Raw genomic sequence first — 57,671 nt, 5'->3', positions numbered from 1 at the left:
CTTGTCGTATGGATAGCGTTTGGTATGAATGGCCTTAACCTTTTCATACAATTTCGACCTAAACTCTTCTACATTTTCTTTATTTAGAGCAGAAATAAATATTGCCGGATTTCTATCCTTACTCATCCAACTATTTTTAAAATCAGCTAAAGTCATAGGTGGCAGCTCATCCTGTGGATCATATTCAGCCGGCTGATAGGCATCAATTTTATTGAAAACAGTGATAATTTCTTTGTCGATTGCACCCATTTCCTTCAGCGTTTCATTCACGGTATTAATCTGATCCTCGAAATTAGGATGGGAAATATCTACCACATGGATTAGTACATCCGCTTCCCGGACTTCATCTAAGGTAGATTTGAAACATTCAATCAGATGATGTGGAAGTTTACGAATAAACCCTACTGTATCTGACAATAAAAAAGGTAAATTTTCAATGACGACTTTCCTCACTGTAGTGTCTAGGGTTGCAAAAAGTTTATTTTCAGCAAAAACTTCAGATTTGGAGATCATATTCATGATCGTTGATTTCCCCACATTGGTATAACCAACTAAGGAAACGCGGACTAATTGATTTCTATTTTTACGTTGCGTTTCATTCTGCTTATCAATTTCTTTTAAACGCTCTTTGAGCAATGAAATTTTATTGAGAATTAAACGACGGTCGGTTTCAATCTGACTTTCACCTGGACCACGCATACCGATACCACCCTTTTGTCGCTCTAAGTGAGTCCACAAACGAGTTAATCTCGGCAATAAATATTGTAATTGAGCTAGTTCTACCTGAGTCTTTGCTTGGGATGTTTGAGCTCTTCTAGCAAAGATATCTAGGATTAAATTACTTCGATCTAGAATTTTTACACGGAGTTCATTTTCTATATTTCTAAGCTGGGATGGAGAAAGTTCATCATCAAAAATAACCATGTCAATCTCCTCTGACTTCACATAGGCATTTATTTCTTCGAGCTTACCTGTACCAACAAAAGTTGCCCGATCTGGGCGTTGCATTCGTTGTGTAAATGATTTTTGAGTATCGCCACCAGCAGTCTCTACCAAAAACTTTAACTCATCAAGATATTCCCGAGTTTGCTCTTCCGTTTCGCCGGGCTTAATTATCCCAACAAGAACAGCTCTCTCTGGCTTTACTGTGGTATCATAAAATTTTAGTCTAGGCATCTATTCAAATTAACAATTACAAAGATAATTTTTGAAACGGTCAATTAGGACAATTTCATGTCAGAATATGTTTAAAATTATGCCAAATTTAGATTTGAGACACAAAATCTTGCATTGCCTTGCCGGGATTAAGCTCTTTCATGAAATTTTCACCTATTAAGAAACCATTAAAACCAGCGGATTTAAGTCCGGCAATTTTTTGAGGATCACTAATTCCACTCTCCGAGATCTTTAAAAAATTAGATGGAATATGTTCTACCAAATCGTATGAATGTTGAATGGAAACTGTGAAAGTACCTAAATTTCGATTATTTACACCTACCGCATCTAGCTCATCACAAAGACTTCTTTTTAACTCGTCTAAATTATGTACTTCAAGTAAAACACTCATTCCTAAGGACTTAGAGAGCTTTGCTAAGTTTTTAATTTCTTCTGGACTTAAAATTGAAGCGATAAGAAGAATGATATCCGCACCTAGTGATTTAGCTTCAAGAATTTGAAACTCATCGAGCATAAAATCTTTCCTCAAAATAGGAATCTGATTTACATTTCTAGCAGCAATTAAATCGCGATTATGACCTCCAAAAAAATGCTCATCTGTTAAAACGGACAGTGCTGAAGCACCTGCAGAAGCATAACCTTGAGTTACCTCTTCAACAGTCGACCGATCATTTATAATTCCTTTTGAAGGCGATTGGCGTTTAAACTCAGCGATAATTCCAGAAAGACTAGGATTTAAAAGTGAATCACTCAAGGAGAAACACGGTCTAGAAAAAAATGCAGATTGCTCAAGCTCAGAAATAGAAGTTTTAAGTTTAGCAATTGCTATTTCTTCTCTTTTTTTGATTACAATTTTATCTAATATATTCCCTTGAGCACCCATTGAAGATTTCATATTTAAAAATTTATAAAATTAGCTTAACCAGTTAGAAATCATTACTTTACCGTGTTCAGTTAATACCGATTCGGGATGAAACTGAACCCCACGTACATCTAATTTTTGATGTCTTAAAGCCATAATTACTCCCTCCTTGTCAGTTGCAGTTACTTTGAGTGTTTCTGGCACCTGATCATTTTTCACAGCCCAGGAGTGATAACGACCAACATTAAAATGAGTTGGACAACTGAAAAAAAGCTTCTCTTGGTCATCTAGGATAGTTATTTCGGTTGCTCTACCGTGTACTGGCCGACTCAAATTATATAATTCGCCACCAAAAACTTCAGCAATAGCTTGCATTCCTAAACAAATGCCGAGAATACTCTTAGTTTCTGAATAGTTACGAATTACATCTAGCAATAATCCAGATTCAGATGGGATACCTGGTCCGGGAGACAGTAATATTTTATCGAAAGCATTTACATCGCTCAATTCAAATTTATCATTCCTCCAAACGGTAGCTTCATGCCCTGTTTCATTCAGCAGATGCACCAAATTAAAGGTAAATGAGTCGTAATTATCGATTACTAATATGTTCATCTATTATTTTATTTAAATAATTTATCTCTTAATTATAGGTCGCCAGCCATTTCTAAGGCCTTTCTTAAGGCCATAATTTTATTATTAACCTCATTCAACTCACTTTGAGGGTCAGAGTCGGCTACAATACCTGCTCCAGCTTGATAATGAAGAACATTATTCTGACTCATGAAGGAGCGAATCATAATGGCATGATTAAAATTGCCATCAAAACCCATATAACCAATTGCACCACTATAAAAACCACGTTTTTGCTTTTCATAACGATCAATTAACTGCATGGCCATATATTTTGGTGCACCACTTAAGGTTCCTGCGGGATAGGTATCTCCCACCACATCTAAAGGGTCTACAGATGCTTGTAAATGTCCAGTTACCTTCGAAACCATGTGAATGAGGTGCGAATAATACTGAATTTCTTTGAAAGAGCGGACTTCCACTTGATCGCAATGGCGACTCAAATCATTTCGGGCCAGATCTACTAGCATCACATGCTCCGCATTTTCCTTTTCATCTTTTTTCAGATTTTCGGCTAATTCCTTGTCTAACAAGTCATTACCCGTCCTTCTGAATGTCCCAGCAATAGGATATATAGTAGCTTCATTATTCTTAATGGTTAATTGCGCTTCGGGCGAAGAACCAAAAAGTTTGAAATCCCCATAATCGAAATAAAACAAATATGGTGATGGGTTTATAGAACGCAATGCACGATAAACATTAAACTCATCGCCTAAAAAGGGAGTTGAAAAGGCACGTGAAGGAACAATTTGGAATACATCGCCTCTATAAACATGCTTTTTCATGTTTTCCACAAGCTCTATGAATTGTTCATCAGTAAAATTAGATTTCTCCGCACCATTTAAACTGAATTTATATTCTGGGAAATTCTTGTTTTGAATGAGGTACTGAATCTTATCGAGTCCATCAGGGGCATCCTCTTCAGTACGATGTTCCAATAGGTATAATTCATTCTTAAAATGATCAATTACGATGATATATCGATAAACATGGTATTGCATTAGCGGAATATCTCTACCTTCTGCAGGGGCAGCATGGAATTTGATATCCTCAAAATGTTGCACCGTTTCATAGGCAAAATAGCCAAATAAGCCATTAGAGATAAACTTAAAATCATTATCTGAAGTAGATTCAAACTTTTTTCTAAATTGGGAAACGTGTTGTTTTAGATTTAGGTCTCCAACAGGATATTGTTCTTTAGTTCCATCTGGAAAGTACGTCTCTAAGTGATTGTCATTGAGCACAATACCAGCAATAGGATCACAGCATACATAACTGAGACTATTTTCTCTACTATGATAATCTGAGCTTTCCAACAAAACGCTATTGGGAAAAACATCTCTTAAACGCAAGTAAATACTAACAGGTGTTGTTGTATCTGCCAATAACTTTTTGTGCGAAGTAAATAATTTATAGTTCTTCATTTTATTATTCTTAATTGATCGAGAATTGTTGAATACCGACCATAAAAAAACCCGACGATTTTGGCGCCGGGTTGTATATTGTTTAGATTGTACTTATTTGTGCTCTCATTACATAATACGTGCCTGTTGCGCCACATTTAATGTGCGCCACCAACTAGCTGTATTTTGTTTCATTTTCATCGTTTACAAAAATATAAAGAAAATTGAGATTGCAAATTTTTAAATTACTGTTTATTAGCTTCCTAAGATAGGACGTCCACTTTGATAGATTGCAACTAGAATGACCAAAACTGCCAAGCCATAGTATAAAGCTACAGCTCTGTGTTTATTTACTGCATCCTTAGCCTTTTTAGAACGTGAATGTCCAACTGTAATCAAAACTATGGCGAATAACATCATTACAGAATGCTCAACGGTCCAGTAACGAGTAGTAGCATCTTTCATCGCTTCAGCCATGTTAGAGTAATTTACCATCGGACTGAAAAAATACAAGATCAAGCCTACAAGAAACTGAGTATGTGTAGAGATCATGGCAAATAAGTTAACCTTACGATTCGTTTCTGAATAAGGTTTTTTACCAAATAAGCCGATCAAGGATAGCAATAAAGCCACCGCTAATAATAATAGTACGATATAACGTAATCCTGAGTGAAGTCCAAATAAGGTTGAATACATAATTTTATATTTTAAATCAAAGTAAAGAAAAAACTATCATAAAAAACAATGTTAAATATTGTTAGCGAGCATCTAGGAAAATAGCTTCTGGACTATTTTCTAAATTACTAAAAATCAATGGTTTAACATCGCCAACGTCTGTATATTTAAATATTAAAATCTTACGATTTGCCTTTTCTGCGACATAAATGAAATTTTTATCTTCTCGGTCATCCCATGTAATATCAACAGGATTACCCAAATTGGTGTTTAGACCTTTAATAATCCCATTAGGATTTACCACCTTACCACTAGCCGTAAATTGTGTTGAAACATTACTTATTTTATAAATCACTCCATCACTATCAAATCCACCACCACTTGATATAGCAATATCTGTAAGTAGTAAAACATCACGAGTAGCCGAGTACGTTATTCCGTGTAGGTTATTTGCTCCATTAATCGTAATTTTTTTACTTGGAACAATATTACCTACAGCCAATTCAGATACATTTTCAAACAACTGAACCTCATTTCGCGATAAACCGATAACTACGAAAAGTCGGTTATTATCTAAATGTATACCCCAAGGCTGTCCATTAAGTTTTAACTTTTTAAAGGCACTCACAGTTCCTGTTAAGGTACTCGCCTTCGTGTACACATAAATTGCACTATCAATATTACTAGAAAGGTAAAGTACATCTCGGTTACGATCATAAGCCATTTCTCTTGCACTTAAAAGTCCCTCGTCAACAAAAGAATTCGCATTGGTTAAACTTCCATCTGTGTTTACCTTAAATGTTCTAATGTTTTTGTTCTTTCTACTTACTTGAAAAACAGTTCCAGAATAGGGATTAAAAATTATGCCATTGGCATCTGGTAATTTTGAATCAAATTTATAAGGTTCAGAAAGTGTTGTTGGATTTGCTGCGTCAAATATAAGCGTGTTATTAACTGAAGCATCTATTGTTGAGATGGATACATATAATCTTGAGATAGAGCTTTGAGGCATTGCTTCATTCTCGTCGACAGTACAGGAGTACTGAATAAACAAGGTGAATAAAATTGTAAATGAGATATAAATGAATTTTTTCATGTGAAAAAGAAACCTATAAAATCAAAAAAATGATTAGTAAATACAAAAATACACATAAATTGATTAGCGCCTAATAAAATGTAACAGGAATGTTATAATTTAACAATAATGACTAACTGAATATCAGTTACATTCGAATTTCAAAAACCAAAACTATAATGAGATATTTTCTTCTTTTATTTTTCATGCTCGCACAAGTTTGCGATGCTGCAGCACAGGAAACTTATCCTGTAAATGGCTCTTATGATAAGCGCCCAGGTTTGTATGCTTTTATAAATGCAACTATTGTGGTTAGTGCAGATCAAACCATAAGTAATGGTATTTTACTAGTTAAAAACCAAAAAATTGAGGCAGTAGGCCAAGGTTTAAGCATTCCGAAAGGTTACATTCAAATTGATTTAAAGGGAAAATTCATTTATCCTTCCTTTATTGATGCCTTTACTAGCTACGGAATAAATTCTGCTTCGAGGCAATCGGCTGGATTTGGTCGTACACAAGTATTTACATCAACTAAACCAGGTGCATATGCATGGAATGAGGCAATCAGACCAGAAACTGAGGTAAAATCAATTTTTGCAATAGACGCAAAAAAGGCTGAAGATTATAAAAAAGCTGGTTTTGGTGCGGTTCAATCCGTTAATCGTGATGGAATTGCTCGTGGTTCTTCTGTAGTTTCTACATTGAATAATACAGATGAAAGCACTGTTATTTTAAAAGATCAAGCTGCGGCACATTATTCATTTAATAAAGGGAGTTCTAGTAATAGTTATCCATCTTCTCTTATGGGTTCCATCTCATTATTGCGCCAAACCTATCTTGATGCTGCTTGGTACAAAAATCAAAAAGATGAGTATAATATTTCATTAGACGAATTCAATAAAACTCAGGCTTTAACACAAATTTTTGAGGTAAATGATGTTTTAAGCGTGCTAAGAGCAGATAAAATTGGTGATGAGTTCGGAAAACAGTTTATTTTTAAATCGGATGGTAAAGAATACCAACGCCTAAAAGAAGCAAAAGCAACGGGCGGAAGCTTTATTATTCCATTAACATTTCCAAAGCCATTTGACATTGAGGATCCTGCAGATGCAAGAAATATCAGCTTTACTCAACTAAAAGACTGGGAATTAGCTCCAACAAATCCATCTGCACTTGAAAAAGCAGGGATTAAATTTGCAATCACTAGTTTCGGTTTAGAGTCGTCGGCAAAAGATTTCTGGGCTAACCTACGCACAGCGATTGACCATGGATTATCTGAAAGTCAGGCTTTAAAATCTCTAACAGTTATTCCTGCAGAAATATTAGGAGTATCTGAGCAATTAGGTACTTTAAGCAAGGGTAAACTTGCAAACTTCATTATCACATCTGATAATATCTTTAAGAAAGACAATATTATTTATGAGAATTGGGTACAGGGAAGTCGTTTTAACATTGCTAAAATGGATATTTCCGACCTAAGAGGCACATACACTGTCAATTTAGATGGAAATCCCTTAGAGATAAAAATTGGCGGAACTACAAGTTCATACGATCTAAATGTAGAACGTAAAGGAGCTGATAGCATTAAAGTTAAAGGCAATATCAATCGTACGGGCGATCTTTTAAGTATGAATTTCAACTTAAAGAAAAATCCAGAGGGTACAATCCGTTTAAACGCTTACATCAGCTCAACTTCACCACTGAGCTTTCAAGGAGATGCAGTTTTAGCAGATGGAACTAGTAAAAAATGGAGTGCTTCATTTAAAGAAGCATTCAAAGAACAAGCAAAAAAGGAAAGTCCAAAGCCAATAATTAGCACCGGACCTATAGTTTATCCATTAATGGCCTTTGGTTATGCAGAAGCGCCAAAATCGGAGCTTGTTTTATTCAAAAATGCTACAGTTTGGACCAATGAAAAAGAGGGTAAACTCAGCAATACAGACGTTTTAATTGATGGTGGAAAGATAAAATCAATCGGTAAAAATCTATCAGCAAGTAGTGCAAAGGTGATTGATGCCACTGGTAAGCATATAACTCCAGGAATTATAGATGAGCACTCACATATTGCCGGTAGCGGCGGAATAAATGAGGGTGCACAATCAGTAAGCTCTGAAGTTCGCATTGGCGATATCATCACCTCAGAAGATATCAATATTTACAGACAGTTGGCTGGTGGAGTTACCACTTCACAAATTCTCCATGGATCTGCTAATGCAATTGGTGGACAATCGCAATTAATAAAATTAAGATGGGGAAAGAGTCCGGAAGAGCTTAAGTTTGAAGGTAGCGATGGCTTCATCAAATTTGCTTTGGGTGAAAATGTGAAACAGAGTAATTTCCAAATCCCAGGAGGAAATTTACGTTTCCCACAATCAAGAATGGGTGTTGAGCAGGTATTTATTGATGCCTTTACGCGAGCTAAAGAGTACAAGGCAGCAAGAGCTATTAAAGGTAATAATGTAAGACAAGACTTAGAGTTAGATGCTTTAGTTGAAATTCTTGATCAGAAGCGTTTTATTACTTGTCACTCATATGTGCAATCTGAAATTAATATGTTGATGCATGTTGCAGATTCAATGGGCTTCAAAATCAACACCTTCACACATATTTTAGAGGGTTATAAGGTAGCTGATGGAATGCAGAAGCGTGGAATTGCAGCTTCTACGTTCAGTGATTGGTGGGCTTATAAAAATGAGGTTGCTGAGGCTATTCCATACAATGGTAAGTTAATGCATGAAGTTGGCGTTTTAACAGGATTTAATTCGGATGATGCCGAAATGGCCAGAAGATTAAATCAGGAGGCTGCAAAGGCCATTACTTATGGCGGAATGAGTGAAGAAGATGCTTTAAAATTGGTAACATTAAATCCGGCGAAAATGCTTCACATCGACAATCGTGTTGGTAGTGTAAAAGTTGGTAAAGATGCTGATTTAGTACTTTGGTCGGATAATCCATTATCTATTTATGCAAGAGCAGAAAAAACTTTCGTAGATGGTATTTCCTATTGGGACATCGATCAAGATGCGCAAAAGCAAAAGGAATTAAAGGCAGAGCAAGGCAGAATTATTCAAAAAATGATGGATGCTAAAAGCGGTGGTGCATCAACAGTACGCCCTAGCATGCAGCGTCAAAGCTTATACGAGTGTGAAACATTAGAAAACCTCGACCTTTCAGTACAAAATCAATAATTAAGAAAATGGAGATCAACATGAAAAAATATATAGGATTTGCGGGTTTAATGCTTTGTGCAGGATTCGCATTCGGACAGGCAACGATCATGCCCTCAAAGCCACAAACAAAGGCAGTGGCAATTGTTGGAGCGAGTATTCATACGGGAGCTGGCCAAGTGATTGAGAATGGATATATCAGCTTTGAGAATGGAAAAATTACTGGAATTGGAAAAGCTGATGGGATGAATTTTAATGCAGGTAGCACTACGATAATTAGTGCAAAAGGAAAGCATGTTTATCCAGGCTTTATTGCGCCAAATACTTCCCTCGGATTAATCGAGGTGGAAATGGGAGCTAAAGGTACAGACGATCAGGAAGATGTGGGACTAATAAATCCACATATCCGTTCAATCATCGCTTATAATACAGATTCAAAAGTAATTCCGACTTTACGTTCGAACGGAATTTTGATGGCTGAACCAACACCAGCAGGAGGATTAGTCTCGGGACAATCTTCAGTAGTAGTACTTGATGGTTGGAATTGGGAAGATGCAGCATACAAAAAAGATATTGCTATTCACATAAATTGGCCAGTTCTTAGAAGCCGCGGTGGTTTTTCAGGTCAAGGTGCAGCGGCTCCAGCGAGCGATCCTAAAGAAGCTCAATTAAAGCAAATTAGTGATCTAGAGAACTATTTTATCGAAGCAAAAGCATATTCAGAATTGGCTAAACCGGCCGAATTTAATTCGCGCTTTGATGCAATGAAAGGACTATTTAACGGAAGCAAAAAATTGTTTATCCACGTAAATGGGTCAAAGGATATCATCATGGCCGTACAATTGGCTAAAAAATTCGGTATGAAGGCGGTAATTGTAGGTGGGACTGAATCCTACTTAGTTACAGATTTCCTTCGTGATCAACAAGTACCAGTTATTTTAGTGGAGACCCAAACACTTCCAGATAGAACAGAAGATGACGTTTATTTACCATATAAACTTCCTAAATTATTGCAAGATGGTGGAGTTCTATATGCACTAACTGGTACTGGATACTGGCGCCAACGCAATTTACCATTTGAGGCAGGCACAGCTGTGGCTTATGGATTAACAAAAGAACAAGCATTATCGATGATTAGCCTTAATACGGCTAAAATATTGGGTATTGATAAAACAGCAGGGAGCTTAGAAAAAGGCAAAGATGCGACGCTATTTATATCTGATGGGGATGCGCTCGACATGCTTGGTAATAAGGTTGAAACTGCCTTCATATTAGGCCGTAGCATCAATCTGGATAACTTACATAAGCAATTGTACAAAAGATACTCTGACAAATATGAACTAAAATAGTTCATAAGAATAAGCTAAAAATAAAATAAGCTCCTGATGGGCAGGAGCTTATTTAAACTAACCAATTATAAACCTATTGAATGTGGTTTGCTGTAGGGGAAGGATTCGAACCTTCACGAAGCAGTTATTTCCCTGTTAAGGTATTTCCCAAATCTTCGCCACCGAGACGAGGAGGTGTGTCTGCCAAATTTCACCACCCTACAGTGTGTAAGCAATATTATTTTCTGATTGCTTAATACAAATGTAAGCAAACAACTGATTTCTTGCAAATATTTTAATCATTAAATTTAATTTTTATAAATATTTCAATTAAAAAATAAATTTCTTAAAAATATCATAATCAACAAACAGATTTTAAATAAGAAATTTAGAACTTGATAACAAAAGGGGGAGCGACTAATTGGGGGGGAAGGGTAAAGAATAAATGAAATGTATTTTTATAAGGGTGCAGGCAAATAAATAACCAGTGTTTTTATTTTATAAAGAAATTAAATAGCAGATCTGGAAGTAAATTTGGATATGTATTTCTAAAAGGAGTATTTTTATTAGAAAGTATAACGAGAAATAAATTGTACAATTAAAAAAAATAACATGAAAAGTATAATTATTGCCTTGGCATTAACGGCTCTTATTAGTACATCCTCGAGCGGACAAATGTATCTTCAAGATGTGGATGGTAAACCATTTATAGAAAAGAATGCTATCGATGTTATTGGTTCACCATTTTTAAATAATGAATTTATCAATGGGAAAGTTACTTTAAATAATGGCAATAAATACGAAAACATACCCTTGAAATATAGTATTTTTAAAGATGAACTATACTTTAAGAACCCTAAAGATGGTTCTTTATTGAGTTTTGTAGTCCCAGTAAAAAATTTCGAATTATTAGGCCTCAAATATATAAATGGCTTACCTGCCATTGACAACTTCACAGATAAAACCTTCTATGGTTTAATAGCTGATGGCAAAATGAAACTATTAGTAAAGAACTACAAAACAATTCTTGAAAATAAACAATACAACTCGGCTACTATAGAAAAGAAATATGAAGACATTAAATCGTATTTTATCCTTAAAGATGGCAATATGCAACGTTTTAAACCTTCAAAAAAGGAGTTTTTGATGATTTTCGAAGACAAAAATTTAGAAATTGATAGTTATTTAAAGAAGGAAAAAATCGATTTTAAAAATAATTTAGATTTGGCTAAGGTTTTTGAATATTATTTTTCGTTATAATATTCAATTTAGATAATTAAATCTACGCGCTGCAAAAATTGAATTACTCTTAATGGGGCTATCTTATGATTAAGTTAAAATTCAAAAATTAGATCAAATAAATAAGCTCCTGATGGGCAGGAGCTTATCTAAACTAACCAATTATAAACCTGTTGAATAAGGTTTGCTGTAGGGGAAGGATTCGAACCTTCACGAAGCGGTTTTTTCTCTGTTAAGATATTTCCCAAATCTTCGCCACCGAGACGAGGAGGTGTGTCTGCCAAATTTCACCACCCTACAGTGTCTAAACAATCATTTTTATTGATTGCTTAATCAAATGTAAATCAATGGCTTATTTTTTACAAATCTTTTAATAAACTATTTTAATTTTTACGTAAACAATAATTATATTGCACAATTATTAATAATTCATTAATTAAAAATGGAAAATCGTAGCCAAAATTTCGAACTTGACAATCTGGACACTCAGATTTTATCTATACTCATGGAAGATGCTACCATCCCATATACAGAAATTGCAAAAAAACTGATTGTATCTGGAGGAACTATACATGTCAGGATGAAGAAAATGCAGGACATGGGCATCATTAAGGGTTCTCACTTAATTATTGATCCTCAACGTATTGGATATGATATTTGTGCTTTCTTGGGAATTTATCTCGAAAAAGGTTCTCAATACAAAGATGCAGTAGAAAGTCTCAAAAAAATAAAAGAAGTAGTTGAACTTCACTATACCACAGGTTCTTATAGTATGTTTGCTAAAATCATTTGTAGAGATACTAATCACTTGAGGCAGGTACTAAATGAAGACATTCAAGGGGTAAAGGGTATTCAGCGGACTGAAACATTGATATCGCTTGAGGAAAGCATCAAAAGACAGATTACGCTTTAATTAGGCATAAAAAAAACACCCTAAAATAATTTAGGGTGCTTTTAAAATATTTATATTTTCTTATGCCTCCTTGTATAGGACGCTCTTTACCGCTTTAACTACTTTATCTGCATTTGGAAGTGCTTCCGCAATCAAAGTTGGAGCATAAGGTAGAGGAACATCCGCACATGCAACACGTAACACTGGAGCATCTAAGAAATCAAAGGCATCTTTCTGTACCTTGAAAGCCACCTCAGTCGCAATTGATCCAAGTGGCCATGCTTCTTCAACAAAAACCATACGATTAGTCTTTTTAACTGATTTTATTACTGTTTCATAATCAATTGGACGAACAGTACGAAGATCAATTACTTCAGCATTAATTCCATCTTTACTTAATTGCTCAACAGCAGGCATTACTACTCTTGTAAGCATTTTACCAAAAGTTACAATCGTAACATCAGTACCTTCTTTTACAATATTTGCTTTGCCTAATGGAATGTAATACTCTTCTTCAGGAACTTCTCCTTTATCGCCATACATTACCTCAGATTCCATGAAAATAACTGGATCTGGATCAATTATAGCTTGCTTTAATAAACCCTTTGCCTCATAAGGAGTAGATGGAACTACTACTTTTAATCCAGGACAGTTAGCATACCAATTCTCAAAATTTTGAGAGTGCTGCGCACCTAATTGGCCGGCATTACCTGTAGGACCTCTAAAAACAATCGGACAAGAAAATTGACCACCACTCATGCTAAGCACCTTTGCAGCAGCATTAATTACTTGATCTATCGCAACAAGAGAAAAGTTAAAAGTCATGAATTCAATAATCGGATTTAATCCGTTCATTGCCGCACCAACACCTATCCCAGCAAAGCCTAATTCGGCAATTGGAGTATCAATTACTCTTTTGGCACCAAATTCATCAAGCATTCCCTGACTCACTTTATAGGCTCCATTATACTCAGCAACCTCTTCACCCATTAAGAAGACCTTCTCGTTTTTACGCATCTCTTCACTTAATGCTTCACGAAGTGCCTCTCTGAACTGTATTTCTCTCATGTGTAAATTCAATTTTTGGAAAGCAAATATAAGTTTAATTTTGAAAATTAAACCATAATCTAGCCTATACAAGCGAATTTTAAATAAATCTTAAACGCTGCAAGCCAAGAATTGAGGTTTTTATATAAACGAAGAAAATTAAAGAAAATTTTTTTAATTGTGCATCCCTCCCGAGCTAGATATGCTTAACGCTGACAAATTCCTCTGAAATTACAATATTTACATGAGTCCAAATTATCTGTCTGTCGGAAAGGTATCTCCGGATTAAATAACTCACTAAATTTCTCCTTCATTTTAAGTTCCAACTGCGACTTGTACTCGGTTAAATTTTCATCTGTCAACTCAAAAACTTCCGACTTAGATTTTCTATTGAAAATGGTGCCATTAGAAAAATCTTTTACAGTGTACAAATGTGGCTCAACACCATCAACATGATTGAATTTTTCATAAACAAGGGTGTAAAATAGCGTTTGAACTAAGGCCTTATTTTGACTTTTAACATCATCCGAAAACAAACTTTCAAAATCTTTAAAAGCTAAACTATCCTTGCCCGTTTTATAATCTACAATTCTGGTTTTCCCTTTAATTGAATCAACCCTGTCGATGATGCCTAATAGCCTTACCTGCTCCTCTTTCCCATTAAGATCAAAGCTGAATAAAGGAGCATATTTCTCTTTTTCTTCAAGCTCCTTTATAACAAATGGGGCTATCCTTGCATCATGTTCTAAAATTTTTAATGCATACTGCTCAATTACCCTTAAAATAATCTGCTGCAAAGCACTAAGCTGCAATGTATCCAAGCTAGGATCAAGATTTAAAGTTTTCGACATTGCATCCTGACACATCCTTGAGACAAGCTTTTTACGCTGTGCAATATATTCAGCACTTACCTCTATGCCAATTGAATCGCGATAAAAATGCTCCATTACATCATGAAGCATGCTTCCTACGGTATTGGCACCAATATGGTCTGGAAGCTCTTCCGGCTTTTTCAATTTGGCTATTTTACCGTAAAAGAATTTTAAGGAACAGCTTAAATAATCATTAAAACCTGATGCCGAGATTCTATTCTCAAATTTAGGATTGGAGTTTCTTTGGAGATATTTCCTAAGTTTCTCGAGAACTAAACCCTTCTTTTCAACGATTATTTCCTGATTAGGGGTATTTTCTATTGGCTGATTTTGCTGCAATACATATTTAAATTTACAAGAAGTTTCAAACTCCAATTGCTTAATAAATCGACTAACTTCACTTGGAGCAGTATCGCCCTCAACACCATTATAAACTAAGGTGATTTTTTGTGCACAATGAAGCAAACGATAAAAGAAATAGGCAAATATAGAATTCTGGTTTTCAAGTACTGGCAAACCAAAAGCTCGCCTCACATTATCTGGTATAAAGGATGGGGTAATACTAACCTTTGGTAAAACCCCCTCATTCATTCCCAAAACAACAAGCTCATCAAAATCAAGACATCTACTTTCTAGAAGTCCCATAACCTGCAAACCCACCAAAGGCTCCCCATCAAAAGGAACTGAAAGTCCGGAAAGTGCACGCCTAATTAATTTAAATAAAAATGTTGCTTTAATTTCGTTGTTGCTGTTACTCTTAGCAAGCTCCTCAAAGCTATCCGACAAAATATTTAAATTTTTTACAGCTTCGGATATAAGCAGACTTTCAAGTTTTCGTAAATCAGCAATTTCCTTAGAAATTAAGAGAAGAAAACTTCCAAGATTGCGAATTGACTGTACAGGGTTTTCATAGGGACTAAAAGCCATTTCGGCAATTTTGTCGAGTTTTTTTAACTCCTCAAGCCTAAATCGGGCCTTTTTTTCGTCAATAATCTCCTTATGAATTCTGCTCCGATTTTCTTCTGAAACCCCGATTAAAGGATTTAGAATGAAGTTAAGAACTTGAGGATAACTAATGCTAGTTTTGTCGCCACCAGCAATTTCATCTTGGATTTTAAGCCATAAATCGCATATTCCAAAAACTGCCGATTGCTCAAAAGGATAACCCATGGTAATATTGAGGCTATCGTCGTCAACAGTTTGGAGTACAGGCAGTAACAAGCTTTCATCAGCAAGAATAATAGCTTTTGAATCAACTTCATGATTATTTTCATGACCTGCCAATACTTGCTTCAATATCTTCCCCTGAGCCACCTGACCCATTGCCTGAATGACAGTAAATTCCTTCTCAGTTGAATTGATGCGGTTTTCCTCAATTTTGAACTGATTTTCAAGTCCGATAGTTCCTATATTCCTACGAATAAAATGTCCAGCCTCCTGAATCGGGTCAGAAAAATAATGCTCATCCGCATCAAAATAAAAAGAACATAAACCTTCATCATGCCAATTCTTAAATAGCACTTCTTCAGCCTTTGAAAGCGCATTAAATCCAGCAAAAACAACATGTTTGAACTTCTTTAAAAAATTGGAATCAGAATCCTTTCCTTCAGCTAGATTTCTATACATTTTGGCACTAGTAACAAGATTTTGCTCTGCCAATCGCTTATGGAAATTTATGTAAAGACGAGGCATTCGATGCCACATTTCAATAAACTTTTCCTGAATTTGACTTTGCTTTTCTTGTGAAAAAGAAGCCCAAAAGCTTTCCATAAACTCAAGCTGCTCCTTGTCGAAATTTGGAAACTGCTGCTCCAACTCGGCTATACTCCCAATCAGGCTAAAAACCTTATCGGGATTAGCCATGTAATAATCAATTTGAGAAAAATCAGAAACAATAATCTCTGCCAGAGGATAAAAAACATCTGCACTTACCTGCTCTTTACCTTCTTGAGCCAAAAGGAGGTTGTACTCCGACAAAAGAATGAAAAATTGCTTGAGCTGAGAGGCTGCAACCTGAGATGTAGATGCTGCAAAAAATTGCTGAATTGTAAAGAAATGGGGACTCCAAATGGGTTTACCACTGATTTCTGCCAAATATTTTTTTAAAAATAATTGAGGCCTTTTATTATTAAAAACGATAGCTACGTGCTGCAAATCGTTTCCAAAACGATCCAAAAGATCAAGCGCTAAACGATGTAAAAACTTATCTGTTGACTTGCTATTCATGACTATACCTTTTGAAGTTTACGATCTTGTGCATACCATAAATAAGCATCAACTTGCTTAAATTCACCCATTTTTATCAAATTATCTCGATACAAGCTAATATCGTTTACGTATTTCTTATTCTGTTCGCCAAATTTAAAATCCAGTAAAATGGCACGGTCATCCAAAACAAATAACTTGTCGGGCCTTTTTACCACTCCTGATTCAATAATCATATCCTTCTCACTAATGATTGATGTTGCTGTATCAAACCAATGCTTAATTTCATCCTGCATCAAAAGATCTGAAACAGCTGACCTAATTTCTTCTCGCTCCGACTCTCTGATAAGTCCCCCCTCCACCTTTTCATTAATTAGCTTATCCAAATCATCCTTAGCACTCAAATTTTCAAGGATTTTATGAAGTACAATACCTATTCTTTGTTTAGCATTAAACCAAGTTTCCTCATTCATGCTATTTCGCTTAAAACGCTCGGTCAACTGTTCGTTTACCGGATAGGAGTTAAGCAATAATAATTCGTGTTTTTTATCGTCTTCTTCGCTATCAGATTTAATTGGGAATTCTCCGAAACTATAAAGATTATTCTCAAAATCGATTTGAAGTTCTGCCGTATCACCCGACTGAAGTAAATCGGAAATAACTAGTTGCAGCTCATTTATTGGCCCTTTTTTTTCTTTTTTGGGATTTGGAGTCTTAGGACAAATGATACAGAGATAATCTTTGGCTCTTGTGCTAGCCACATAGAGTGTATTTAGCTCATCCATATAATTAAGAAGAACTTCCTCAAAGTAATCGGATGCAAAAACTGTAGATGATAAATTTTTAGTAAAATCAACTGGCAAAAATCTAAAATTAGGAAATCCCGCTGCCTCAGCATCAACCCAAAGTAATTTTGTTTTAACACCAGTTGATGAAGTACTTAATTTCCAATTTAAAAACGGAATAATAACTGCGCCAAATTCAAGTCCCTTTGACTTATGAACAGTCATTACTTGTATTGCATCCTGATTTTCTGAAGAAGGAAGAGCTTTATCTGAACCTTCGTTTTCCCACCAATCAATAAATGCAGCTATCCCCTGATCACCTGAAGATGAAAATTTTGCTATTTGATCACGAAAAGCAAGAATATATGGAATATAACTCTGTGATTGTGGATTGCCTAAACTATAAATCTTAATTAATTTTTCTGTTAATTCGTTAATAGGTAAATGACGATAGGATTGATAGTTCGCACATAATTCAGAAGGCAAAACAGCTGTCAATTCAGACATAGGTTTTAATACAAAATTAAGCCATTCCTGACTATCAATATCAATTTGTTCTTGTTCAGAATGATGAATTTGATGCCATAAACGGGCACATTCAGCCTTAAAAATTCCACTTTCGGGCTCACGCACAATTAGTAATTTAAAAGTACTCAACAACAATTTAATAGCAGGATCATTCTTAATTTTCAAGGCCTCTCCAGAAATTACTTGAAATGTTTTACCTGCTGCACGCGTTAAATTATCATAATTGCTCTTTTCGAAAATGCAGTTGATTATTCTTTCGGCTTCTTCATTTTTCCGTACTAAAATACCGATATCACGCATCGCGAAACCCTGTTCTAAAAGATGAATGATGCGATCTATGGTATAGCTTTCTGCTAAAGGATTAACGTCTTCATCTGTGTCTGGCTCTTCATCCTTATAAAAAAACTTAACTTCTATTTTTCCTCCCGCAGTGGTTCCACTTGTAGTTAACTGACTACTACCATCATAGGCTGTTTCAATTAGATTAGCATTGGAATTATCCCAATATTCTTGAAGATGAGGATGTTCAGATTCAGCAAAAATATCATTTAGCTGTCTTTGCAGAAATTTAGGTAGCTTTTGATAAAGAAAATTGTTGAAATGAATCACATTCTCTGAGCTCCTGCGATTGAAAGCAAGTTCCTCTTCGTTCACATTATCTGCTAAGAGATTATTTTTGAGCTCACTATGAAGAATTCGCCAATCACCATTACGCCAACGATAAATCGATTGCTTTACATCACCCACCACTAAATGTGAGGCATGACCTTCAGTACTGCCCTCGGAAATAGCATTTTTTACTAGGGGCAAAAAATTCATCCATTGGAAAGAGCTTGTATCTTGAAATTCATCGAATAAAAAGTGTTTAAACTTATTGCCTGTCTTCTCCCAAATAAAAGATGGGTTGTCAACATCAGAACCTGTTATCCCCCTCAATAATTGCTGTGCATCAGAAATTAATAGTGCTTTGTTTTCGGATCGATAGTTTTTTAATAAGTCGGACATACCTTGCATTAATCGCAGATAATCGCAATTTTTAGCGATGGCACAATTGGTCTCATAAATCCTAAATTCCGATTGATAAGTATCAAATAGGGTTCGCAGTAAAGGATTAATTTCATCAAATAATGACTCAAGAATATCAGTATTTTTAAGCGACTTATGTGGCCAAGCACTAAAATCATCGATATATTTTTCATATGCCGAGATAAAAGCAAAATCCTCATCAATGATTTTCTCAAGCTTGAATAAAGGATTTTTACTCTGCTGGTCAAGCATCCCCTTTTCAATACCCGAAGCTTCAAATATTTCTTTAATTCTAGTAGTATTTTGGATGATTTCTTCCTTAAAACTCTGAATACCTTGATTGATTTGCGATTTTAAAGCGTTAAACTCATTTGCCTGTTCATCCCCCATGGCATCCATAGCCTCTTGGAAAGGATAGTAACGTTCTTTAAAAATTTCGCTAGCAAGATCTTTTAAAGATCTTCGATAATCCCAATCTTTATTATCGTTAATACGTTCAATAGCTAAATTACTAACCCATTGCAATAATTCGGCATCTTGCTCAAGACGGGAGTTTAAAGCCTCAACGAGCTCTGCTTTTACCTTATCAATTTTAAGTTCCAGTTTATAACCACTATCGAGGTTCAGCTCAAAGGCGAAACTCCGAATCAATTGCTGCACAAAACCATCGATGGTACTTACTGAAAAACGACTGTAATCATGAAGAATGGAGCTATATATTTGGCTTGCTTTTGTTTTTACTTCCTGATCAGTCAAGCTAGGGAAGCTTTCCTTTAAAACTCCTGCGAATTTTGATTTTTCAAAACCATGGCTTGCCAATTCCTCTAAGGCTCCTAAAATACGTTCCTTCATTTCGGCAGTAGCCTTATTGGTGAAGGTTACGGCTAAAATTTCACGAAACTTACCCTTCCCACTAAAAAGCAAGGTAAGATAATGAGCTGTCAGGGCAAAAGTTTTACCAGAACCTGCAGATGCGCGGACTAATTTTAATGCTTTTTGTTGAGGCATTCTAGAATTTTGAATGGTTTTGAAATAGGCTAATTGATAATAATATAGCAAAAAAAAATGAATTTTGCAAATAAAATCTTAACTGTCTGAAAAAAATGGGCAAAAAAGGGCGGCAAAACTTATACTTTGCCGCCCTTCTATTGAATTTATTTGTTTTTAAGATTATTGGATCACTCCATCTCCATTTTTAAAGCTAGAATTTATTGTTACCGGTAACTTTCCACTGGCTTTTAAACCCCCATTTATTACTCGGAAACTTGCATTTTGAGCCTCCTTAGCATTCTGATAGTTTAATAAAATTGTTTTTGCTGCTTCTATTCCTGTTAATCCTGAAAGGCTATATGGATTAGCAAAAACAGCAAAGAGACTATTCATTCCTGCCAACTCTGCAACAAAAGATTTTAAGCTTTTATTATAATCTAAAACCGGTGCAGGACGCTTACGCATATCGTGGATTCCAACAATGATTTGATCATAGCCTTTTAATTCTTTGCGAACATTATCAATTTCTTGATCAGTAATATTTTTAGGTAAAATATAATTCATCGAATTCGATAAAACTGGTCTGAAGCTATTTTGAAAAACACTTAATTCATTTGTTCCTATGCTCAAAACTGCAGTTTTCTTAGTTCTATCAAAATTTTTCAATTGAACATCGCTATTTAAAAGTGTGACGGCGGCATCAGCAAGCTTCTGGTTAAGCAAAGCAGCCTGTGGGCGATTTAGATCTGCAATCAGATTATTGGCTTGAACGTACTTATTAGCGTGCAGTCCAGCCCAATACTTGCCATACAATATTTTTTTAACACTTGCATTTACTTGATTCCAAGTCAATTTCTTTTTCTTTATTGCCTGCCTTACTAATTTCACTGCTCTTTTCGAATTTCCAGAAAGTTCAATCACATCCATTCCTGCGATAATTCCAAGTACATCACCTTCTCCATTAGGGTAAAATTTAGCTACACCCTTCATCTCCATCGCATCAGAGAAAATTAATCCCTTAAATCCTAATTCTTCTTTCAATAAAGTAGTAACAATTGGCTTTGAAAGTGTTGAAGGCAAATTGGGAGTATTATCTAGCGCTGGTATATTCATGTGCGCAACCATCATTCCCGACGCGCCTTCTTTAATTAATTCTTTAAATGGATATATTTCCAATGAATCGAGGCGTGCTTTGCTAAAGGGTAATTGTGGCAAATCATAATGCGAATCTACATCTGTATCGCCATGACCTGGAAAATGCTTTACACTTACTATCACTTGATTGTCTTGCATTCCCTTCATATAGGCCGTAACCTTTTCTGCCACCTTAAATTTATTATCTCCAAAAGAACGAACACCAATAACCGGATTTTTCGGGTTATTGTTTATATCTGCAACAGGCGCAAAATTAACATGCATACCAAGTCGCTTAAAATCTAAGGCTACTTGTCTACCCATTTCATAAATAAGCTTGTTGTCTTGAATAGCACCAAGTGTTAATTGATAAGGGAACGATACAGTACTATCTAAACGCATTCCCAATCCCCATTCAGCATCCATGGCAAGCATCAAAGGCACCTTACTAATTGATTGATAACGATTGGTTAAAACAGCTTGCCTTACCGGACCGCCCTGAAAAAAAACCAAACCGCCAATACGTTCCTTTTTAATGACTTTGGCAATTGAATCTTCAAAAGCTTTTCCTTTATCGGTATGGGCTCTAACCATAAACATTTGAGCTATTCGATCACGTTTACTCAATTTTTTAAATACCGAATCAACCCAAGCATTGGGCTCATTCATGCCTTCAATAAATGATTTTGGAGTTTGAGCAATAAGAGCTAATGGGCATAGAAATGCCAATAAGAAAACAATATGTTTAATTTTTTTATTCATGTGATGATAATTCAAAAATTTAATGCTCTAAAATTAACATTAAATTTTAAAGCGAGGGTGATTAGAATAGAATTCATCTTCAATTCATATTTTAAATCAGAAAGGAAATAATTCCCTATCATTAAGATTCAATTTTAAAATATTATTAAAAGGAACTCTTTTTAAACATAAAAACCTCCGCTATTTACGGAGGTTTTTAATATATCTGAAGATATGAGATATTAATTATTGATTAATGGTAATCTCAGAGATTTGCCAATTACTTTCTACAAGAACAAACTTGAGGTTAAATCTATAAGTTCCGGTAATATCCATCTCGCTACCATTAATGTTTCCAAAACCTTCAACTTTTAAATCTGCAGAAGCATCTGCTTGAGTACCATTAATTTTAATGGATTTATTTAGGGCTTCCGACTTACTAATTGAGTAAATACCCTCCGTAAAAGCCATAATAATGCTTGATTTATTCAAGGTGCTTCCAGTTGGATCATACATTTTACAGCCATCATTTAAGTTAGCTTGCATCCAAACTTTATCCTTTTTTACCAGCGCTACAGAAAAGCTATCAAGTAAACTAGTAAGTTGATCTTCATTAACTGGACGCAAAGGAGTGCTATTTACATGTGAAACAGTAAAAGCAAAGAAAAATATTAATAGCAACTTTTTCATGAAAATAAGAATTATAAATGTTTGGTTATTTCTTGCGACATAGGAGTAACTGCAGAACGGAATCTATGTATTAGTTGGCCGTTCTCATCAATTAAGAATTTCTCAAAATTCCATTTAATATCACCTGTAAAATCAGGGTTTTCTGCACTTGTTAAATGCTTAAACAATGGAGAAATATCAGCTCCCTTTACACTGCTCTTTTCAGCAAGTGGGAAGGTAACGCCAAAGTTCTTCTGACAAAACTCTTTAATGTTTAAATTCTCTCCTGGCTCCTGTCCGCCAAAATTGTTTGCAGGAAAGCCAATTACTACCAATTTTCCTTTGTAGGTATCAGCAAGCGTTTGAAGTTCTGCATATTGTTTGGTATAGCCACATTTAGAGGCTGTGTTTACGATGAGAATCTTTTTGCCTTTGTATTTACTCAGGTCAAGATTCTTTCCATCAATATCATGCACCTTGAATGTAAAAATTGATGGTGGAGTGCTCATAAACATGCTTAGTATTAAAAGTAATGTTTTCATGATATAAAGTTAAAGTTTAAAAACCGAATCAAGAAGTTTAAGCAATAAAGAATTAAAAAAAACAATTAGCTGACAATGAGGCAATCAGCATTTAAATTGATGAAGCCAAAAGAATAAACCTTTATTATTTTTAAGTGTTTAACTAAGCCCTTAAACTACTTATCAATTTTCGAGAATTTAAAAATGATAATGCATTTTAATTAGCCTTTCTTAGCCAACCTACAATCCGACTGCTTTTTATTTTCCATAAACCATCGCTATAGATAAGTTTAAAGGTTTCTCTCGATTGCGATCCAATATTTTGTTGAATTATTTCAATTTCATCATCCGAAACTCTTGAAACAATAGAAACATGGCCAAACTTATTAAATGTGGAGGCCTTGTAGATTAGAAGATCACTAACTTTGGGTTTTGAGCGACTAGCATTTGTGTATTGAAATAAATTTCTTGCCTTGTTTTTCTGGCCATCACGTAAAGAATTATCAAAAAAATCTTTCGCATGACCATAACTATTAGGCATTTTATGATTTAAATGTTCAAAATAATACCTTTTTACAAATTCAACACATTGATATTTCAGACCTAAATTATAACCATCATTAGTAACATTCCGACCTTTTATATTACTAAACCAACCATTATAATACACAGGAATCTCATTAAAACTATCTATTTCTTGTCCCACGTCATAGCTCGCCCCAAAATTGTACTTCTTATAAGCCCAAAATCCAGCCGAACCTAAAACAAACAGAACACCAATTATTACAATCCAAAAAACCATTTTCATTTATTGTAAAAATATATAAATAGTTTTTACCCTCAATCGTATCCGTACAAATCACTCATTATATGCAAATAATGAAAACTTCTACCTAAAGAATATTGACGAAACCTGTCTGTTGTTTCTTTAGTAAACAATTCTGGCTGATTGAGCAAAGTAATTTCAGGTACCTCATCAAGCAACGGATTAAAATTTTCTAGTTCAGCATCAAAATCATTTATATTTTGTAAGTCTGATAAAAGATTATAATTCCTCATTTTAGATGTATGAAAATCCAACCGATTACTTAGATTAAAAGGAGAAAAATTTTGATTATATGAGGCATGTAGATCTTGCAAATGAATCTCACAAGCATTTCTGATAGGATCTAGATTCATCTTATATGATATTAATAAAATCATAAAAATTAATACGCTCAGAATTACTTTCATCACTTTATTTTAATGGTATAAAAGGAGTTTTACTTAGAAAATATTAATATTTAACTCTTTTAATATTTACGCAAAAATACATTGTTTATAGCAATTATTATAATTTATAGTTAAAATATTATCGAAATAATAATCGCTGCTAAGTATAATTAGTGCAGTAATACAGGATTTTTATGGTAATATTTAGTGAAATAGGTTATAGGGGCTTAATTGTGGTTATATAAATAGAATGTTTGAAATAAAATAATAGTAAAAAAAGGCCAAGTTATATAGTTACAAATTTTAGAAAAAGGTTAAAAAAAAGGGGCCTATCCTTAGACTAAGCCCCCCACCCTAAATTAAAACACACAATATTTAAGGGGCTAATAAGGCATAACCGAAATTAACATCAAAATCAACACACCAAACTACAACGTATTTATATTTTGTAAGATCAACTGCTGGATTAACTGCATACGTATAATTGCCTTTTAGGCCCTTAATATCACCCAAATCAATATGATCTGCCTTTATATTCTTTAAGTCGGAAGCAAGGTAGATGTTCAAATCAGGTCCATTGTCTGATTTAAAATTCTCAAAAACCAAACTTGCCTTATTTATAGTAATTTTGGCCAAACCTGAAGTTGGATGTGTACCTGACTGAAATGTACCCTTGTAAGCATATTCATTAAGACTTGGTACATCACTGTTATCGGCCTTTTTACAAGCATTCAAAATGGCAACTAGTCCTATCATCATCAAAAAGAAATTACTCTTAAAGTTCATATTCATGGGGTTTTGGTTTTTAATAAAATATTAATATTAAATTTATCTAGAAAAAGTTCCTGTAGGGAATGAAGTTAAATTAGATGACATAGAAATTGCGGTATGTACTTTTGCATCTGCTGGAACAACATTCAATAGTGGTTTTAACACGAAGGGTGCTGCACTATTATCTGGAAATGGTTCTATACTAATAACTATGGTCTTTCCTTTCAAACTAGTAGGAAAAGTTAAACCACCAGGTGCATTTCTTAAAAAATCTTCACCAGGGAAAGCTGGGCCATTATTATTACTGCCTTTAAATGTTGAAGTTGCTGCGTTAGCATCGGCTGCGTTAGCATTAGTGAAAGTTCCTGTACTTAAAGGTGTACCGTTTATTACAACCCATCCTTCATACTTCCAACCATTTGGCAAAGTAGGTAAGTCTAAACCTTTAACAGGATTACCTGAAGAATTATCTAGAAACCAAACCCCACTTTCTTCATTATCCATCATTCCTCCATCGGTAGGGGTGGCCAAAATATATTTTCCTGATATTTTGGTAAAATCGTTCCCTAATGCGGCACTATGAGATACTGTAGCAAGGCCATTATTTCCAGTAAAATTTCCAGCGAGAACGTGTACATCACTAGGTGCTGGCACATCGTTAGCACTAGGCTCAATGGTTAGAATAAAGGCTGTTGCCGCATTAAGGCTTGCCGCAGGAATAGTGAAAGAAGTTTTAGATTGTTGACCATTATCATTAACACTAAACCTTCCACTACTTATCGGACTCCCATTGACCATTAGCCATCCTTCATAAACATAGTTAGTTCCAAGGTTTTCTAAACCCTTTAAGTTAAGGGTAAAATTACCATTGGCTATAACATCATCTTTCTTTGAACACGACATCAAAGTAGCTACAGCGAAAAAGCAAAAAATTATTCTTTTCATTTCTAAATATTTTAGGTTAACAATTATTTTATAAAAGTATTACCCTCAATATTTATAGAATGTTAGATATCTAACAAAAAGCGATTTTTTAATAAAATCTGCCCCTTTTGATACAGCAAAAGATCCTCCCTTTCTAATTCATTAAGAATTATATTAAATGTTGAACGAGAAGTCCCAACCAATTTTGCGATCTCATTTTGAGAAAATGGGTTTTTAACAACAATTTCGCCAGATAATAAGTTTAAAGCATCTTGATCATCATCTTTCAAATCTTTAATAAATTCAATTATTCTTGTCCGAGTATCACGAAACAACATAATTTGATATCTCCTTTGAATTTTTTTTAATTTCAGTCCGATAAACTTGTAAATACTCGTACTAAACGATTGGTTACCTCTTAAAAGCTCTTCTGCCTGATTAAGAGTTACGGAACAAAGGGAGGTGCCAGACTCAACAGCTAATGCAAACTCCTTACGATGGGTTTCGTTTAATAGAATATTTTCTCCGAAAATGTCACCCTTTTTCAAATAGGCCATAACATATTCTTCTCCGGAATCATCAATAAAGCCAATTTTTATTTTCCCCGAATTAACTAAGAAAATTGTGCTCGACATATCTCCCTGAAAATAAATAAATTCACCTTTATTAAAATGGGAAAATGGATGATCTGAAGCATATTTTTTATACTTATGCGGGCAAATAAGAGAAAACAGATTAACATCTTCGAAGAGCCAGTAGTTGTTCATGAATCTAATGAATAAAAATACTTTTTTAAATTTTATATAATTTAATGATGCTAATTTTAAAAAAGAGGTAATCAAATCCACTTATTTATTTAAATATATACGTTCATTTAGGAGTTTAGCGTATAAACATTATGAATAAATTGAATTCTCTTGAAATACAATAAAAGCAAAAAGTCCTGAACTCATACTATTGCATGAATTCAGGACTTTAATCAATTTAGTTTAATATTTTAGCTACATCCACCTTGTGTTCCGCAATTCAAACATTTATAACAAGTACCAGATCTTACGGTTATATGACCGCAATTAGTACAAGCTGGGGCATCAGATTGTCCACCACCTGAAATATCTAATACAGGCTTTAATTTAACTCCTGCTAATGGTTTAGAAGCAGCTACCGGGTTTTCTGCAAATGAATTGCTTGTATCGGTATTCACATCTTCATCTGCCATTTGAGGGTTTCCTAGAACAACTTTCTGCTCGGTAAGAACATGAACTAAATCAGTACGGTTTAAGTACTCATATCCTAACATTCTGAAGATATAATCAACGATAGATGTTGCACTCTTAATGTTATCATGACCGTTAACCATTCCAGATGGCTCAAAACGAGTGAAGGTAAATTTATCAACAAACTCTTCCAATGGAACACCGTATTGAAGTCCCACAGAAACTGCAATAGAGAAACAGTTCATTAATGAGCGGAATGTTGCACCTTCTTTGTGCATATCCACAAAGATCTCACCCAAAGTACCATCTTCATATTGTCCTGTACGCACGAACACTGTTTGTCCGCCTACAGCCGCTTTTTGAGTAAATCCACCACGCTTACTAGGCAAGTTTTTACGTTCAACAACAGAAGATAATTGACGCTTGAACTTAGTATCAGTAGAACGCTCTAGAATTGCTCTAGCTGCCTCTAATACTTGGTCAGCAGTAAGATCGCTCAATCTAACATTTGCAGCTTCACCTAAAACTTCATCAACAGTATCTAATTTATCTTCCTTACTATCAGATGATTTAGTTGATAATGGTTGAGATAATTTACAACCATCACGATAAAGAGCATTTGCTTTTACTCCAAGCTTCCAAGATAATTCATAACAATCTTTGATTTCTTCAACTGTAGCCTCATTTGGCAAGTTGATAGTTTTTGAAATCGCACCAGAAAGGAAAGGTTGTGCAGCAGCCATCATTTTAATGTGGCCGTGTGCATGAATATAACGCTCGCCCTTTTGACCGCATTTGTTAGCACAATCAAAAATCTCATAATGCTCTTCTTTTAAGTAAGGAGCACCTTCAACTGTCATTGTTCCACAGATGTACTCATTTGCTTCAGCAATTTGCTGACGAGTAAAACCAATTGCACGTAAAAGATTAAAATCAGGAGAAGAATATTGCTCTGCTTTAAATCCTAAACGATTTAAACACTCTTCACCAAGGCTCCACTGATTGAAAACGAAACCAATTTCAAAGGCAGCAAGAAGTGACTTATCAATTTTTTCTAATTCATCTTGAGTAAACCCTTTAGCAGCAAGGCTATCGAAATTGATATGTGGTGCACCACTAAGTGTAGCGGCACCTTTAGCATAATTAACTATTGCTTCAATTTCATGTTCTTTATAACCTTGGTTACGTAGAGCTGCTGGTACACCTTGATTAATGATTTTGAAATAACCACCACCTGAAAGCTTTTTAAATTTAACCAATGCAAAATCAGGCTCAATACCAGTTGTATCGCAATCCATAACCAAACCGATAGTTCCAGTTGGAGCAATTACGGTAGTTTGAGCATTACGGTACCCATATTTCTCACCAAATTCAAGCGCCTTATCCCATGCATTACAAGCTGCAGATAATAAATAATCAGGGCAGAACTTAGGATCGATTCCTGGAGGCGCAATTTCTAAGCCTTCATAAGAATCGTTATTGTAAGCTGCATAGCGATGATTACGCATCACACGTAGCATATGTTTTTTATTCTCTTCGTATTTCTTGAATGTTCCAAGCTCTCTAGCCATTTCCGCCGAAGTTGAATAAGCCGTACCAGTCATGATTGCAGTAATTGAACCCCCAATTGCACGAGCTTTATCACTGTCGTATGGAATACCTGCAACCATTAACATAGAACCTAAGTTTGCATATCCTAAGCCAAGTGTGCGGTAATCATATGATAATTGAGCAACTTCTTTTGATGGAAATTGCGCCATTAATACTGAAATTTCAAGAACAACAGTCCAAATACGACAAGCATGCTCAAAACCTTTCACATCAAAAATTAATGTTTGAGGATCAAAGAAATGAGCCAGATTAATTGAAGCTAGGTTACAAGCTGTATTGTCCAAGAACATGTATTCTGAACAAGGATTAGATGCATTGATACGACCACCTTCTGGACAAGTATGCCATTCGTTAATTGTTGTATCATATTGCATTCCTGGATCTGCACAAGCCCAAGCAGCAAAAGAAATATCATTCCATAATTTTTCAGCTGAAATAGACTTAACCGGTTTTCCGTTAGTACGGCCAATTAAATCCCAATTTCCACCTTCTTCAAGTGCCTTGAAGAAAGAGTTTGGTACACGAACTGAATTATTTGAGTTCTGTCCAGAAACTGTGCGATAAGCTTCTCCTTCGTAATCAGATGAGTAACCAGCAGCAATTAAAGCAGCTACTTTTTTCTCTTCTTCAACTTTCCAGTTTACAAAACCTTCAATTTCAGGATGATCAAGATCTAGACACACCATCTTAGCAGCACGACGAGTTGTTCCACCCGATTTAATTGCTCCAGCAGCACGATCACCTATTTTAAGGAAAGACATCAATCCAGATGAATAACCACCACCTGAAAGCTTTTCGCTCTCACCACGAATAGATGAGAAGTTAGTCCCAACTCCTGAGCCGTATTTAAATATTCTTGCTTCTCTAACCCAAAGATCCATGATACCACCATCATTCACTAAATCATCACTTACAGAAAGGATGAAACATGCATGAGGCTGTGGACGCTCGTAGGCAGAAGTTGACTTTTCTAATTGATCTGTATCAGGATTTACAAAATAATGTCCTTGTGGCTTTCCTGTGATGCCATAAGAGCTATGTAAACCTGTATTGAACCATTGTGGTGAGTTTGGTGCAGCTAACTGACCAACAATAGTGTAAACTAGTTCATCATAAAAAATAGAAGCATCTTTTTTGCTCGAAAAATAATTGTAGCGCTCACCCCAAGATTGCCAGCAATGAGCCATACGATGTGCTACTTGCTTAATGCTATTTTCTGATGAAGTAGTTCCATCTGGCTGAGGCACACCGGCTTTACGGAAATATTTTTGAGCTAAAATATCGGTTGCCACCTGACTCCAGGTATCAGGTACTTCTACATTGTTCATTTCAAATACTGCATCACCTGCCGGGTTACGAATTACCGAGGAACGCTTTTCGTATTTAAAAAGATCGTAAACATTTACACCCTCTTTGGTGAAATATCTTTGGAATCCGAGACCCTTACCGGTTCCACTCGTAGCTTTTTGGGTAGATGATTTAGCCATATTAAAAATGAATGTTATTGTGATTGAACTAGTTAACCCTAATAAAAATGTTAGGGGGTTTTTCATCAAATTTATTAGATGATTGCATTTATATACAATCAGAGTTTTCCACAGATTCAAAGTGTATATACACCGTAACAGTCTAATGGTAAGCAAAAGACTGTTTAACAGGCAATTAACTATGTGGAAAACTCGATAAAAGTGCCTTTTTAGCTAATTGTTGGTACACTTAAATTTAAACAAAAAAAGTCAGATAAATCTGACTTTTATATGACTTTTTATAGCCTAAAAAATGAATGGAACTAATCGAACTTTAATCGATAATAGAAACTTTTATCATGTTAGTTTTACCCTTCTTCTCAATCGGAATAGCGGCAGTATTAATAACTACATTTCCAGGCTCTACTAAATTCTCCGACTTTAAAATTTGGTTAACATCGCGGAAAGTTTTATCCGTACTTTCAAAACGATCATAGAAGAAACCCCTAACACCCCACAATAAACTCAAAGTGTTGAGCAGTTTTACGTTACTTGTGAAAATAAATGTAGCTGCTTTAGGTCGGTAGCTAGATATTTCAAAAGCAGTATAACCAGATGAAGTCATAGAAATAATACCAACTGCATTAGTACTTTCGGCAAGAAATACAGCAGATCCGCAAACAGCATCGCCCATATAAGTTGGAGAATTTTTATTCAAAACTTTCGCAGTGCTATATGGATAATCATTCTCCTCCACATTTCTCACAATTTTCTGCATGGTTTCGATAACAATAAGTGGATATTCACCAACGGATGTCTCACCACTAAGCATTACCGCATCAGCACCATCAAGAACTGAATTAGCCACATCATTTACTTCTGCACGCGTTGGACGCGGAGAGGTAATCATACTTTCAAGCATTTGAGTGGCTACAATAACTGGTTTTGAAGCCGCACGACACTTTCTTGCTATCATTTTCTGCAATAAAGGCACCTGCTCCATAGGCATCTCAACACCTAAATCGCCACGAGCAACCATTACACCATCAGTTACTTCAATAATCTCATCGATATTATCTATGGCTTCCGGCTTTTCAATTTTAGCAATTACACGAGCTGCATTTCCACTTCTAGCAATAATTCTCTTAAGCTCAATAATATCTTCAGCAGAACGAACAAACGATAAACCAATCCATTCCACATCATTTTTCAATGCAAACTCCAGATTATCTAAATCTTCCTCCGTTAAGCTTGGTATAGAAACCTTTGTATTAGGCAAATTTACACCCTTACGAGAAGTTAATACACCGCCATAAACTACTTCGCACTGGACGGTGTCTTTATTATTGGTGCTGAGTACGCGCATTTGAATTTTCCCATCATCAAGAAGGATAATTTCTCCAGAACGTACATCACTTGGAAAACTCTGATATGTGATATAAATCTGCTTTTCATCACCAAGCAGCTCTTTAGTAGTAATCTCAATCTTATGACCACTAGCAAGATTAACACCTCCCTCTTTAACCAATCCAATACGGATTTTAGGTCCCTGTAAGTCGGCTAATATTCCAACATTGGTTTTATATTTATCATTAATCTCACGAATAACATCAATCACTTTTTGGTGATCTTCTTGACTTCCATGCGAAAAATTTAATCTGCAAACATCAACTCCTGCCTTTATCATGTTTAACAATACTTCTTTTGAAGAAGAAGCAGGGCCTAATGTGGCTACAATTTTAGTTCTGTTATGAACCGTTTTCATCAGCTATTTATTTAATTGAATTATTCTTTTTAACAAAGTGTACTAAATACACGATACAATAAAGTGCTAAAATATGAGATTTTCTTTGGATTTCAATTTTTTAGGGTCAACTTCTATTGCAACTAATATTTCTGGAATCTTGTTTAAGCGGCTTATTAGATGCTTAAGGTCTTCCAAATCGATATAATTTCTAATTAAAATAAAAAAATCTGCTTTTTTCATTTCAGGCACCAAAAACCCTTCAGAGCCCTTATTGGCAATAATATACAGCTCTGTATCAGCTTCTGACATCAAATAAAAATATCTACTAAAATAATTATTTTCATTTCCTCCATTGAAGGGAAGCTCTAAATCACTAATCTTGCAGAAGTCAATACTCAATTGTTTATTGATTTTGAAACAAAAAACATAGTCTTTAAGCTGCGAACTAATAGCAAGTAATTTAAAGTCTAGGTCAAGTTCAAATTTTAATGTAGTTTTATTCAAAGTTTTTTGCGCGTTAAAAAACAAATGTAATAAGCTTAAACCTTAATTTATAGGGCATATTAAAATGCTAAAAACAAAAAGGTTTGAAAATTGATAGAATTTATTTTTCTTTGCACTGAATTATTTAACAATTAAAATATAAAACCATGTCTGATATCGCTTCAAGAGTTAAAGCAATTATCGTTGAAAAATTAGGTGTTGACGAAAGTGAAGTTACACCAGAGGCATCTTTCACCAATGATCTTGGTGCCGATTCACTAGACACCGTGGAATTAATCATGGAGTTTGAGAAGGAATTTAATGTAGCTATCCCTGACGATCAGGCTGAAACTATCGGTACTGTTGGTCAAGCTATAGCTTATTTAGAAAAAAACGTAAAGTAATTTACGATATCCTCATATAGATGGAGCTAAAAAGAGTTGTTGTTACTGGATTAGGCGCGCTTACTCCAATTGGTAATACTGTCCCAGAATTCTGGGATGGCTTAATCAATGGGGTAAGCGGTGCCGGTCCTATAACTCATTACGATACCGAAAAATTTCGTACAAAATTCGCCTGTGAAGTAAAAAACTTCAACCCGGAAGACTTTTTGGAGAAAAAAGAGGCTCGTAAATTAGACCCTTTTGTGCATTATGCAATTGCTGCATCAGATGAGGCTATTAAAGATGCTGGTTTAGATTTCCCAAATCTCGATACCAATCGAATTGGCGTAATCTGGGGTTCTGGTATTGGTGGATTAAAAACCTTTACCGATGAAGTTACCAACTTCGCAAACGGAGATGGATCTCCACGATTCAATCCCTTTTTCATTCCTAAAATGATTCTGGACATCGCACCAGGCCATATTTCTATAAGACATGGCTTGCGTGGTCCGAATTTCTCCACCGTTTCTGCTTGCGCTTCCTCAACCAATGCACTGATTGATGCATTTAATTATATCCGCTTGGATATGGCTAATATCATTATTTCAGGGGGTTCTGAAGCCATTATTTACGAGGCAGGAATGGGCGGTTTCAATGCAATGCATGCACTTTCTACTAGAAATGATGACCCTAAAACGGCTTCCCGTCCCTTCGACAAAGACCGTGATGGTTTTGTTGCAGGTGAAGGTGCTGGAGGTATTGTTCTGGAAGAGTTAGAACATGCCTTAGCAAGAGGTGCTAAAATTTATGCCGAATTGGTAGGTGGTGGTATGAGTGCAGATGCAAATCATATTACTGCTCCACATCCAGAAGGATTAGGTGCTAAATTAGTAATGACCAATGCCCTAAGAGATGCTCGTATGAGTCCGGCGGATATTGATTACATCAACGTTCATGGAACTTCTACTCCTCTAGGAGATATTAGTGAAGTGAAAGCAATTCTTGCCATGTTCGGTGAAAACGCATTTAAGCTAAATATTAGCTCCACAAAATCAATGACAGGCCATTTACTAGGTGCTGCTGGAGCTATTGAGGCTATCGCATCAATTCTATCTGTAAAAAATGATATTGTTCCACCAACAATTAATCACTTTACCGATGACCCAAGCTTTGATCCTCGATTGAATTTTACCTTCAACAAGGCTCAAAAACGTACAGTTAATGCTGCTTTAAGTAATACTTTTGGCTTTGGTGGTCACAATGCTTCTGTTATTTTCAAAAAATACAAAGCCTAAAAAAACCTAGTCATTAAATATTTAACTAAACTATTTAACTTGTATATTAGTTTAATTAACGGTCATTAATGCCATTTTCAAAAATCTATAAGCTCTATTTTTCGCCAAATCGTAAGTACATCCGTTCTTTACAAAATCTTTTAGGTTTTGTTCCTGGGAATGTGCGACTTTACCGAATGGCCTTCAGGCATCGCTCTGTTGCGGTTGAAATAAAAAATGGGGCCAAAAATAGTAATGAACGTCTCGAATTTTTGGGAGATGCCATTTTAGGAGCAGTAGTTGCAGAGCTGCTTTTTAAGATGTATCCCTATAAAGATGAGGGCTTTTTAACCGAAATGCGTTCCAAAATAGTGAGTAGGGCAAATTTAAATCAACTTGCCAAACGCCTTGGTCTTGATGAACATATCGAATTTGATAATAGAGCAATAGGTCATAATAATAAACAAGGATCTTTATTAGGCGATACCTTTGAAGCTATGATTGGTGCCATTTACATGGATAAGGACTATAATTTCACTAGAAATTTTCTTCTTAACCGCATAATAAAACCGCACGTTGATATTCATACGCTCGAACAAACTGAAACAAATTTCAAGAGTAAACTCATAGAATGGTGCCAACGCCACGGGAAAGACATTACTTTTGAAATTATTCCGAACGAAGAAGGCGAAAATTCAAAACTATTTACCATCCAGGTAAATGTAGATGGCGAAAATTGTGCGATTGGAAGAGATTATAACAAGAAAAATGCAGAAAAACTTGCTGCAGAAAAAGCTTGTAATTTTTTAAATATCTAAGATGAGCACTGTTTCATCAAAATTGACCACAAAATACTGATTAAATCACAGTCAGTATTCCAAATACATCCTCCAACTGATTCGAAATAAGCTTATTCAAACAAACTATGATCAAATAATGATGAATATTTGTGTCTATTGAAATAAGCTTATATTTAATTAAAATATAACATCTCGACAATGCTTAAAAAAATATTCGCAGTCCTTTTTATAGGCTATAGCCTAAGCATATTTATTTTGGCTATGCTCATAGTATTGCCCTTTATTTTGATTAGTTCTCTCTTATTTAAACATAAGAAAGCTCAGGATATCATCTTCATTTTCCTTAAAATTTGGGCTGGAATATTTTCTGTTTTCTGTTTTTTTCCAATCAGAAGTCGGGGATATAAGCTCCATAATCCTGATAAAGCATACATCTATGTAAGCAATCATAACTCCTATTTAGATGCAATTGCAGTGGTTTTGAGCATTTCTGGATCTGTAAAGCCCCTAGGAAAGATAGAAATGGTTAAAACTCCTCTTTTTGGCATAATTTATAAAAGAGTGGTGGTTTTAATCGACCGAAAAGATAAAGAAAGTCGCGCGCGAAGTGTAGAAGAACTTAAAACCGACTTAGCGCGAGGGCAATCCATCTTAATATTCCCTGAAGGAACCATGAATAAAACCGAATCGAATCTAGCCGATTTCTACGATGGTGCATTTAGATTAGCCATCGAAACACAAACCGATATCGCCCCAATGGCGATTTTAAATGCCCGAAATTTATTACCTAGAGCTCATCCTCTTCATGTTAAACCAGGGCTAACTACCTGTGTTTTTGATGAACCAGTACAAGTTGCGGGCTTAAAAGCTGAGGATCTTGAAGATTTAAAAGCTAAGGTTAGAAAGCGCATGGAACTATTAATCGAAAGCAACTAATATTTCAAATTCCTCTCGGTCAGATCTTTAGCTTTAGGCAAAGGTGGCAAACTTCTTAATCCCTTAGGCCTCCCAGCCTGATTAAATGTTTGAAGTGATCTTTTAACATAATTAATAAATGCATATTCATCCCAAGTAGATAATGAACTGTAATCGGGGCGATACATAACCATGAAGTTTTTAAGATCAAGACTATCCAATCCTGTAATATTTTGAATGGCAGTGGCATTAAACCTACGATCTACTTCAGATTCTTGAAGCTCCCTTGTATAATAAACATTAAACCGACGAGCTTGAGCCGGTGTTTTACCTACAAGCTCATAAATTGCGGTCAGAGGTTGAAAAAGAAATGCTAAAAGAGGAGGCTTCCCAGCAAAATAAGAGCCATTTTTGCGATATTGCTTCTTAATTTCATCCAATTCTTGCTTCTTTGTCTCACCCACTACTTTTATTTCTGCAAGCTTAATTACTGGCTGCATCCTTAAAACTAAATCAGTAAGATTAGGTAAAACAAGAACTAAATCAGTAAATCCCGATTTCGAAAAAATAAGAGTATCGCCCTTTGATGCAGCAATTCTAAAAAGACCATAGGCATCACCCTCCGTAATTTCTCGCGTTTTCTTATTCAGAATATTCACATTTGGGATTTTTGACATGCCCGTTTTATCCATTACTAGTCCACGGACTGAGCTTTCTTGCGCATACAATATTCCCATATTCACAAGAATCAATTGAACAAGAATCAGGAAAAGAACTAGAGTTTTCTTCATCAGCATCAAAATTAGTAAAACATAGCCTTTAAACATCCTAAATAATGTTAAATGATGATATTATTAAGGCTATCTAATTAAATCTTATCTTTGCAAAATGATTAAATCCATGACAGGATATGGTTTGGCAACAAGTGATTATGCTCATGCAAAATACACGGTTGAGATCAAATCATTAAACAGCAAATTTTTGGAACTTTCCTTAAAGCTTCCAAAGGCATTCTCTGATAAAGAATTTTTATTAAGAAATGAATGTACTCGTCAAATTGAACGTGGGAAAGTAAACATCAGCATTCAAGTTGAATATGCTGAAACGAAGCTCAAAACGTCCACAATCAATCAGTCATTACTAAAACACTATTATTCCCAATTAAGGGAGTCGGCGGATACTTTAGGTGACACAGGAAGCAACCTATTCCAAATGGCCTTAAATTTTCCGGATGTGGTTCAATACACGGCCGATGAAGTGAGTGAAGACGAGTGGAAAATGGTTTATAAAACATTTGAACAGGCATTACTTAATTTTCAGAACTTCCGTCAAGACGAAGGAAATGTGCTAAAACAGGATCTGATTCTCCGCATCAATAATATTATGGAGGGAATGAAATTGGTATCTGAGCAAGAGCCTTTACGAATTCCATCTATTAAAGACCGTCTAAATCAATTTTTAGAGGATGCAGTAGGTAAAGAAAATATAGACCATAACCGCTTTGAACAAGAATTGATTTATTTTATCGATAAATTAGATATCACTGAAGAAAAAACCCGCTTAAAAAGTCACTGCGATTATTTTATCACTGCTCTGCAGGATAAAGATGCCAATGGCAAGAAACTTGGATTTATATCTCAAGAAATTGGACGTGAGATAAATACTATGGGCTCCAAAGCTAATGATGCTAAAATGCAGCAGACTGTTGTGGGAATGAAAGAAGAGCTTGAAAAAATTAAGGAGCAATTACTAAACGTACTTTAAAATCTAGGTCTAATTTTAATCAGACACAGAATTATAACACATGAATTAAAAGAATGAATAAGGGTAAACTCATTATATTTTCAGCTCCATCAGGGGCAGGTAAAACCACCATTGTACAGCATTTATTAAAGAAGTTTCCTGAATTATCTTTTTCAATTTCGGCTACAACAAGAGAGCAGCGCGGCGATGAGGTAAATGGAAAAGACTATTATTTTATTAGTCAGGAGAGTTTTTTACACAAAATTGCCCAAAAAGATTTTGTTGAATTTGAGGAGGTTTACACCGGGACTTTTTACGGCACCTTAAGATCAGAGATTGAGCGTATTTGGGACGAAGGGAAACATGTTATTTTTGATATTGATGTGATTGGGGGACTTCACCTAAAGAAAAAATATGGTGAAAGTGCGCTTGCTGTATTTGTACAGCCCCCTTCATTGGAAGTATTGATTGAAAGGCTTACGGGTCGCGGGACCGATTTACCGGAAAAACTCGCCGAAAGGATTAAAAAAGCCGACAAAGAACTTAAATATGCCGACCAATTTGATGTGATATTGAAAAATTATGAATTAGAAACAGCGTGTAAAGAAGCAGAAACATTGATTAAAGAATTTATTCAACAATAGCTAGTCTATCTCAAATCTCATGTCTCACATCTAACGTCTCATATCTCACATCTAGTGTCTCACATCTAGTTAAATGAAAATAGGATTATTCTTCGGCTCTTTCAATCCCATTCATATTGGCCATTTAATTATCGCCAATTACATGGCCAACTACACTGATCTTCAGCAGGTTTGGCTTGTAGTATCTCCACTGAACCCATTAAAAAAGAAAAGCGACCTGATTAATATTTACGATCGCTTAGAAATGGCAAAACTAGCCACAGAAGATGCCCTAAATCTTCGAGTGAGTGATATCGAGCTAAAATTGCCGCAGCCATCCTATACCATTGATACCTTAACCTATCTACAAGAAAAATATCCGGAGCATGAGTTTAGCCTGATTATGGGTGCCGATAATCTAGCTTCCATCAAGAAATGGAAGAACTATGAGCTCATTCTGCGCGATTATCATATTCATATTTATCCGAGACCGGGATATGAAATAAAAGAATTTAAGGATCATCCATCCATAACAATCACCGAAACTCCATTGATGGAACTATCGGCAACATTTATCCGAAAAGCATGGAAAGAAGGAAAAAGTGTACAATTTCTTGTGCCTGATAAAGCACTCAAATTCATGGATAGCAAAAACTTATATCGATAAAAAACAATAATTTTTAACAAAAAAGCTAAATTATCATTGTGAGCAACGAAAAAACTATGTTAAAGCTTAAACTTCCAACCGACCCCCTTTGGGTTAAAAATGTGGTTGAAAGTAATATTGAAGAAATCCTAACCGATCACGCGTTTTGTGAGCAAAAGGCAGCGAGCAATGCAATCACCTTGATCGTTCAAAACCCTAATTTATCTGATCTTGTTCAAGAAATGGCACTTTTAGTCCAAGAAGAAATGGATCATTTTAAAAGGGTTCATGATTTAATCATAGCTAGAGGTTTTGTTTTGGGAAGAGAGCGAAAAGACAATTATGTGAATGAGCTCATGCAATTTGTAATTAAAGGTGGAAGCAGACATGAGCAAATGATCGACCGACTTTTATTCTCGGCGATGATCGAGGCTAGGAGTTGTGAGCGCTTCAAGGTGATGTCTGAACACATTAATGATGAAGAGCTTTCAAAGTTTTATCATGAGCTAATGATCAGTGAGGCAGGGCATTATACCATGTTTATCGGATTGGCACGTAAATATGCAGATGGTTTTGACGTTGAAAAACGATGGAAAGAGTTTCTAGAATACGAAGCCAAAGTGATACAAAATTACGGCAAATCAGAAACCATACACGGTTAAACGCTCTGAAAAAAATCTAAAAATAGACCTATTACCTTTTAAACAATAAAAAGATAGTAGGTCTTTTATGTAATTGAGGGATTTTAAGCTTCCAATCCCGAATTGTTTTTGTCTGTATAAACTCCCCCTCGGCTGTGATATCGCATGCAATGCATAACCTCGTATCAGGCTTAGAACTTTTCAAAATTTCTTCCAAAAGTGAATCATTTCGGAATGGAGTTTCAATAAAAATCTGTGTTTGACTGTGTCGTTCAGCCACCGATTCAAGCTCTTTAACTTTATTTGCTCTTTGTAATTTATCTATAGGCAAATAACCATGAAACGTAAAGCTTTGTCCGTTAAAACCCGAAGCCATCAATGCTAGTAAAATAGAACTTGGCCCAACAAGCGGGACCACTTTTATACCCTTGGCATGTGCAATGGCCACAATTTCTGCACCTGGATCTGCAATACCAGGGCATCCAGCTTCACTCATTAAACCAACATCCTTACCAGACATTAGGCCTTTAAAAAAATCATTTACATGCGCATCGCGATTATGTTTTCCATAATCATGCACAATGAGCTCACTTTGAGGGATTTTTAATCCAGCCTCTTTTAAAAATCTACGCGCAGTCTTACTATTTTCAACGATATATTCATTGATATGATTAATGGTATCAACCAAGTAAGGCGTAAAAGATTTCGCAGATGCATTTTCTGCCAATGGAACCGGAATAAGATAAAGAGTGCCTAATTGCATGTATAGTTTTTCGGACAAAATAATCAAAATCAAAACAAATTTGATTAAAAGAATGATAAATGGATGAATTTTCTAGCTTCCTTGCACCCAAACTGAGTATTTAAGTAATAAATTAATTACAATACAACCTTTGGCTAAATTTTATACTCTATCAAGTATCCGCACACAATTAAATTTTTAGGTTATGAAAACGAAAATGAGTTTTCCGAAATGCTTATTCTTTTTATCCATTTTATTAGGTCTTGTTTTGCCATCGCGCGTTCAAGCTCAGTTTGATGATGATGTTTCATTGGAAACATTTTATGAAGAGCTCTCACCCTATGGAGTTTGGATTTATGATCCTCAATATGGAAATGTATGGCGACCAGATGTAGATCAAGAAGAATTTAGACCTTATTATAGCAATGGGCATTGGGAAATGACCAAATATGGAAATACTTGGGTTTCTGACTATGATTGGGGATGGGCACCCTTTCATTATGGCCGATGGATTCATAGCACTCGTAGAGGTTGGTTATGGATACCTGATACTAAATGGGGACCAGCATGGGTGACTTGGCGTAGTGGTGCTGGGCATTATGGATGGGCGCCTCTTGGTCCAGGTATCAATATTAACATAAATATTGGTCCGCGTATTCCCGACTATTATTGGGTATTTGTACCACAGTCAACTATTTACTATTCACGATTCCCTAGGTATGATAGACGTAGAAATATATCTATTTATAGCAGGACTGTGATTATCAATAATACCTATGTTATCAATAGAAATAGGTATTATGCCGGACCGCGAATAGATGAAATAAGACGTGTAACACGAAGACCTGTAACGATAAATGAAGTAAGGAATAATAGATCTTATGGATATTCAGGTGGAAATAATAGACCTGAGGTAATTCGAAATTCGGATCGTGGAAGCAATCCTGGAAATAATTCGAGACCTACGAGATCAAATGATAATGAAATTGGAAGAGGTGTAAGTAATGAGCGAAGTGGCGCTGTTAGTGAGGATAGATCGACTGTAAGGCCAGAAAATAGGCAAATTCCAGCATCCTCTCAGCGACCAAATAGAACCTACGATACTCAAAATGCTCGTGGAGGGCAAAATCCTGCCTCAGGAGGCATTAATGAGTCGCGGCAAGGAAATAGTGGCTCACAGCAAGGTAATGGGCCAGAAACACGCGAGCAAAGACCAGCGAGGGTTCAACAAGCCCAGAGTCCTCAACGTGTAGAAGCTCCAGAACGTGTTCAAAGATCATCAGGCCAAGAATTAAGACCTGCACCTGCACAAAATAGCAGATCGCAGAGAGAAGAGCCAAGCAGAAATAATGCTCCTGCTAGTCCGGAAAGAAGCAGTAGATCTGAAGGAAGACCTGGAAGGGTTCAGTAAGAGTAATTTTTTGAAATAAAAAAACCGGCTCCTATAAAGGGCCGGTTTTTTATTTACTTAAGCTTACTCAGTGCCAATCTCATTCTCGGTATCATTTCTTGAATATCCTCCAAAGAACAAGCCCCTACCGAAGCTCTAAACCAATTCACACTGTTATTTGTCCCGAATGCCGAAAAAGGTACAATTCCCATTTTTGCCTCTTTGATTAAGTAAAAATTGACATCGGTACTATTTTTAAGGATCTCACCTTCAGGAGTAGTTTTACCGATATAATCCACTTGAACTGTTAGATAAATAGCACCCATCGGGTTAATGGCATCCACCGCAAAACCATCCGCTTTCATTTGGATAATGCCTTGATAAAGCGCATCTAAACTCTTCTGAATTCTAGCCTTAAAGCTTGTTAGATAATCATTTAACTCACTCTGTTGTGTAAGATATTTAGCTGTAGCCACTTGCTCCGGCTTCGGCGCCCAAGCACCCACATGACCCACAATGGTTTTCATTTTATCGATCACATGCTCCGGACCAAAAGCCCATCCCACACGAACCCCTGTGGCGGCAAGACCTTTCGAGATTCCATCGATATAAATCACATAATTTTTTAGTTCAGGCCTTAAACTTACCGGATCATAATGGAATTGATCGCCGAAGGTTAAAAGCGAATAAATCTGATCATACATGATGTAAAGAGGTTTTTCATCAGCCGAACGCGTCTTATTTTCTGCTATAACCAAATCGCAAATCTCTTCCAGATCCTTCTTTGAGAACATCGTCCCAGTAGGATTTAAAGGTGAACACAATGCAAGCAACGTTGCTCCCTTTAGATGCGGTTTAATTTCTTCTGCTGTAGGCATAAAATTATTTGCAGCAGTTGTTACGACAGGAATTTCTTTTGCACCTGTAAAACGGCAATAGTGATTATTATTCCAAGATGGAGTAGGATAAACTACCTTATCTCCTGGATCAATCAGCGCCATAAAAGTGCCGTAGATTAATGGTCTGGAACCACCCGCGACTAATATTTGCTTGCTATTATATTCTAATCCGAAACGCTCCTTTAAAAATGCTGAAACCTGATCACGCAACACTGCAACACCTTCAGCAGGAGGATAATTGGTCTGATTTTCGGAATAAGCATCCATAATTCCCGATTTTAACCCATCGGGAATTGGGTATATTGTAGAATCAAAATCGCCAATGGTTAGATTGGCAATTTGTTCCCCTTTACGCTTCAGCTCATTAATTTCGCCAGCAATTTTAATAATTTCGGAACCCTCAAGGTTATTTGCTAATTTGGATATATTCATTTTAAAACAGGATCTTATAGTGTTATAATTATTTAATTATCAGGCAATTAAATCAGAAATTGCAGAATCTACTTTCTCAAAATTAAATCCTGATAAAACATCTTTAAAGGCACTTTGAATTTGATCATTACATAAATTGCCGATACTACCTTCATGCGTGTGTTTTACTGATGCAGGAGCTTTAAATTCGCCTTTTTCGATAGATGAACCAATATTTTTATAGGCTTCGCGGAAAGGAATCCCAGTCAACACTTGCTCATTAACCGCATCTACGCTAAATAAATAGGCATATTTCTCATCCTTTAAAATATCATCCTTAATGCGAATAGACTGAAGCATGAAAGCGGTCATTTCTAAGCATTCGTTCAATGATTTAAAGGCCGGGAAAAGGTTTTCCTTTAGTAATTGAAGGTCGCGGTGATAACCAGAAGGAAGATTGGTAGTCATGAGAGCAATCTCATTCGGCAAAGCTTGAATTTTATTACACCTGGCACGAATTAATTCAAAAACATCCGGATTTTTCTTGTGAGGCATAATGCTTGAACCCGTGGTCAATTCATCAGGAAAGCTAATAAATGCAAAATTCTGATTGATGAAAAGGCAGGCGTCCATCGCTAATTTGGCTAGAGTTGCAGCAACAGACGACATGGCTTGAGCAAGAATCCGCTCTGTTTTTCCACGTCCCATTTGAGCATAAACCACATTGAAATTTAATGAATCAAAGCCCAAAAGCTGGGTAGTCATGCTACGGTTCAATGGGAAAGAAGAACCATATCCAGCTGCTGAGCCCAAAGGATTTTTATTACAAACCTTCCAAGCTGCCAACATCATTTCCATATCGTCGGCAAGGCTTTCAGCATAAGCTCCAAACCATAATCCGAAAGAAGAAGGCATAGCAATTTGAAGGTGAGTGTAGCCCGGAAGCAATTTATCTTTATGCTCTTCACTCTGCTTAATTAGCTGATTAAAAAGGACTTCTGTATTTTTTACAATCTCTTGAATTTCACTTCTAAAGAATAATTTAAGATCAACTAAAACTTGATCATTGCGTGATCTGCCACTATGAATTTTCTTGCCAGCTTCACCAATTCTACGGGTCAATAATAATTCTACTTGAGAGTGAACATCTTCCACATCCGCCTCAATACTGAATTTACCTTCCTGAATTTCTTTAAAAATTACTTTCAATCCTGCTTGAACTTGATCAAGATCAGCCTTTTCTAAAAGTCCGATACTTTCCAGCATTCGCGTATGAGCTAATGAACCAAGAACATCAAAAGCAGCAAGCTGATTATCCAGTTCACGATCATTACCTACAGTAAATTTTTCAACTGAATGTTCAGTTTGTGTATCCTTTTGCCAGAGCTTAGTCATGATTTTGAATGAAATTTTTAAAATATTGTTGCTTTATAGTATCCCATTCAGAGTTCAAAATACTATAAAATACTGTGTTTCTAATATATCCATCATGAATTTTCATGTGTTGCCTCAAAATACCTTCTTGGTTTGCACCAATACTCAAAAGTGCTTTCCGCGATTGGAGGTTACGTTCATCGGCCTTCAACTCAATGCGATTGAGATTCAAAACATCAAAACCATAGCTCAAAATTAGAAATTTCATCTCTTTATTCAATCCGCTACCCTGAAAATCGCGACCTAACCAAGTCCAACCAATCTGTCCGCGCTCATCTTTCCAAGAAATCTCAGCCAAGCGAGTACAACCGGCCATTTTATTTGTTTTTTTATCAATAATTACCCAAACCGCAGTAGTTTCATTATCGCGATCCTCTATAGCTTTTCGAATATATTTATTCAGTTCGCCAGGTTTTGAAAGATCTTGAAGACCATAAATCCAAAGTGAATCATCGTCGGCAATGAACTGCAGTGCTTCTTCATCCTCAAATTGTAGCGGACGAAGTAAGACCCTATCAGACTCCAAAACTATGTTTAAATCTCGCGACATCACACAATTTTACTGATAAGTTGAATATAAAGATCGATACCTTCTTCAATTTCATTTACATAAATATACTCATCAGCCATGTGAGATCTGGCAGAATCACCGGGACCCATTTTAAGGGATGGAATATCTAATAGTGACTGATCACTGGTTGTTGGTGAGCCATAGGTTTTTCTACCCAAAGCAATTCCTGCAACAACAATAGGATGTTCCACGCTAATTGACGAAGATTTTAATCGTACAGAACGTGGCTTAACCTCACAATTTACATGCTGACGGATAATTTTGATTACTTCCTCATTTCTGTAAGCATCTGTTACCCTTACATCCACTGTGAACTTACAAATAGCTGGAACCACATTGTGTTGTGAACCCGCCTCAATGATGGTAACGCTCATTTTAATCGGGCCAAATAAAGCTGATTTCTTGGCAAATTCATAGGTTCTGAACCATTCAATATCCTTAATTGCCTTATAAATTGCATTTTCACCTTCCTCGCGTGCTGCATGACCTGCTTTCCCATGGGAAACACAATCAAGGACCATTAAACCGCGCTCAGCAATAGCAAGATCCATCAATGTTGGCTCTCCAACTATAGCAAATTCTAGGGGACCAAGATCAGGAACAATAAGCTCTAGTCCATTTGTGCCCGAAATCTCCTCCTCAGAAGTGGTAGCCAAGCAAAGATTATATTTCAAATTTTCCTGCTCATAAAAATGCATGAAGCAAGCAATCAATGAAACAAGACAGCCCCCAGCATCATTACTTCCCAGACCATATAGTTTTCCATCCTCCAAATCAGGAGAAAAAGGATTGCGAGTATAACCAGGATTAGGTTGAACAGTATCGTGGTGAGAGTTTAATAAGATAGTTGGTTTTGAAGCATCATAGTGTTTATTAAATGCCCAAATATTATTTTCCTTACGATGAGTTTTGACTCCACGATCCTTCAAAAATAAATCTATAGCCTCTGCCGTAAGAGCCTCTTCCTTGCTTAGAGAAGGTATGGCAATTAATTTTTGAAGAAGACTTAAACTATCATTAAAAAGTGTAGTGTGCATTTTATTATTCCTTTTCATATAATTCACCGGCCTTTTGAGCCGATAATTTAATCCCTTTTATCAATTTCATGTTCTTGGCAACTATTCAACTCAAGACAAAGGGAAGCTGCAGCATTAGTCGTGTGAGCTTCCAATATTCTTGATTCCTAAGCTAGTATTGCCTTCAACAGAATTATATCATTTAGTTATTCGTGTTCCGAAATTATTTTGATTCAAGTCCGATAAAGTATCCGATTTCCCAATGCAGACCTCCTTTACTCCATTTTTTATTGCTTCAAATGCATTATCCAATTTAGGTATCATCCCTTCGTTGATTATCCCATCCTTTTTTAAAGCATTATAAAAATTTGGGTTTATCTCTTTAATGAGTGAACTTTCATCCTCCACATTCATTAAAACACCCGCCTTTTCGAAACAATAAATAAGCGATATGTCATAGTGCTTTACCATAGAAACAGCTAATAATGAGGCAATTGTATCTGCATTGGTATTTAAAAGCTGACCATTACCATCATGAGTAATTGCCGAAAAAACTGGAGTAAATCCAGATTCAAGTAATTTATAAAGTGATTCCGAATCTACTGAGTTATCATCTAAATCGCCAACAAAACCATAATCAAGGTCAATTTCCTGATTCATTTCTTTGGAAAAGATCTTTTTAATAGGACGCTTCTTAGCTCGAATAATATTTCCATCAGCACCGGTCAGTCCGATAGCATTACAAGCATTTTGCTGAAGACTTGCAACTATATTTTTATTGATTAAACCGGCGTAAACCATAGTTACTACCCTTAAAGTATCTGCATCGGTTATTCGCCGACCATCAACTAATTTAGATTCAATACCAAGCTCAGCCGATAATTTTGTAGCAATTTTACCACCTCCATGAATCAATATTTTAGGTCCCTGAATTGTGGCAAAATCAGACAAAAAGCTTTCTAAATGCTCCGGATTATCGATTACATTGCCACCAATTTTTATAATCTTCAACGATTTCATTTCAATCCCTCAAGCATATTTTTCAATACCATTTGTGCCGACCAAACACGGTTTGCAGCTTCTTTTATAACCAGCGAGTGTGGGCCATCTAAAACTTCCGCAGAAAGCTCAAAATCACGACGAACAGGTAAGCAATGCATCACTTTAGCTTGATTGGTTTGAGCCAACTTGTTATGGGTAATCATCCAAGAATCGGCCCCAGAAACTGTTTTTCCGTAATCATTATAGGATGACCAATTTTTAGCATACACAAAATCTGCCCCCTGCAAAGCGGCATCTTGATCATACTCAATTTTTGCACCTGGAGTAAATTTTTCTGCCAATTCTAGTCCTTGGGGATGTGTAATTACAAAATCTAACATCTCATCAGCCTGAGCTCGACACATCCATTCAGAAAAAGAATTGGGAACCGCCTGAGGCAAAGATTTAACATGAGGAGCCCAAGTTAAAACCACTTTAGGTTTTACATTTTTTTTATGTTCTTCAATCGTAATTAAATCGGCGAAACTTTGAAGTGGGTGAAGCGTTGCACTTTCTAAAGAAATAACAGGCACAGCACTAAACTTCACAAACTTATTAAAAAGACCTTCGCTATAATCCTCTTCACGATTTTGAAGCTTTGGGAAGGAACGAAAACCTAGAATATCGCAATATTCGCCCATCACTGCTGCAGCTTCACGGATATGTTCAACAGTAGTTCCGTTCATCACCACTCCGTCCTCTGTTTCTAATGCCCATCCCTCCTTGTCGAGATTCATAACCATAACATTCATACCTAGGTTCAAAGCTGCTTTTTGAGTACTTAAACGGGTTCTTAAACTTGGATTTAAAAACACCAATCCTAGCGTTTTATTTTTCCCTAGGTTTTGATGCCCAAAAGGATCTGCTTTTAGCATTAAAGCCTGATTTACAGCCTCTTTTAAATTAGATATGTCGTTTACCGAAGAAAATAGTTTCATATTCGAATGTCAAGATCTAGGCAATTAATTATTTAATTCAATTTTTAATGCCTCTAAAAACTGATCAGCATGTGCCTTTGTGATATTTAATGCAGGTAACAGCCTGATAACGTTTGGTTTAGCTTCACCAGTAAATATACGATGTTTGAAAAGCAAGTCCTTTTTCACATGACTATACTCCTCTGGAAGGTCAATTCCTATCATTAATCCTCTGCCACGAACCTCAATAATCTTATCGATTTTCTTAAGTTCAGCGATTAAGTAATTGCCAACACTTTCAGCATTTTTTAGGAGATTATCCTGCTCCATCACTTCCAGAACAGCTAAGGCAGCGGCACAAGCAAGGTGATTTCCCCCAAAGGTTGTCCCTAACTCACCATGCCAAGGAATAAACTTAGGAGAAATAGAAATTGCACCAATTGGAAAACCATTGCCCATACCTTTGGCCATAGAATAAATATCCGCATCTACACCAGCATAATCATGAGCGTAAAAATTACCTGTACGACCGTAACCACATTGAACAGAATCGGCAATATAAGCCGCATCATATTGATCGCAAAGTGTTCTAATCTTCATTAAAAAGCTTTTTGAGGCTTCTTTAATGCCACCAACTCCTTGAATACCCTCAATAATTACCGATGAAATTTCACTTCCAAAATCATGAAATGCCTTTTCCAAGGCTTGCTCATCATTTAAAGGAAGAAATGTAATATTATCTGTTTGATTAACTGGAGCAATAATTTTGGGATTATCTGTTGCTGAAACAGCTAAAGAAGTACGACCATGAAATGCCCCTTTAAATGCAATAACTTTTTTCCTTCCATTATAAAAAGAGGCCAATTTCAAAGCATTTTCATTGGCTTCGGCACCAGAATTACATAAAAACAATTGAAAATCGGTTTTTCCAGATAATTTGCCCAACTTCTCAGCCAATTCTTGTTGCAAGGCAATAATGACTGAATTAGAATAAAAAGCAACTTTATTTAATTGATCAGTAATTCGACGCACATAATGAGGATGTGTATGGCCAATAGAAATTACCGCATGACCACCATACAAATCTAAATATTCATTCCCATTGGAATCCCAAACATTACTACCCTTAGCTTTTACAATTTCAATGGGGTTAAGTGGGTAAACGTCGAAAAGTTTCATGTTTAATATGTTAATAGCGGATAGCCAATTGCTTGAACTATCCTAATAATTTAAAAATCGATTTCTATTCCCAATTTGGGACTAGAATCTTATACCCTTTAATTTCAATCCTGCCATCTCATCCAAGCCAAACATCAAATTCATATTTTGAACAGCCTGTCCACTCGCGCCTTTTAATAGATTATCTATTATACTGATAATGAATAGTTTATTGCCATGTTTCTCTAAATAAACTAGAGCTTTATTTGTATTCACAACCTGCTTTAAATCGATATTTTTAAGACTTAAATGTGTAAACGGATGAGATTCGTAATAGTCGGAATATAATTTTTGAGCTTGTTCTAATGAAAGACTACTTTCCAAATATATGGCAGCAAGAATTCCTCTACTAAAATTACCTCTTTGCGGAATGAAAGAAATCTCTTCAATAAAATTTTTCTGCAAGTGGGTCAAACTTTCACCAATCTCATTCAAATGCTGATGTTCAAACGGCTTATAAACAGAAAGATTATTATTCCTCCAGGTAAAGTGTGTGGTAGCACCCGGACTTTGCCCAGCACCACTTGAGCCTGTTGTAGCATTGATATGAATTTCTGAATTTAAGTTACCTGAAGCAGCAAGAGGTAATAATCCAAGCTGAATACAAGTGGCAAAACAACCTGGATTAGCAATATTATCAGACTTTTTAATCGACTCTCTATTTAGTTCCGGTAAACCGTAAACAAAGTTTCTTTTAGCTAGAGTAGAATTGTTGTTTAATCTAAAATCCTGAGAAAGGTCAATAATTTTAACATTTTCATTGATTGGGTTAGCATCTAAAAATTTCTTAGCGTCACCATGTCCTACACAAAGAAATAATACATCAATATTTTGCGAAAGAGTATCCGAAAATTTAAGATCGGTATCACCAAAAAGGTCGGTATGCACATCAGAAATCGGTTTGCCAGCATTACTATTACTATGCACGAATACTATTTCGGCATGCGGGTGATTAATTAGTACACTAATTAATTCACCGCCAGTATATCCAGCACCTCCAGCAATTCCAATCCTAATTGTCTTCATTTTTTATTTTTTATCATTTACCCGATGCCAAATCATCGTTTGATTACCAAAGATTTTTGAGAATCCTTTTACATCTTCTCCAGACCATGAATTATTCATTTCACCGTAGCTACCGAACTTATTCGACATCAAATCATGCTCAGATTCGATACCTATGATTTGGAAACGATATGGATGTAATTTAACGAAAACTTTCCCGCTAACAGTTTCCTGAGTACTAGAAAGAAATGCCTCCATGTCGCGCATAATTGGATCATGAAACTGTCCCTCATGAAGCCAATTTCCATAAAATGATGCTAATTGATCTTTCCAGCTAAGTTGCCATTTGGTTAGGGTATGCTTTTCAAGAGTATGATGCGCTTTGATAATTATCATTGGTGCTGCGGCCTCAAAACCCACGCGACCTTTAATTCCAATGATCGTATCACCCACATGAATATCCCTTCCTATTCCATAAGGCTGAGCAATTTCTTGTAATTTTTGAATAGCCTTTACTGGAGAATATGTTTGTCCATCAATTGCCACTAATTCACCTTTCTCGAAGCTAAGTTCAAGATCACGCTCTTCGGTTTCACTAACTTGTGTTGGCCAAGCTTCTTCAGGCAGTGTTTGATTGGATGTTAATGTTTCCTTTCCACCAACCGATGTGCCCCAGATACCCTTGTTTATCGAGTATCTAGCTTTTTCGGCGGTATATTCAACGCCATGTTTGTTCAGATATTCGATTTCTGCTTCACGGCTCAGTTTAAGATCACGAATAGGAGTGATGATCTCAACGCCAGGAATCATAATATTAAAAATCATATCGAAACGAACCTGATCATTTCCAGCGCCAGTACTACCATGTGCTACATAGTCGGCACCAATCATATTCACATATTTGGCAATTGCTGTTGCCTGACTTACGCGCTCGGCGCTTACAGAAAGTGGATATGTTGCATTTTTAAGTACATTTCCAAAAACCAAATATTTGATACAGCTATCGTAATAATTGAGAGTTTCATCCACTACAGCATGGGAGCTCACTCCCAAAGCATAAGCTCTTTCTTCAATTTGCTTTAGTTCCTCTTCAGAGAAACCACCTGTATTTACAATTACAGAGTGAACTTCTAGATCACGGTCTTTAGATAAATAAATACAGCAAAAGGAAGTATCTAAACCTCCACTAAAAGCTAAAACTACCTTCTTCTTCATCATTTAATTTTTTAGATTTTAACGAATAATGCACTTATCCCAACCAGCACCTTTAATGAATTTCGCAATTTTTGCTCAATACGTTCGAGTAAGGTTTGTTTGCGGGACACTTTGTTTAGATGTTCTTCAGCAGACTTATTTCTAAGCGCTTCGGCCTCTTTCATTTTCTGTTCAATTTCCTTTGCCTTTTCTACAGGATCCCAAAGCATGGCAGTACACATACAATTTTTACGATCCTTACTCATCAAAATATCGTAGTTCACACAGCTCTTACAGCCTTTCCAAAATTCTTCATCCTGACTAAGTTCCGAATAGGTTACAGGTTCATAGCCTAATTCTGAATTGATCTTCATTACTGCAAGTCCGGTTGTTAGTCCAAAGATCTTTGCATCTGGATATTTCTTTCGCGAAAGCTCAAAAACAGTCCGTTTGATCATTTTTGCCAGACCTTTATTTCGAAAAGCAGGATTGACGATGAGTCCGGAGTTGGCCACAAAAGTCCCATGACTCCAAGTTTCAATATAACAAAAACCTGCCCATGTCCCATCTTGATGCAAAGCAATAACCGCCTTGCCTTCCAGCATTTTTTGAGTAATGTATTCAGGAGTTCTGCGAGCTATTCCTGTGCCTCGAGCCTTGGCAGATTCTGCCATTTCATCACATATCTGCTCTGCGTATTTAGTATGAAGTTCTGTTGCCGGTATGACAACAAATTCGTTTTCTTTCATTGATTTAAAGAAAAAAATCCGTTTTTGAAGCGGAAAAAAGAAACGTCTTTCTTTTGTGAATAATCTGATTGATTTTTTACCGGTAGGAAGGTCCGGCTACCTTTTGATTAATGCCAAGATTCAAGTCCGCGGCATAAAGGGTCGTCGGAAACGCAACACTAACTTCTCAGGCCTAAAATTACTACAAACAATACCTCTCATACAAGCCACTGGGCTTAATGAATGTGTATTGGCCTGATAGTATAAACTACTCATTTTTAATAGTGTATGTGTTTTTTAGATTTTTTTTACAAAAAAACAAAAAAAATAATGAAATACGCAATAGAGCATTGATAATATTACAATTTTTTAATGTGATTGGATAGTGGAATAAAATAATAACATAAGATTTTTAATCCATGCTAGCTAATTTGAAATGGTCTAAAAACCATCAAATAAATAAATAACCTGTAAACAGCTATTATTCAGGCAGTATAACTACCTTCACCAAGAATTAAGTATATTTAGGGAGAGATATTTCAAATACAGAATAAAATATTTGTGCCTATCAAATATTTCCCATCAATAATATAAATACCATGGAAAACCTTGTAATAATTAGCCAAATTGTACTTGCGCTATCTGTAGCCTATGTTTGGATATTTAGATTCGACAATATTGTTGTTGAATTTAAACAGTACGGACTACCAGATGTGATTAGAAATTTAGTAGGTGCCTCCAAAATAGCTCTTGCCACCTTACTGATTGCAGGTATTTGGTATACAGATTTGCTTCTTTATTCGGCATTATCAATGGCATTTTTGATGGTTTGCGCACAAATGGCACACTTCAAAGTAAAAAATCCATTCTCAAAGCATTTACCTTCATTGATCCTATTAATTCTATCCTTGTTTATTGCAGGATTCTATGCAGATATCATTCATTAATGCGTGTAATTGATCTTTATTTAATCTGGTTTTCGGCATTATCTTTTTTGTTCTACGGTTTTAGCTATTATTTTTCTTCAGGTATGAAAGATGAATTTAAGCGTTACGGGTTGGAGAAATTTGCCTTTCTGACGAGTACTTTGCAGATTTTAGGGGGATTAGGATTGATTGTTGGATTGAAATTCTATCCCATTTTAATGCTATCTAGCGGTGGACTAGCCCTATTAATTCTATTTGGTTTTTTTGTGCGACTTAAAATCAGGGATGGCTTTTGGCGCTCATTACCAGCATTTTTATATCTTGTTTTAAATTCTTACCTATTTATAATCAATTGCTTACGATAAATTTTGAAATATGAGTATTTATACTTATATTGTAAGATTGATTTGAAATTATAAAAATGGAAATACAAAGATTATTCAAGCCATTATTATTCATTAGTTTAGGAATAACAATTTTCAAATATTTAGCTTGGTATTTTGAAATAAATGTTCCTGTGCCTGTCAATATAATAAATATTGCTTTAATATTAGCTTACAGCTTTATTGCACTTAAAGAAATTTACAGGTCAAACAAACCAAGTTTAACGGAAAAAATCATGTGGACCTTAGGCTTTATAGGCATAATTAACCTCTTGGCCGGTCTTGTTTATTTTCTTTTTGCAAGGAAAAGAATTTTAAGAGAAAATAAAATCTTAATATAGAAAATGAATCTTTTAAGGTTGCTAAGTAAAAACAAATATTCGGCGCGAGTTGAAAAAGAAATACAAGTTATTATCAAGAGCTTTCACATAGAATTATTGTAATTTTAACCACATAAAAAATCAGAATCATGTTTTTAATCATCATCGGAATATTTGCACTACTAGCTAGTTTTTTTATGGCCTCTCAAGATGGTCAGGCAGCGCGATTCAGTAAAATTACCCGCATTGGAGCAATAATTTTAATATTAATTGGTGCCTCTTTCTCTATGTTTAAAGTAGTTGAATCAGGTGAAGTAGGCGTAAAAACTCTTTTTGGTAAGGTAAATGATGATGTGCTTTATAGCGGATTGAATGTTGTTAATCCGATGATGGAGGTCACAACTTTCGATGTCAAAACACAAAACTATACCATGTCTGGTGTAAACGATGAAGGAGGAAAAAGTGGCGACGATGCCATTAGAGTTCTTTCTGCTGATGGTCTGGAAGTAATCATCGATCTTTCAGTACTTTTTAAGGTTAAACCTTCCTCTACACCTGAAATTCTTCGCACCATTGGGACTGATTATCTGGATAAAATTGTAAGGCCAATTGCAAGAACTGCTATCAGAGACAATGCTGTTTCTTATGATGCTGTAGCATTATATTCAAGTAAGCGCGATGAATTTCAGAATAAAATATTCAATACCATCAATAAAAGTTTTGTTAAACGGGGATTAGAATTAGAGCAACTTCTAGTAAGAAATATCACACTACCTGCCTCTGTAAAAACCACTATTGAATCTAAAATTAATGCCGAACAAGATGCTCAAAAAATGACCTTCGTTCTTCAAAAAGAGCGTCAAGAAGCTGAGCGTAAGCGAGTTGAAGCACAAGGTATTGCTGATTATCAAAAAATCTTGTCAACCGGTTTAAGTGATAAGCAACTTCAATATGAAACTATAAAAGCTCAAAAAGAAATTGCTCTATCACCTAATGCTAAAATCATCATCATGGGTAATGGTAAGAATGCACCCATTATTCTAGGTGGGAATTAAATACCTTTGTAAGGCCAGAATAATCCATCTGGCCTTTTTTAATTGTCAGCACAAATACAAGATCCTTTTTTTAAAAGCTTAGATTCTGAGCATGAAGTTCCAGCACAGTTTAATTTCTTAAAAGATAATAAACCGCATCCTCTATGCCTTTTAGCTGCCGAAGATTTACAAAAATACCTTAAGCATCAAAGCGATTGGGAGCATAATTTCGGATTAAATCCTGCACAAGAAGGCTTCATCATTGGTAAAATGTTTGGGGTTTTAATCGTGAAAAACTCTCAAAATGAACTTGGTTATATCGCAGCATTTTCAGGAAAAATGGCCGGTGGAAATCATCACTCTAAATTTGTCCCGCCAGTTTTTGATAGTCTGCAAGAAGGCAGTTTCCTAAATACTGGAATGGCCGAACTCACTCGCATCAATAATGCCATCAAAGAAAAAGAACATTTAAAAGCTGAAGGTTATTTAGAAGATGTTCGAATGATGAAGGTAGCTCGAAAAAAACACTCGAATACACTTCAAAATGAGCTATTTAATCACTATACATTCTTGAATAAACAGGGCGAGGAAAAAAGCCTTAATGAAATATTTAAAGCTGCATCTTATAAAAATCCGCCAGCGGGGGCTGGCGAATGTGCCGGACCGAAACTTTTGCAGTACGCCTTTAAACATCAGATGGAACCATTAGCCATTGCCGAATTTTGGTGGGGACAATCGCCAAAGTCGGAGCACTGGAAACACTTAAATTATTACCCTTGTTGCAAAGAAAAATGTGAACCCATTTTGGCTCATATGCTGGAGGGTATAAAAATTCAACAATAGTAAAATCTCAAAGATTTTAAGCTTTTTTCTATCCCAGAACATCAATAAGATTTGATGTAAAACCTTATTAACAAGCTCCTCAAATAATAAATATGAGACCTTAAAACGGATATTTAGAAACGTTTAGAGATACATCATCTAAAAAATTCCATTAGTAGCCTATTTGAACAATAGCCTCATTAATTTGTTAATCCATTAGTTATTTCCAGGCTAGAACATTAAAAATAAGCGTAAAAAACCCTATCATCGAATATTTGCCTTATTTCAAGAATCTGAGTTATTAATCATTAATGTATTTAAATAAATCCACATGAAAAAATTAGAAAACAAAGTAATACTAATTACTGGTGCAGCTATGGGGCTAGGGCTTGCTACCGCTATTGAAGCGGCAAAAGAAGGTGCTAAACTTAGTCTAATCGACTTTAACGCAAAAACTTTAGAGGAAACAAAAAGCTTTCTGAAGAAAACTTTTCCTGAAACGGAAGCGCTATTCATACATGCCGATGTATCAAAAGAAACTGAAGTTAAGGGATTTGTGGAGCAAAGCTTGAAAGCTTACGGACGAATAGACGGATTTTACAATAATGCAGGAATTGAAGGAAAGCAAGCACTTTTAACCGAATATGACTTAGAAATCTTCAAAAAAGTAATTGATATCAATCTGATGGGAGTTTACTACGGTATGCGCTATATCATTCCAGTAATGCAAAAACAAAACTATGGCCGCATAGTAAATGCTTCATCTGTGGGAGGAATAAGAGGGGTAGTGAATCAAACGGCTTATATCGCAGCCAAGCATGCGGTTAGTGGTATGACTAAAAATGCAGCTATAGAATACAGTAAGTTTGGAGTTTTAACCAATGCCATCGCTCCGGGAGCAATCCTAACCCCTATGGTTGCCGAAGCTTTCAGACAGATGAACCCTACAGATCCCAAAAAAGCTGAATCAGATTATGCACAATCGAATCCTACAAAACGATTGGGAATACCCGAGGAAGTTGCAAAACTTGTAGTATTTTTGTTGAGTGAAGATTGTTCATATATCAGTGGTCAAACGATTGCTATAGATGGCGGACAATCAAATCTTTACGGAGATCTTTAGTTTTGAATTCAAGAAAAAATGAAAACAGTAGTTCATAAGTCTGATACTCGTGGAAATGCAAACCACGGTTGGTTACATAGTAGACATACCTTTAGCTTTGCAGGATATTATGATCCGCAAAGAATGAACTTCGGGGTTTTAAGGGTGTTAAATGATGATATCGTTGCGGGAGGCATGGGATTTGGAGCTCATCCCCATGATAATATGGAAATTATTTCCATTCCCCTAGAAGGAGATTTGGAACATAAAGATAGCATGGGGAATAAAACGGTAATTAGAAATGGTGACATACAAGTGATGAGTGCCGGAACAGGAATTACCCACAGCGAATACAATAAAAATGCAGATAAAGAGGTGAAATTCTTACAGATTTGGATGTTTCCAAATAAAGGGAATGTTGAGCCTCGCTACGATCAAATTACTTTAAATTTAGAAGATCGTCACAATAAACTCCAACAAATTTTAAGTCCCAATCCTGAAGATGAGGGTGTTTGGGTTCATCAAAATGCTTGGTTTCATCTAGGAAAATTAGATGAAGGTTTCTCCACAGAATATCAGATTAAAGGAGCTGGAAATGGAGTTTATGCATTCATTCTGAATGGAGATATTAGTATAAATGATCAAAAACTAAATTCAAGAGACGGATTTGGCATCTGGGAAACCGATAAATTTACCATCAGCGCAAATTCAAACGCGGAGATTCTATTGATGGAAGTCCCAATGGCTTAAAAAATAAAAGGCATGAAAATGTCAAGCATATAAAACATTAAATAACGCTCTGCAAGAATTGGTAACTCTCTTGCTGAGCGTTTTTCTTTTTCAGAAATTACAAATCTCAATATTCATCAAAAAATTATTGCACTCAAGCTATTGGTTCAAAAGCTAATCTAAATAGAAAATCAACAAAATTTTAGATGTTCAGATTTTCAACAGAAATTATAAAATTTTGATTTATGTAATATTTATGTTATAATTAAACCTTTTATTAAATACTTTATTGTTAGGTGCTATAAAATTTATAGTTGTACTATTTAACAAAGCACCGTTCCAAGCTTAAGAGATGGATAAAAATT

General features: G+C 35.7%; 53 protein-coding genes (2 of these 53 running past the window's edge). 21 read left to right on the top strand and 32 right to left on the bottom strand.

Going from position 1 to position 57,671, the window contains the following annotated elements:
• The 6 genes from hflX to QZ136_RS12615 all read right to left on the bottom strand — a co-directional run.
• Positions 1-1,176: the 5' portion of a GTPase HflX gene (hflX, locus tag QZ136_RS12640; protein ID WP_291404150.1), read on the bottom strand. It extends 21 nt beyond the left edge of the window; only the first 1,176 of its 1,197 coding nucleotides appear in the window; its start codon is at positions 1,174-1,176; its stop codon lies beyond the left edge, outside the window.
• Positions 1,177-1,264: 88 nt separating this feature from the next.
• Positions 1,265-2,071, bottom strand: a complete 807-nt coding sequence (gene trpC / locus QZ136_RS12635; RefSeq protein WP_291404148.1) for an indole-3-glycerol phosphate synthase TrpC — start codon at positions 2,069-2,071, stop codon at positions 1,265-1,267.
• A gap of 18 nt (positions 2,072-2,089) precedes the next feature.
• Positions 2,090-2,653 (bottom strand): aminodeoxychorismate/anthranilate synthase component II, encoded by a 564-nt coding sequence (locus QZ136_RS12630; protein ID WP_291404146.1) that lies wholly within the window; start codon positions 2,651-2,653, stop codon positions 2,090-2,092.
• A gap of 32 nt (positions 2,654-2,685) precedes the next feature.
• A complete protein-coding gene (locus QZ136_RS12625; protein ID WP_291404144.1) occupies positions 2,686-4,095 on the bottom strand; it encodes an anthranilate synthase component I family protein in 1,410 nt (469 codons plus the stop codon).
• Positions 4,096-4,329: 234 nt separating this feature from the next.
• Positions 4,330-4,770 (bottom strand): cytochrome B, encoded by a 441-nt coding sequence (locus QZ136_RS12620; protein WP_291404142.1) that lies wholly within the window; start codon positions 4,768-4,770, stop codon positions 4,330-4,332.
• A gap of 61 nt (positions 4,771-4,831) precedes the next feature.
• Entirely contained in the window at positions 4,832-5,845 is a 1,014-nt protein-coding gene (locus QZ136_RS12615; RefSeq protein WP_291404140.1) for a hypothetical protein, read from the bottom strand.
• Positions 5,846-6,003: 158 nt separating this feature from the next.
• On the opposite strand from QZ136_RS12615, the gene QZ136_RS12610 reads away from it, so the two are divergent.
• The 4 genes from QZ136_RS12610 to QZ136_RS12595 all read left to right on the top strand — a co-directional run bounded on the left by QZ136_RS12610 (position 6,004) and on the right by QZ136_RS12595 (position 12,471).
• Entirely contained in the window at positions 6,004-9,012 is a 3,009-nt protein-coding gene (locus QZ136_RS12610) for an amidohydrolase family protein (protein WP_291404138.1), read from the top strand.
• Positions 9,013-9,032: 20 nt separating this feature from the next.
• Positions 9,033-10,340, top strand: a complete 1,308-nt coding sequence (locus QZ136_RS12605) for an amidohydrolase family protein (RefSeq protein WP_291404136.1) — start codon at positions 9,033-9,035, stop codon at positions 10,338-10,340.
• A gap of 591 nt (positions 10,341-10,931) precedes the next feature.
• Entirely contained in the window at positions 10,932-11,579 is a 648-nt protein-coding gene (locus QZ136_RS12600) for a hypothetical protein (RefSeq protein ID WP_291404134.1), read from the top strand.
• A 421-nt stretch (positions 11,580-12,000) separates the two neighbouring features.
• Positions 12,001-12,471, top strand: a complete 471-nt coding sequence (locus QZ136_RS12595) for an Lrp/AsnC ligand binding domain-containing protein (protein ID WP_291404132.1) — start codon at positions 12,001-12,003, stop codon at positions 12,469-12,471.
• Between the two features lie 60 nt (positions 12,472-12,531).
• Here the strand turns inward: QZ136_RS12595 and QZ136_RS12590 are convergent, their stop codons facing one another.
• The 14 genes from QZ136_RS12590 to QZ136_RS12525 form a co-directional block, all read right to left on the bottom strand.
• Positions 12,532-13,518 (bottom strand): pyruvate dehydrogenase complex E1 component subunit beta, encoded by a 987-nt coding sequence (locus tag QZ136_RS12590; RefSeq protein ID WP_291404130.1) that lies wholly within the window; start codon positions 13,516-13,518, stop codon positions 12,532-12,534.
• A 185-nt stretch (positions 13,519-13,703) separates the two neighbouring features.
• A complete protein-coding gene (locus QZ136_RS12585) occupies positions 13,704-16,595 on the bottom strand; it encodes a PD-(D/E)XK nuclease family protein (RefSeq protein ID WP_291404128.1) in 2,892 nt (963 codons plus the stop codon).
• A 2-nt stretch (positions 16,596-16,597) separates the two neighbouring features.
• Positions 16,598-19,921, bottom strand: a complete 3,324-nt coding sequence (locus tag QZ136_RS12580; protein ID WP_291404126.1) for a UvrD-helicase domain-containing protein — start codon at positions 19,919-19,921, stop codon at positions 16,598-16,600.
• Between the two features lie 162 nt (positions 19,922-20,083).
• Positions 20,084-21,799, bottom strand: a complete 1,716-nt coding sequence (locus QZ136_RS12575; protein ID WP_291404124.1) for a glycoside hydrolase family 3 N-terminal domain-containing protein — start codon at positions 21,797-21,799, stop codon at positions 20,084-20,086.
• 225 nt (positions 21,800-22,024) lie between these two features.
• A complete protein-coding gene (locus tag QZ136_RS12570) occupies positions 22,025-22,468 on the bottom strand; it encodes a nuclear transport factor 2 family protein (protein WP_291404122.1) in 444 nt (147 codons plus the stop codon).
• 11 nt (positions 22,469-22,479) lie between these two features.
• Positions 22,480-22,989: a glutathione peroxidase gene (locus tag QZ136_RS12565; protein WP_291404120.1), complete on the bottom strand. Its 510-nt coding sequence runs from the start codon at positions 22,987-22,989 to the stop codon at positions 22,480-22,482.
• 196 nt (positions 22,990-23,185) lie between these two features.
• Positions 23,186-23,776, bottom strand: a complete 591-nt coding sequence (locus QZ136_RS12560; RefSeq protein ID WP_291404118.1) for a CHAP domain-containing protein — start codon at positions 23,774-23,776, stop codon at positions 23,186-23,188.
• A gap of 32 nt (positions 23,777-23,808) precedes the next feature.
• Positions 23,809-24,201, bottom strand: coding sequence for a hypothetical protein (locus QZ136_RS12555; RefSeq protein WP_291404116.1), 393 nt, complete (start codon positions 24,199-24,201; stop codon positions 23,809-23,811).
• A 354-nt stretch (positions 24,202-24,555) separates the two neighbouring features.
• Positions 24,556-24,972: a DM13 domain-containing protein gene (locus tag QZ136_RS12550; protein WP_291404114.1), complete on the bottom strand. Its 417-nt coding sequence runs from the start codon at positions 24,970-24,972 to the stop codon at positions 24,556-24,558.
• 36 nt (positions 24,973-25,008) lie between these two features.
• The gene (locus QZ136_RS12545) at positions 25,009-25,896 is read right to left on the bottom strand and encodes an anti-sigma factor (RefSeq protein ID WP_291404112.1); all 888 of its coding nucleotides are present in this window, start codon (positions 25,894-25,896) and stop codon (positions 25,009-25,011) included.
• Between the two features lie 62 nt (positions 25,897-25,958).
• Positions 25,959-26,642: a Crp/Fnr family transcriptional regulator gene (locus tag QZ136_RS12540; protein WP_291404110.1), complete on the bottom strand. Its 684-nt coding sequence runs from the start codon at positions 26,640-26,642 to the stop codon at positions 25,959-25,961.
• Positions 26,643-26,872: 230 nt separating this feature from the next.
• Positions 26,873-30,190, bottom strand: a complete 3,318-nt coding sequence (locus tag QZ136_RS12535; RefSeq protein ID WP_291404108.1) for a vitamin B12-dependent ribonucleotide reductase — start codon at positions 30,188-30,190, stop codon at positions 26,873-26,875.
• Between the two features lie 313 nt (positions 30,191-30,503).
• Positions 30,504-31,934 carry a pyruvate kinase gene (pyk, locus tag QZ136_RS12530; RefSeq protein WP_291404106.1) on the bottom strand — a complete coding sequence of 477 codons (1,431 nt, stop codon included), beginning with the start codon at positions 31,932-31,934 and terminating at the stop codon, positions 30,504-30,506.
• A 66-nt stretch (positions 31,935-32,000) separates the two neighbouring features.
• A complete protein-coding gene (locus QZ136_RS12525) occupies positions 32,001-32,420 on the bottom strand; it encodes an IPExxxVDY family protein (protein WP_291404104.1) in 420 nt (139 codons plus the stop codon).
• A gap of 146 nt (positions 32,421-32,566) precedes the next feature.
• Between QZ136_RS12525 and QZ136_RS12520 the strand changes: the two genes are divergently transcribed.
• From QZ136_RS12520 to QZ136_RS12505, 4 genes are all read left to right on the top strand, one after another.
• The gene (locus tag QZ136_RS12520) at positions 32,567-32,803 is read left to right on the top strand and encodes an acyl carrier protein (protein ID WP_008508386.1); all 237 of its coding nucleotides are present in this window, start codon (positions 32,567-32,569) and stop codon (positions 32,801-32,803) included.
• A 20-nt stretch (positions 32,804-32,823) separates the two neighbouring features.
• Positions 32,824-34,077, top strand: a complete 1,254-nt coding sequence (fabF, locus tag QZ136_RS12515; protein WP_291404036.1) for a beta-ketoacyl-ACP synthase II — start codon at positions 32,824-32,826, stop codon at positions 34,075-34,077.
• Between the two features lie 68 nt (positions 34,078-34,145).
• On the top strand, positions 34,146-34,874 hold the full coding sequence (gene rnc / locus QZ136_RS12510; protein WP_291404034.1) for a ribonuclease III: 729 nt from the start codon (positions 34,146-34,148) through the stop codon (positions 34,872-34,874).
• Between the two features lie 180 nt (positions 34,875-35,054).
• Complete coding sequence (locus QZ136_RS12505; RefSeq protein ID WP_291404031.1) at positions 35,055-35,792, top strand: lysophospholipid acyltransferase family protein; 738 nt, start codon at positions 35,055-35,057, stop codon at positions 35,790-35,792.
• Here QZ136_RS12505 and QZ136_RS12500 read toward each other — a convergent pair.
• Positions 35,789-36,562 carry a hypothetical protein gene (locus QZ136_RS12500; protein WP_291404029.1) on the bottom strand — a complete coding sequence of 258 codons (774 nt, stop codon included), beginning with the start codon at positions 36,560-36,562 and terminating at the stop codon, positions 35,789-35,791. The two genes, QZ136_RS12505 and QZ136_RS12500, sit on opposite strands and share 4 nt — an antisense overlap.
• Positions 36,563-36,659: 97 nt before the next feature.
• Here QZ136_RS12500 and QZ136_RS12495 point away from each other — a divergent pair, with 97 nt between their 5' ends.
• The 4 genes from QZ136_RS12495 to QZ136_RS12480 all read left to right on the top strand — a co-directional run bounded on the left by QZ136_RS12495 (position 36,660) and on the right by QZ136_RS12480 (position 39,445).
• Positions 36,660-37,535, top strand: a complete 876-nt coding sequence (locus tag QZ136_RS12495) for a YicC/YloC family endoribonuclease (RefSeq protein WP_291404027.1) — start codon at positions 36,660-36,662, stop codon at positions 37,533-37,535.
• Between the two features lie 53 nt (positions 37,536-37,588).
• The gene (gene gmk / locus QZ136_RS12490) at positions 37,589-38,158 is read left to right on the top strand and encodes a guanylate kinase (protein WP_291404025.1); all 570 of its coding nucleotides are present in this window, start codon (positions 37,589-37,591) and stop codon (positions 38,156-38,158) included.
• A 73-nt stretch (positions 38,159-38,231) separates the two neighbouring features.
• Positions 38,232-38,804: a nicotinate (nicotinamide) nucleotide adenylyltransferase gene (gene nadD, locus QZ136_RS12485; protein ID WP_291404022.1), complete on the top strand. Its 573-nt coding sequence runs from the start codon at positions 38,232-38,234 to the stop codon at positions 38,802-38,804.
• 38 nt (positions 38,805-38,842) lie between these two features.
• Positions 38,843-39,445, top strand: coding sequence for a tRNA-(ms[2]io[6]A)-hydroxylase (locus QZ136_RS12480; RefSeq protein ID WP_291404020.1), 603 nt, complete (start codon positions 38,843-38,845; stop codon positions 39,443-39,445).
• Between the two features lie 31 nt (positions 39,446-39,476).
• Here the strand turns inward: QZ136_RS12480 and QZ136_RS12475 are convergent, their stop codons facing one another.
• On the bottom strand, positions 39,477-40,187 hold the full coding sequence (locus tag QZ136_RS12475) for an SAM-dependent methyltransferase (RefSeq protein WP_291404018.1): 711 nt from the start codon (positions 40,185-40,187) through the stop codon (positions 39,477-39,479).
• A gap of 184 nt (positions 40,188-40,371) precedes the next feature.
• Here QZ136_RS12475 and QZ136_RS12470 point away from each other — a divergent pair, with 184 nt between their 5' ends.
• Positions 40,372-41,577 carry a DUF6600 domain-containing protein gene (locus QZ136_RS12470; protein ID WP_291404015.1) on the top strand — a complete coding sequence of 402 codons (1,206 nt, stop codon included), beginning with the start codon at positions 40,372-40,374 and terminating at the stop codon, positions 41,575-41,577.
• 53 nt (positions 41,578-41,630) lie between these two features.
• Here QZ136_RS12470 and QZ136_RS12465 read toward each other — a convergent pair whose 3' ends face one another.
• From QZ136_RS12465 to QZ136_RS12420, 10 genes are all read right to left on the bottom strand, one after another.
• Entirely contained in the window at positions 41,631-42,887 is a 1,257-nt protein-coding gene (locus QZ136_RS12465; RefSeq protein WP_291404013.1) for an aminotransferase class I/II-fold pyridoxal phosphate-dependent enzyme, read from the bottom strand.
• A gap of 39 nt (positions 42,888-42,926) precedes the next feature.
• Entirely contained in the window at positions 42,927-44,261 is a 1,335-nt protein-coding gene (gene argH / locus QZ136_RS12460; RefSeq protein ID WP_291404011.1) for an argininosuccinate lyase, read from the bottom strand.
• Positions 44,254-44,850, bottom strand: coding sequence for a GNAT family protein (locus QZ136_RS12455; protein WP_291404009.1), 597 nt, complete (start codon positions 44,848-44,850; stop codon positions 44,254-44,256). The genes argH and QZ136_RS12455 overlap by 8 nt, the downstream gene beginning before the upstream one ends.
• A complete protein-coding gene (locus tag QZ136_RS12450; RefSeq protein ID WP_291404007.1) occupies positions 44,850-45,926 on the bottom strand; it encodes a M20 family metallo-hydrolase in 1,077 nt (358 codons plus the stop codon). Before QZ136_RS12450 ends, QZ136_RS12455 begins: the two co-directional genes overlap by 1 nt.
• 159 nt (positions 45,927-46,085) lie before the next feature.
• Positions 46,086-46,907, bottom strand: coding sequence for an acetylglutamate kinase (gene argB / locus QZ136_RS12445; protein WP_291404005.1), 822 nt, complete (start codon positions 46,905-46,907; stop codon positions 46,086-46,088).
• Positions 46,904-47,866: an acetylornithine carbamoyltransferase gene (locus tag QZ136_RS12440; RefSeq protein WP_291404003.1), complete on the bottom strand. Its 963-nt coding sequence runs from the start codon at positions 47,864-47,866 to the stop codon at positions 46,904-46,906. The genes argB and QZ136_RS12440 overlap by 4 nt, the downstream gene beginning before the upstream one ends.
• Before the next feature lie 24 nt (positions 47,867-47,890).
• Positions 47,891-49,024, bottom strand: a complete 1,134-nt coding sequence (locus QZ136_RS12435) for an aminotransferase class III-fold pyridoxal phosphate-dependent enzyme (RefSeq protein ID WP_291404001.1) — start codon at positions 49,022-49,024, stop codon at positions 47,891-47,893.
• An 81-nt stretch (positions 49,025-49,105) separates the two neighbouring features.
• Positions 49,106-50,089 (bottom strand): N-acetyl-gamma-glutamyl-phosphate reductase, encoded by a 984-nt coding sequence (argC, locus tag QZ136_RS12430; protein ID WP_291403999.1) that lies wholly within the window; start codon positions 50,087-50,089, stop codon positions 49,106-49,108.
• A 3-nt stretch (positions 50,090-50,092) separates the two neighbouring features.
• Positions 50,093-51,283, bottom strand: coding sequence for an argininosuccinate synthase (argG, locus tag QZ136_RS12425; protein WP_291404298.1), 1,191 nt, complete (start codon positions 51,281-51,283; stop codon positions 50,093-50,095).
• A gap of 11 nt (positions 51,284-51,294) precedes the next feature.
• A complete protein-coding gene (locus QZ136_RS12420; protein ID WP_291403997.1) occupies positions 51,295-52,011 on the bottom strand; it encodes a GNAT family N-acetyltransferase in 717 nt (238 codons plus the stop codon).
• Between the two features lie 578 nt (positions 52,012-52,589).
• Here QZ136_RS12420 and QZ136_RS12415 point away from each other — a divergent pair.
• The 8 genes from QZ136_RS12415 to QZ136_RS12380 all read left to right on the top strand — a co-directional run.
• A complete protein-coding gene (locus QZ136_RS12415) occupies positions 52,590-52,937 on the top strand; it encodes a DoxX family protein (protein ID WP_291403995.1) in 348 nt (115 codons plus the stop codon).
• Positions 52,937-53,281 carry a hypothetical protein gene (locus QZ136_RS12410; protein ID WP_291403994.1) on the top strand — a complete coding sequence of 115 codons (345 nt, stop codon included), beginning with the start codon at positions 52,937-52,939 and terminating at the stop codon, positions 53,279-53,281. The genes QZ136_RS12415 and QZ136_RS12410 overlap by 1 nt, the downstream gene beginning before the upstream one ends.
• Positions 53,282-53,337: 56 nt before the next feature.
• On the top strand, positions 53,338-53,640 hold the full coding sequence (locus QZ136_RS12405) for a hypothetical protein (RefSeq protein WP_291403992.1): 303 nt from the start codon (positions 53,338-53,340) through the stop codon (positions 53,638-53,640).
• Positions 53,641-53,768: 128 nt separating this feature from the next.
• The gene (locus QZ136_RS12400; protein WP_291403990.1) at positions 53,769-54,674 is read left to right on the top strand and encodes a prohibitin family protein; all 906 of its coding nucleotides are present in this window, start codon (positions 53,769-53,771) and stop codon (positions 54,672-54,674) included.
• Positions 54,675-54,716: 42 nt separating this feature from the next.
• The gene (locus tag QZ136_RS12395; RefSeq protein ID WP_291403987.1) at positions 54,717-55,496 is read left to right on the top strand and encodes a hypothetical protein; all 780 of its coding nucleotides are present in this window, start codon (positions 54,717-54,719) and stop codon (positions 55,494-55,496) included.
• 310 nt (positions 55,497-55,806) lie between these two features.
• Complete coding sequence (locus tag QZ136_RS12390) at positions 55,807-56,598, top strand: SDR family oxidoreductase (RefSeq protein WP_291403985.1); 792 nt, start codon at positions 55,807-55,809, stop codon at positions 56,596-56,598.
• Between the two features lie 18 nt (positions 56,599-56,616).
• A complete protein-coding gene (locus QZ136_RS12385) occupies positions 56,617-57,327 on the top strand; it encodes a pirin family protein (protein WP_291403983.1) in 711 nt (236 codons plus the stop codon).
• 331 nt (positions 57,328-57,658) lie between these two features.
• Positions 57,659-57,671, top strand: the start of a protein-coding gene (locus QZ136_RS12380; protein WP_291403981.1) for a class I SAM-dependent methyltransferase. 740 nt of this gene lie beyond the right edge of the window; 13 of the gene's 753 nt are visible here — the first part of the coding sequence; the start codon lies at positions 57,659-57,661; the stop codon falls past the right edge of the window.

Source organism: Daejeonella sp., from assembly GCF_017495225.1.
GTDB lineage: Bacteria > Bacteroidota > Bacteroidia > Sphingobacteriales > Sphingobacteriaceae > Daejeonella.
This window is presented reverse-complemented; position numbering and strand designations above follow the sequence as displayed.

Excerpts from the sequence above, each read along its gene's own strand:
- trpC (WP_291404148.1), bottom strand. The coding sequence starts at position 2,071 with ATGAAATCTTCAATGGGTGCTCAAGGGAATATATTAGATAAAATTGTA.
- QZ136_RS12630 (WP_291404146.1), bottom strand. The coding sequence starts at position 2,653 with ATGAACATATTAGTAATCGATAATTACGACTCATTTACCTTTAATTTG.
- QZ136_RS12625 (WP_291404144.1), bottom strand. The coding sequence starts at position 4,095 with ATGAAGAACTATAAATTATTTACTTCGCACAAAAAGTTATTGGCAGAT.
- QZ136_RS12620 (WP_291404142.1), bottom strand. The coding sequence starts at position 4,770 with ATGTATTCAACCTTATTTGGACTTCACTCAGGATTACGTTATATCGTA.
- QZ136_RS12615 (WP_291404140.1), bottom strand. The coding sequence starts at position 5,845 with ATGAAAAAATTCATTTATATCTCATTTACAATTTTATTCACCTTGTTT.
- QZ136_RS12610 (WP_291404138.1), top strand. The coding sequence starts at position 6,004 with ATGAGATATTTTCTTCTTTTATTTTTCATGCTCGCACAAGTTTGCGAT.
- QZ136_RS12605 (WP_291404136.1), top strand. The coding sequence starts at position 9,033 with ATGAAAAAATATATAGGATTTGCGGGTTTAATGCTTTGTGCAGGATTC.
- QZ136_RS12600 (WP_291404134.1), top strand. The coding sequence starts at position 10,932 with ATGAAAAGTATAATTATTGCCTTGGCATTAACGGCTCTTATTAGTACA.
- QZ136_RS12595 (WP_291404132.1), top strand. The coding sequence starts at position 12,001 with ATGGAAAATCGTAGCCAAAATTTCGAACTTGACAATCTGGACACTCAG.
- QZ136_RS12590 (WP_291404130.1), bottom strand. The coding sequence starts at position 13,518 with ATGAGAGAAATACAGTTCAGAGAGGCACTTCGTGAAGCATTAAGTGAA.
- QZ136_RS12585 (WP_291404128.1), bottom strand. The coding sequence starts at position 16,595 with ATGAATAGCAAGTCAACAGATAAGTTTTTACATCGTTTAGCGCTTGAT.
- QZ136_RS12580 (WP_291404126.1), bottom strand. The coding sequence starts at position 19,921 with ATGCCTCAACAAAAAGCATTAAAATTAGTCCGCGCATCTGCAGGTTCT.
- QZ136_RS12575 (WP_291404124.1), bottom strand. The coding sequence starts at position 21,799 with ATGAATAAAAAAATTAAACATATTGTTTTCTTATTGGCATTTCTATGC.
- QZ136_RS12570 (WP_291404122.1), bottom strand. The coding sequence starts at position 22,468 with ATGAAAAAGTTGCTATTAATATTTTTCTTTGCTTTTACTGTTTCACAT.
- QZ136_RS12565 (WP_291404120.1), bottom strand. The coding sequence starts at position 22,989 with ATGAAAACATTACTTTTAATACTAAGCATGTTTATGAGCACTCCACCA.
- QZ136_RS12560 (WP_291404118.1), bottom strand. The coding sequence starts at position 23,776 with ATGAAAATGGTTTTTTGGATTGTAATAATTGGTGTTCTGTTTGTTTTA.
- QZ136_RS12555 (WP_291404116.1), bottom strand. The coding sequence starts at position 24,201 with ATGAAAGTAATTCTGAGCGTATTAATTTTTATGATTTTATTAATATCA.
- QZ136_RS12550 (WP_291404114.1), bottom strand. The coding sequence starts at position 24,972 with ATGAATATGAACTTTAAGAGTAATTTCTTTTTGATGATGATAGGACTA.
- QZ136_RS12545 (WP_291404112.1), bottom strand. The coding sequence starts at position 25,896 with ATGAAAAGAATAATTTTTTGCTTTTTCGCTGTAGCTACTTTGATGTCG.
- QZ136_RS12540 (WP_291404110.1), bottom strand. The coding sequence starts at position 26,642 with ATGAACAACTACTGGCTCTTCGAAGATGTTAATCTGTTTTCTCTTATT.
- QZ136_RS12535 (WP_291404108.1), bottom strand. The coding sequence starts at position 30,190 with ATGGCTAAATCATCTACCCAAAAAGCTACGAGTGGAACCGGTAAGGGT.
- pyk (WP_291404106.1), bottom strand. The coding sequence starts at position 31,934 with ATGAAAACGGTTCATAACAGAACTAAAATTGTAGCCACATTAGGCCCT.
- QZ136_RS12520 (WP_008508386.1), top strand. The coding sequence starts at position 32,567 with ATGTCTGATATCGCTTCAAGAGTTAAAGCAATTATCGTTGAAAAATTA.
- fabF (WP_291404036.1), top strand. The coding sequence starts at position 32,824 with ATGGAGCTAAAAAGAGTTGTTGTTACTGGATTAGGCGCGCTTACTCCA.
- rnc (WP_291404034.1), top strand. The coding sequence starts at position 34,146 with ATGCCATTTTCAAAAATCTATAAGCTCTATTTTTCGCCAAATCGTAAG.
- QZ136_RS12505 (WP_291404031.1), top strand. The coding sequence starts at position 35,055 with ATGCTTAAAAAAATATTCGCAGTCCTTTTTATAGGCTATAGCCTAAGC.
- QZ136_RS12500 (WP_291404029.1), bottom strand. The coding sequence starts at position 36,562 with ATGAAGAAAACTCTAGTTCTTTTCCTGATTCTTGTTCAATTGATTCTT.
- QZ136_RS12495 (WP_291404027.1), top strand. The coding sequence starts at position 36,660 with ATGATTAAATCCATGACAGGATATGGTTTGGCAACAAGTGATTATGCT.
- gmk (WP_291404025.1), top strand. The coding sequence starts at position 37,589 with ATGAATAAGGGTAAACTCATTATATTTTCAGCTCCATCAGGGGCAGGT.
- nadD (WP_291404022.1), top strand. The coding sequence starts at position 38,232 with ATGAAAATAGGATTATTCTTCGGCTCTTTCAATCCCATTCATATTGGC.
- QZ136_RS12475 (WP_291404018.1), bottom strand. The coding sequence starts at position 40,187 with ATGCAATTAGGCACTCTTTATCTTATTCCGGTTCCATTGGCAGAAAAT.
- QZ136_RS12470 (WP_291404015.1), top strand. The coding sequence starts at position 40,372 with ATGAAAACGAAAATGAGTTTTCCGAAATGCTTATTCTTTTTATCCATT.
- QZ136_RS12465 (WP_291404013.1), bottom strand. The coding sequence starts at position 42,887 with ATGAATATATCCAAATTAGCAAATAACCTTGAGGGTTCCGAAATTATT.
- argH (WP_291404011.1), bottom strand. The coding sequence starts at position 44,261 with ATGACTAAGCTCTGGCAAAAGGATACACAAACTGAACATTCAGTTGAA.
- QZ136_RS12455 (WP_291404009.1), bottom strand. The coding sequence starts at position 44,850 with ATGTCGCGAGATTTAAACATAGTTTTGGAGTCTGATAGGGTCTTACTT.
- QZ136_RS12450 (WP_291404007.1), bottom strand. The coding sequence starts at position 45,926 with ATGAAAAGGAATAATAAAATGCACACTACACTTTTTAATGATAGTTTA.
- argB (WP_291404005.1), bottom strand. The coding sequence starts at position 46,907 with ATGAAATCGTTGAAGATTATAAAAATTGGTGGCAATGTAATCGATAAT.
- QZ136_RS12440 (WP_291404003.1), bottom strand. The coding sequence starts at position 47,866 with ATGAAACTATTTTCTTCGGTAAACGACATATCTAATTTAAAAGAGGCT.
- QZ136_RS12435 (WP_291404001.1), bottom strand. The coding sequence starts at position 49,024 with ATGAAACTTTTCGACGTTTACCCACTTAACCCCATTGAAATTGTAAAA.
- argC (WP_291403999.1), bottom strand. The coding sequence starts at position 50,089 with ATGAAGACAATTAGGATTGGAATTGCTGGAGGTGCTGGATATACTGGC.
- argG (WP_291404298.1), bottom strand. The coding sequence starts at position 51,283 with ATGAAGAAGAAGGTAGTTTTAGCTTTTAGTGGAGGTTTAGATACTTCC.
- QZ136_RS12420 (WP_291403997.1), bottom strand. The coding sequence starts at position 52,011 with ATGAAAGAAAACGAATTTGTTGTCATACCGGCAACAGAACTTCATACT.
- QZ136_RS12415 (WP_291403995.1), top strand. The coding sequence starts at position 52,590 with ATGGAAAACCTTGTAATAATTAGCCAAATTGTACTTGCGCTATCTGTA.
- QZ136_RS12410 (WP_291403994.1), top strand. The coding sequence starts at position 52,937 with ATGCGTGTAATTGATCTTTATTTAATCTGGTTTTCGGCATTATCTTTT.
- QZ136_RS12405 (WP_291403992.1), top strand. The coding sequence starts at position 53,338 with ATGGAAATACAAAGATTATTCAAGCCATTATTATTCATTAGTTTAGGA.
- QZ136_RS12400 (WP_291403990.1), top strand. The coding sequence starts at position 53,769 with ATGTTTTTAATCATCATCGGAATATTTGCACTACTAGCTAGTTTTTTT.
- QZ136_RS12390 (WP_291403985.1), top strand. The coding sequence starts at position 55,807 with ATGAAAAAATTAGAAAACAAAGTAATACTAATTACTGGTGCAGCTATG.
- QZ136_RS12385 (WP_291403983.1), top strand. The coding sequence starts at position 56,617 with ATGAAAACAGTAGTTCATAAGTCTGATACTCGTGGAAATGCAAACCAC.